The sequence below is a fragment of the Aliirhizobium sp. YIM B11859 genome, assembly GCF_057163345.1.
Window position 1 is genome coordinate 283,405 of sequence record NZ_JBXHAY010000007.1, and the last position, 57,671, is coordinate 341,075.

The 57,671-nt window shown below is 61.5% G+C and carries 48 protein-coding genes (1 of these 48 running past the window's edge); 14 read left to right on the forward strand and 34 right to left on the reverse strand.

Annotation, left to right across the window (positions count from 1 at the left end; genetic code table 11):
• Window positions 1-92: 92 nt before the first annotated feature.
• Window positions 93-5,546, reverse strand: coding sequence for an alpha-2-macroglobulin family protein (locus AC2GXZ_RS24750; RefSeq protein ID WP_483761876.1), 5,454 nt, complete (start codon window positions 5,544-5,546; stop codon window positions 93-95).
• Between the two features lie 214 nt (window positions 5,547-5,760).
• On the opposite strand from AC2GXZ_RS24750, the gene AC2GXZ_RS24755 reads away from it, so the two are divergent.
• Window positions 5,761-6,684 (forward strand): methylenetetrahydrofolate reductase, encoded by a 924-nt coding sequence (locus AC2GXZ_RS24755; protein WP_483761877.1) that lies wholly within the window; start codon window positions 5,761-5,763, stop codon window positions 6,682-6,684.
• Window positions 6,685-6,762: 78 nt separating this feature from the next.
• On the opposite strand, the gene AC2GXZ_RS24760 is transcribed toward AC2GXZ_RS24755, so the two are convergent.
• The 9 genes from AC2GXZ_RS24760 to araD1 form a co-directional block, all read right to left on the reverse strand.
• Window positions 6,763-7,416, reverse strand: coding sequence for a TerC family protein (locus tag AC2GXZ_RS24760; RefSeq protein WP_483761878.1), 654 nt, complete (start codon window positions 7,414-7,416; stop codon window positions 6,763-6,765).
• A gap of 317 nt (window positions 7,417-7,733) precedes the next feature.
• Complete coding sequence (locus AC2GXZ_RS24765) at window positions 7,734-9,197, reverse strand: virulence factor family protein (protein ID WP_483761879.1); 1,464 nt, start codon at window positions 9,195-9,197, stop codon at window positions 7,734-7,736.
• A complete protein-coding gene (mprF, locus tag AC2GXZ_RS24770; RefSeq protein WP_483761880.1) occupies window positions 9,194-11,770 on the reverse strand; it encodes a bifunctional lysylphosphatidylglycerol flippase/synthetase MprF in 2,577 nt (858 codons plus the stop codon). The genes AC2GXZ_RS24765 and mprF overlap by 4 nt, the downstream gene beginning before the upstream one ends.
• 319 nt (window positions 11,771-12,089) lie before the next feature.
• Window positions 12,090-13,280, reverse strand: coding sequence for a multiple monosaccharide ABC transporter permease (gene mmsB / locus AC2GXZ_RS24775; protein ID WP_483761881.1), 1,191 nt, complete (start codon window positions 13,278-13,280; stop codon window positions 12,090-12,092).
• 3 nt (window positions 13,281-13,283) lie between these two features.
• On the reverse strand, window positions 13,284-14,846 hold the full coding sequence (gene mmsA / locus AC2GXZ_RS24780; RefSeq protein ID WP_483761882.1) for a multiple monosaccharide ABC transporter ATP-binding protein: 1,563 nt from the start codon (window positions 14,844-14,846) through the stop codon (window positions 13,284-13,286).
• Window positions 14,847-14,902: 56 nt separating this feature from the next.
• Window positions 14,903-15,964, reverse strand: coding sequence for a multiple monosaccharide ABC transporter substrate-binding protein (gene chvE / locus AC2GXZ_RS24785; RefSeq protein ID WP_483761883.1), 1,062 nt, complete (start codon window positions 15,962-15,964; stop codon window positions 14,903-14,905).
• Window positions 15,965-16,060: 96 nt separating this feature from the next.
• A complete protein-coding gene (locus AC2GXZ_RS24790; RefSeq protein ID WP_483761884.1) occupies window positions 16,061-17,905 on the reverse strand; it encodes an IlvD/Edd family dehydratase in 1,845 nt (614 codons plus the stop codon).
• Window positions 17,906-17,907: 2 nt separating this feature from the next.
• On the reverse strand, window positions 17,908-18,834 hold the full coding sequence (locus tag AC2GXZ_RS24795) for a Gfo/Idh/MocA family protein (RefSeq protein WP_483761885.1): 927 nt from the start codon (window positions 18,832-18,834) through the stop codon (window positions 17,908-17,910).
• A gap of 7 nt (window positions 18,835-18,841) precedes the next feature.
• Window positions 18,842-19,834, reverse strand: a complete 993-nt coding sequence (gene araD1 / locus AC2GXZ_RS24800) for an AraD1 family protein (RefSeq protein WP_483761886.1) — start codon at window positions 19,832-19,834, stop codon at window positions 18,842-18,844.
• Between the two features lie 318 nt (window positions 19,835-20,152).
• Here araD1 and ytfQ point away from each other — a divergent pair, with 318 nt between their 5' ends.
• From ytfQ to AC2GXZ_RS24825, 5 genes are all read left to right on the forward strand, one after another.
• Entirely contained in the window at window positions 20,153-21,115 is a 963-nt protein-coding gene (gene ytfQ, locus AC2GXZ_RS24805) for a galactofuranose ABC transporter, galactofuranose-binding protein YtfQ (RefSeq protein ID WP_483761887.1), read from the forward strand.
• A gap of 177 nt (window positions 21,116-21,292) precedes the next feature.
• A complete protein-coding gene (locus AC2GXZ_RS24810; RefSeq protein ID WP_483761888.1) occupies window positions 21,293-22,819 on the forward strand; it encodes a sugar ABC transporter ATP-binding protein in 1,527 nt (508 codons plus the stop codon).
• Window positions 22,816-23,850 (forward strand): ABC transporter permease, encoded by a 1,035-nt coding sequence (locus tag AC2GXZ_RS24815; RefSeq protein ID WP_483761889.1) that lies wholly within the window; start codon window positions 22,816-22,818, stop codon window positions 23,848-23,850. Before AC2GXZ_RS24810 ends, AC2GXZ_RS24815 begins: the two co-directional genes overlap by 4 nt.
• Entirely contained in the window at window positions 23,847-24,833 is a 987-nt protein-coding gene (gene yjfF / locus AC2GXZ_RS24820; RefSeq protein WP_483761890.1) for a galactofuranose ABC transporter, permease protein YjfF, read from the forward strand. Before AC2GXZ_RS24815 ends, yjfF begins: the two co-directional genes overlap by 4 nt.
• Window positions 24,834-24,835: 2 nt before the next feature.
• Window positions 24,836-25,618 (forward strand): FadR/GntR family transcriptional regulator, encoded by a 783-nt coding sequence (locus AC2GXZ_RS24825; protein ID WP_483761891.1) that lies wholly within the window; start codon window positions 24,836-24,838, stop codon window positions 25,616-25,618.
• Between the two features lie 4 nt (window positions 25,619-25,622).
• Here AC2GXZ_RS24825 and AC2GXZ_RS24830 read toward each other — a convergent pair whose 3' ends face one another.
• Window positions 25,623-26,972 (reverse strand): formimidoylglutamate deiminase, encoded by a 1,350-nt coding sequence (locus AC2GXZ_RS24830; RefSeq protein ID WP_483761892.1) that lies wholly within the window; start codon window positions 26,970-26,972, stop codon window positions 25,623-25,625.
• Between the two features lie 101 nt (window positions 26,973-27,073).
• Between AC2GXZ_RS24830 and hutI the strand changes: the two genes are divergently transcribed.
• From hutI to AC2GXZ_RS24860, 6 genes are all read left to right on the forward strand, one after another.
• A complete protein-coding gene (hutI, locus tag AC2GXZ_RS24835) occupies window positions 27,074-28,300 on the forward strand; it encodes an imidazolonepropionase (protein WP_483761893.1) in 1,227 nt (408 codons plus the stop codon).
• Window positions 28,297-29,832, forward strand: coding sequence for a histidine ammonia-lyase (gene hutH / locus AC2GXZ_RS24840; RefSeq protein WP_483761894.1), 1,536 nt, complete (start codon window positions 28,297-28,299; stop codon window positions 29,830-29,832). The genes hutI and hutH overlap by 4 nt, the downstream gene beginning before the upstream one ends.
• Before the next feature lie 47 nt (window positions 29,833-29,879).
• Window positions 29,880-31,568, forward strand: coding sequence for a urocanate hydratase (gene hutU / locus AC2GXZ_RS24845; protein ID WP_483761895.1), 1,689 nt, complete (start codon window positions 29,880-29,882; stop codon window positions 31,566-31,568).
• Window positions 31,569-31,814: 246 nt separating this feature from the next.
• On the forward strand, window positions 31,815-32,381 hold the full coding sequence (locus tag AC2GXZ_RS24850) for a HutD/Ves family protein (RefSeq protein ID WP_483761896.1): 567 nt from the start codon (window positions 31,815-31,817) through the stop codon (window positions 32,379-32,381).
• 105 nt (window positions 32,382-32,486) lie between these two features.
• Window positions 32,487-33,446, forward strand: a complete 960-nt coding sequence (locus AC2GXZ_RS24855) for a siderophore-interacting protein (RefSeq protein WP_483761897.1) — start codon at window positions 32,487-32,489, stop codon at window positions 33,444-33,446.
• 267 nt (window positions 33,447-33,713) lie between these two features.
• Window positions 33,714-33,950 (forward strand): hypothetical protein, encoded by a 237-nt coding sequence (locus AC2GXZ_RS24860; protein WP_483761898.1) that lies wholly within the window; start codon window positions 33,714-33,716, stop codon window positions 33,948-33,950.
• A gap of 70 nt (window positions 33,951-34,020) precedes the next feature.
• On the opposite strand, the gene AC2GXZ_RS24865 is transcribed toward AC2GXZ_RS24860, so the two are convergent.
• The 9 genes from AC2GXZ_RS24865 to AC2GXZ_RS24905 form a co-directional block, all read right to left on the reverse strand.
• Window positions 34,021-35,421 (reverse strand): hypothetical protein, encoded by a 1,401-nt coding sequence (locus AC2GXZ_RS24865; RefSeq protein ID WP_483761899.1) that lies wholly within the window; start codon window positions 35,419-35,421, stop codon window positions 34,021-34,023.
• Between the two features lie 186 nt (window positions 35,422-35,607).
• Window positions 35,608-36,528, reverse strand: a complete 921-nt coding sequence (locus tag AC2GXZ_RS24870; protein WP_483761900.1) for a 2-hydroxyacid dehydrogenase — start codon at window positions 36,526-36,528, stop codon at window positions 35,608-35,610.
• A gap of 110 nt (window positions 36,529-36,638) precedes the next feature.
• Window positions 36,639-37,685, reverse strand: a complete 1,047-nt coding sequence (locus AC2GXZ_RS24875) for an ABC transporter substrate-binding protein (protein ID WP_483761978.1) — start codon at window positions 37,683-37,685, stop codon at window positions 36,639-36,641.
• Between the two features lie 3 nt (window positions 37,686-37,688).
• Window positions 37,689-38,858, reverse strand: a complete 1,170-nt coding sequence (locus AC2GXZ_RS24880; protein ID WP_483761901.1) for an NAD(P)/FAD-dependent oxidoreductase — start codon at window positions 38,856-38,858, stop codon at window positions 37,689-37,691.
• On the reverse strand, window positions 38,855-40,261 hold the full coding sequence (locus AC2GXZ_RS24885) for an FAD-dependent oxidoreductase (RefSeq protein ID WP_483761902.1): 1,407 nt from the start codon (window positions 40,259-40,261) through the stop codon (window positions 38,855-38,857). Before AC2GXZ_RS24885 ends, AC2GXZ_RS24880 begins: the two co-directional genes overlap by 4 nt.
• Entirely contained in the window at window positions 40,258-40,548 is a 291-nt protein-coding gene (locus AC2GXZ_RS24890; protein ID WP_483761903.1) for a (2Fe-2S)-binding protein, read from the reverse strand. Before AC2GXZ_RS24890 ends, AC2GXZ_RS24885 begins: the two co-directional genes overlap by 4 nt.
• Before the next feature lie 6 nt (window positions 40,549-40,554).
• Complete coding sequence (locus AC2GXZ_RS24895; RefSeq protein ID WP_483761904.1) at window positions 40,555-41,349, reverse strand: ABC transporter permease; 795 nt, start codon at window positions 41,347-41,349, stop codon at window positions 40,555-40,557.
• Window positions 41,350-41,359: 10 nt separating this feature from the next.
• Entirely contained in the window at window positions 41,360-42,214 is an 855-nt protein-coding gene (locus tag AC2GXZ_RS24900; RefSeq protein WP_483761905.1) for an ABC transporter permease, read from the reverse strand.
• A complete protein-coding gene (locus AC2GXZ_RS24905; RefSeq protein ID WP_483761906.1) occupies window positions 42,211-43,278 on the reverse strand; it encodes an ABC transporter ATP-binding protein in 1,068 nt (355 codons plus the stop codon). Before AC2GXZ_RS24905 ends, AC2GXZ_RS24900 begins: the two co-directional genes overlap by 4 nt.
• 169 nt (window positions 43,279-43,447) lie before the next feature.
• Here AC2GXZ_RS24905 and AC2GXZ_RS24910 point away from each other — a divergent pair, with 169 nt between their 5' ends.
• Window positions 43,448-44,281, forward strand: a complete 834-nt coding sequence (locus AC2GXZ_RS24910) for an IclR family transcriptional regulator (protein WP_483761907.1) — start codon at window positions 43,448-43,450, stop codon at window positions 44,279-44,281.
• Window positions 44,282-44,287: 6 nt separating this feature from the next.
• On the opposite strand, the gene mnhG is transcribed toward AC2GXZ_RS24910, so the two are convergent.
• From mnhG to AC2GXZ_RS24940, 6 genes are read right to left on the reverse strand one after another with little or no spacing between them, the layout of a single operon-like run.
• Entirely contained in the window at window positions 44,288-44,674 is a 387-nt protein-coding gene (gene mnhG, locus AC2GXZ_RS24915) for a monovalent cation/H(+) antiporter subunit G (RefSeq protein WP_483761908.1), read from the reverse strand.
• Window positions 44,671-44,952: a K+/H+ antiporter subunit F gene (locus AC2GXZ_RS24920; RefSeq protein WP_483761909.1), complete on the reverse strand. Its 282-nt coding sequence runs from the start codon at window positions 44,950-44,952 to the stop codon at window positions 44,671-44,673. Before AC2GXZ_RS24920 ends, mnhG begins: the two co-directional genes overlap by 4 nt.
• Window positions 44,949-45,425: a Na+/H+ antiporter subunit E gene (locus AC2GXZ_RS24925; protein ID WP_483761910.1), complete on the reverse strand. Its 477-nt coding sequence runs from the start codon at window positions 45,423-45,425 to the stop codon at window positions 44,949-44,951. Before AC2GXZ_RS24925 ends, AC2GXZ_RS24920 begins: the two co-directional genes overlap by 4 nt.
• A complete protein-coding gene (locus tag AC2GXZ_RS24930; RefSeq protein ID WP_483761911.1) occupies window positions 45,425-47,062 on the reverse strand; it encodes a monovalent cation/H+ antiporter subunit D in 1,638 nt (545 codons plus the stop codon). The genes AC2GXZ_RS24925 and AC2GXZ_RS24930 overlap by 1 nt, the downstream gene beginning before the upstream one ends.
• Complete coding sequence (locus tag AC2GXZ_RS24935; RefSeq protein WP_483761912.1) at window positions 47,059-47,397, reverse strand: Na+/H+ antiporter subunit C; 339 nt, start codon at window positions 47,395-47,397, stop codon at window positions 47,059-47,061. Before AC2GXZ_RS24935 ends, AC2GXZ_RS24930 begins: the two co-directional genes overlap by 4 nt.
• 1 nt (window position 47,398) lies before the next feature.
• Window positions 47,399-50,332, reverse strand: coding sequence for a monovalent cation/H+ antiporter subunit A (locus AC2GXZ_RS24940; protein ID WP_483761979.1), 2,934 nt, complete (start codon window positions 50,330-50,332; stop codon window positions 47,399-47,401).
• A 91-nt stretch (window positions 50,333-50,423) separates the two neighbouring features.
• On the opposite strand from AC2GXZ_RS24940, the gene AC2GXZ_RS24945 reads away from it, so the two are divergent.
• Entirely contained in the window at window positions 50,424-50,729 is a 306-nt protein-coding gene (locus AC2GXZ_RS24945; protein WP_483761913.1) for a helix-turn-helix transcriptional regulator, read from the forward strand.
• 27 nt (window positions 50,730-50,756) lie between these two features.
• Here AC2GXZ_RS24945 and AC2GXZ_RS24950 read toward each other — a convergent pair whose 3' ends face one another.
• The 8 genes from AC2GXZ_RS24950 to AC2GXZ_RS24985 all read right to left on the reverse strand — a co-directional run.
• Window positions 50,757-51,923, reverse strand: coding sequence for a glycine hydroxymethyltransferase (locus AC2GXZ_RS24950; RefSeq protein WP_483761914.1), 1,167 nt, complete (start codon window positions 51,921-51,923; stop codon window positions 50,757-50,759).
• Between the two features lie 23 nt (window positions 51,924-51,946).
• Entirely contained in the window at window positions 51,947-52,675 is a 729-nt protein-coding gene (locus tag AC2GXZ_RS24955; protein ID WP_483761980.1) for an amino acid ABC transporter ATP-binding protein, read from the reverse strand.
• Window positions 52,676-52,702: 27 nt separating this feature from the next.
• Complete coding sequence (locus AC2GXZ_RS24960; protein ID WP_483761915.1) at window positions 52,703-53,395, reverse strand: amino acid ABC transporter permease; 693 nt, start codon at window positions 53,393-53,395, stop codon at window positions 52,703-52,705.
• A gap of 1 nt (window position 53,396) precedes the next feature.
• Entirely contained in the window at window positions 53,397-54,152 is a 756-nt protein-coding gene (locus AC2GXZ_RS24965; protein ID WP_483761916.1) for an amino acid ABC transporter permease, read from the reverse strand.
• An 84-nt stretch (window positions 54,153-54,236) separates the two neighbouring features.
• Complete coding sequence (locus AC2GXZ_RS24970; RefSeq protein ID WP_483761917.1) at window positions 54,237-55,145, reverse strand: transporter substrate-binding domain-containing protein; 909 nt, start codon at window positions 55,143-55,145, stop codon at window positions 54,237-54,239.
• 191 nt (window positions 55,146-55,336) lie between these two features.
• Window positions 55,337-56,032 carry a GntR family transcriptional regulator gene (locus AC2GXZ_RS24975; protein WP_483761918.1) on the reverse strand — a complete coding sequence of 232 codons (696 nt, stop codon included), beginning with the start codon at window positions 56,030-56,032 and terminating at the stop codon, window positions 55,337-55,339.
• 303 nt (window positions 56,033-56,335) lie between these two features.
• Entirely contained in the window at window positions 56,336-57,250 is a 915-nt protein-coding gene (locus AC2GXZ_RS24980) for a TIM barrel protein (RefSeq protein ID WP_483761919.1), read from the reverse strand.
• Window positions 57,251-57,266: 16 nt separating this feature from the next.
• Window positions 57,267-57,671, reverse strand: the 3' portion of a protein-coding gene (locus tag AC2GXZ_RS24985) for a glycerophosphodiester phosphodiesterase family protein (RefSeq protein ID WP_483761920.1). Its footprint extends 360 nt past the window's final position; the window shows 405 of its 765 coding nt (coding positions 361-765); its start codon lies beyond the right edge, outside the window; the stop codon is at window positions 57,267-57,269.

Sequence of the window (57,671 nt, forward strand, 5' to 3'; positions counted from 1 at the left end):
CCCTCTCCCCGTTTACGGGGAGAGGGGATGTGCAGCTTGCTGCGCTCTGGGTGAGGGGCAGCGGCTCCCTCAAAGCCGGAGTGAGCACACCCTCACTTCATCCCCACAACCTCCATCTTGCCCATCGCCGTCCGGGCCGAAAACTGCGGGCGGTACATGTCTTCCACCTGCGCCGCCGGATGGTCGTAGACGCCGGGCGTCACGGCGCGCACGACATAGGCGAGCGTGATCTCCCGATTGTCGCCCGCATTGCGGTCGAAGGCCGCGACGAAGCGGTCGTTGCGGAATTCCGTATGCGCCGCCTGCACTTCCTCGATCCAATCGAAATTGGCAAGATTGGCGCTGTTGACGATCGACGGATTGTCGATTTCCAGACCGGCCGGCAAAAGATCCGTCACGATGATCCGCGACGGCCAGTCATTGGTTTCGGTGATTTTCAGCACCGCGACATAACGTTCGTTCTGTTTCGCCTCGCTGACACTCACCTCTTCGCCGGCCATCGTGTAATAGCTGCGCGAAATCTCGAACCCGTCGCCACCGGCCGGCAGCGGCGTGGCGGGGGCGGCAACCGTGGTAATCGCCGCCGATAGCGGGTCGGCGCTGTCATTGCGCACCGTCAGCGGATGGTCGAGCAGCACATCGCCGGCCATCTGCGACATCAGCGTGCCGTTATGGGCGGCACCGTTGACGTTCAGACGCATGCTGTCGTCACCGGTCTGAAGCGCGCGGGCGGCGAGCAGCATCCATGTCTGTTCCTGGGTGCTGGTATATTTCTTCGCCGCCCATTCCCTGGCAACCACATCGGCCAGCGCCGGCACGATCGGCGGCACCGGACGGCTTTCGGCGGCGAGCGCCAGCACCGCGGCACCGTCGCGCAGCGACGAACCGTAATCAGAGCGGGCAAGGCTCACCTTATGGACCTGCGCATTTTCCGACATCTGCAGCGCCGCATTGAAGATCGTCTTCGACCGCTGGCCATCGCCGTAAAGCGATAGCGCTGCTGCGATATGCGCCTTGGCAAGCGGTGTCGGGAAATCGTTGATCAGCGTGTCCGCGTAATAGCGCAGATCGCTGATCGCCGCCTTGCGATTGCGGGACAGAACATAAAGCGCATAAGCGATCTGGTTGCCCTGGTCGCGCACATTGGTTGTGTAGGCGAGCGTGTTCTGCAGATTTTCCAGCGCCTGCACCAGAGGCTGTTCCGGCACGTCGTAACCCTGTTCGCGGGCCCGCGACAGGAAGTCCGTCACATAGGCATCGAGCCACAGATCGTTGCCGGCGCCATCCGGCCCCCAGAGGCCGAAACTGCCGGCTGATGCCTGGAAGGACAGGACACGATAGATCGCATCCTGCACCCGCTTCTTCACCGCGGCATCATCGGTCAGCCCATTCTGCACCGCCATTTCGCTGAGATACAAGAGCGGCAGCGCCCGGCTCGTCGTCTGTTCGGCGCAACCATAGGGGTAACGGTCGAGGCTCATCAACAGCGCCGGAATATCGAACGCGTTGGACCGGCTGACATTGACGCTGACCGAGGCGCCCTGAAGCACGCTGTCGGCGAGAAGATTGCCGTCTATGGTCACGCTCGCCCCCGGTTTCAGATCGACGAGCCGCCGTTCCGTCACCGGCATGGCAGCCGGACGAACCGGGATGGTCAGCACCTGAGTGACCGACAGGCCTGATGTATTCGCAAGCTTGATCGATACCCTGCCGTCGCCGGGTTCGATGCCTACCAGCGGCAGGGTGACGCTGATCTTACCCCCGGCAGTCAATTCCACCGGCTTGATCGCGCTCTGGCCGACGGCCACCGCATCGCTCGTCTCTATGGTGAGATTGTAGCTGCCGGCCGGACCATCGGTATTGGCGATATCGAGCCGCAGGTTGCTGTCGTCGCCCGGCGCCAGAAACCGCGGCAGACTGGAGGTGATGACGATCGGATCGCGGATGATCACATCCTTGACGCCGTGCCCGACGCCGGATTTCGACCAGGCGACGGCCATAACCCGCGCCGTGCCGTTGAACTGCGGAATGTCGAAGGAGACGTTCGCTCTGCCCTGCGCATCCAGTTTCACCGGGCCGGAGAAGAAGGCGACCAGCTTTTCCTTCGGCGGGCTTGCCTGCAGCGCCATGCTGCCGCCATCGCCGCCGGTTCGCAGACGCCCGGTGGCACCCAGCGATCCATCGATCAACCGGCCATAGATATCGCGGATTTCCAGCCCCAGACGGCGCTGGCCAAAATACCAGTCATCGGGTGCGGGCGGCTCGTAACGGGTGAGATTGAGAATGCCGACATCGACGGCGGCAACCGTTACATAGGCATCCTCATTGGCGCCGGCACCGGCCACCTGCAGCGAAAAATCCAGCGGCTGGCGCGGCAAGGTCTTGTCCGGCGCATCGATCGCGACGGAAAGATCACGGGCTTCCGGATCGACCTTCAGCCAGGTAATGCCGATCGCCCGCATCGGCATGCGGCTTTCGCGCGCCTCACCGGGGCGATAAAGCGTTGCCGTGACATAGGACCCGGCACCCCATTCCTTGGTGACGGGAATATCCACCTCGCCGCCGGTCTCGGACAGGCTGGCGGTCTTCACCGAGATCAGTTCCTCGGAACCGGCCATCACCATCAGCTCGCCGGCATAACGCGACGAGATTTTCAGTTTAGCCGTATCGCCGATCTTATAGCTCGATTTGTCCAGCGCGATTTCCAGCGCATCCGGGGTTTCGGTCGAGGTGGCGGTGACGAACCAGCCGGCATCGAATTCGACGCTGGAGGCCGGGCCGCCATTATCCGCCGTCTCAACTTCCAGCCGATAACGGCCCCATTCCACCGGCACGGACACGCGCCCGCCATCCGTCGTCACATCGACGCTGCCGTTGGCAACCTGTTTGGTGCGGGTGATCGGTTCGTAACGCCAGGATGTGCCCTCGCGATACCACTGGTAATCCTGCTCGACCTTGACGAGCTTCCACGGCAGGCCCTTCAACGCCTGTTTGGCGCCGTCCGCATTGACCAGGATGACGTTGAAATTTCCGACAGCCCCTTCCGGCAGGTCGCCGGAAAATTCCGGCTTGATGCCGATCCGCGGACCATCCGCCTTGACCGGCAAAGACAGGTTGCGTTCGATCGCCCGGCCGCCCGTTTCCTGCATGCGCACGACGATATCGGCATTGATCAGCTTGGTGGTGGAGGGAAGCTCGGTGACCTCGGCATCGAACTCGGCCTTGCCCTCTTCGTCCGTCTCGGAAAGTGCATCGAGCGGAAGCCGCACGGTTTCCGTCTCTTCCTCGTCCGCAAGGCCGAACTGATAGCCCGGAAAGGCCGCATTTTCACGCGTCGGCTTCAAAGCTATCTCGCCTTCGAGCCCAAGACCCGCAGCCGGCGCGCCATAGAGAAAACGCCCATCGATGGAAACCTTAGCCGGCTTACCGACAGCGATTTCCGTCGCCGCACTTTTCATGTCGAACTCAATACGGTCGGGCACGAAGTCATCGACCAGAAACGTCTTTTCGCCGATCGCCGAGCCTTTGGGGTCAGTAAACACCTGCATCGTCCAGGTGCCGCGCATCGATGTGTCCTGAAGCGCGAGATCGAGCGTATAGCCGCCAAGCGCGCCGGTCTTCACCATCCGCCGGTCTTCCACGCCATCGGGGCGCAGGAAAACGAAGGTGAGCGGCAGGTTGTCGATCGCGGTGGCATCGACATTGCGGGCCAGCGCGCTCGCATGCACCACCTCGCCCGGCCGGTAGATGCCGCGTTCCGTCCAGGGCAGAAGATCGATCGCGCCGGGTGCCGGACGCCCCGTCACGCCGCGGTCGGAAAGATCGAACCCGGCGCGGGTCATATCGAGGAAGACATAGTCTTGCCCATTGTTTTGCGCCGTCAGCACAGCCGGGACCATTGCCGCGGTGCCGCGCATCAGCCCGGCGGTGAAGGTGGCGCGGCCATCCGCATCGGTCTTGGCGGTGCCGAGCACTTCATTGTTCTTGGCAAGCAGCTGCAGGTCGACGCCGGCAATCGGTTTGGCCGAACCGAGCGAACGGGCAAACACAGTGAGCCCATCCGTGCCGGCATAGGTGGTGAGCCCGATATCGGAAACGACGAACCATTGCGTTGCCTTGTCGTCATATTCCTGCGCGATGGCATTGGCGGCGGAAGCGGTCATCACATAAACGCCCGGCTTGCGCTGCGGCAGCGCTTCATCGACCGGGAAACTGGTGGTGACGTCCTTGTTCAAATCCTGGCCGAGATCGATCGTTCCCTGCCAGACGAGTTCGCCGTTTTCCTGCTCGATCCGGTCTGCAGTATAACCGCTCATCTGGGTGAGGAACTGCGAATTGGTCAGCAGCGGCGCGATGTTGCGGTCGCCGATCCGGTAAAGCTTCAGATTGGCGCGTTCGGTATTGACCGAAACGATCGGAATGCCGCGCCGCGCGGTCGACGGCAGCACGAAACTGTCGCCGGTAAACCGCACCGTCGGCGAACGGTCTTTGACGTAGAGGTCGAGATCCACCTGCGCCGTGAGCGGCTCATCGACCGACGACGGCAGGCCGCGGCGCAGCGACAGCTTGTAGCGCTGGCCATGGGTCAGGCCCTCGACGCAGATCTGGCTGTCCTTGGCCTCCATCGCCTTCGGCGCCTGCCCGTCCAGCGTCACGAAAGGCGCATAATCCGTGCCGGCCTTGATCAGCGGTTCGGAAAACTGCACGCAGGCGCGCGGATTGGCGCTGTCGGCATCGACCGTATTGCCGGTGACGCGAAAACCCTGCCGCTCGCGCAGATCGTTATAGGCAGCCTGCACCGTGCGGGCGCTGGCAAGCGCAAGGCTCTGTTTGTAGGCGGTCAGCGCCTGGCGATAATTCTGCTGCTTGGCAAGCGCTGCCCCCAGCACGCCAAGAGCATCGGCTCTGGTCTGCGTCGTGCGCGACATCAGGTAACCGTTGATCGCCGCAAGCGTGCCTTCGCTGTCGGCGGTGGCATTGTTCTTGGCGATGCCGGCAGCGCGCGACAGCGCGATCCACAGATCGCCGTCATCAGGCGTCAGCGACAGGGCACCCTTGTAATTGTAGATCGCCGTATCGACCCGGCCGGCAAGCAGTTCGCTTTGCGCGATCGTTTTCAGGTTCTCGATCCCGTAACCCTGCTGGTTGTCGCCGAGTGCAAGGCCATCCTTTTGCTCGCGCGCCTGTTGTAAAAGCTCGTCGGACAGGAAGGTCAGGCGCGGCGGTGCGCCGATATCCGGCTGGGCCGCCACCTCGACGATCTTGCCGGCGATAGCACCGGCAAAGCTGTTGAGCTCACCATGGTCGGATTTGAGAAAACACCATTTGGCTTTGACGTTATAGGTGAAGGCGCGGCACTGGTTGTCGCCGATACAGGCAGTCGAGCACTGATCCTGGCTGACATTCTTGACGGTCCTGAGATCGAAGCCGGTATAGTCGCTATCCACGGCCGTCTCGATCCGCCGTTCGGCCGCCAGAATCGGCAGGGCCATCATCAACGATGAGAAAAGCAATGCGGAAAAGCCGAAGATCGCGCGCCTAGACATGGTCAGTCTCCCCCGTGGCAGCCTCGGATGCGCCTTTGTCCAATGTGAGCGCGCGCTTGTCAACGAGAGTTGCAAGCGTCGCAAACGGAGCAATTCAAACCAAAAGTGGCGCGGTGAGAAAACTGCTCACCGAAAAGCTGTGCCAGAAATGCGATCTCGCGCAGCCTGATGTTGGTGGCGGACAGACAGTCTTGTGATGTAGAAGGCAGTCGATATGGCAATTCTGAACGTATTCAAGAACAAGCGCGCCGACGACAGGCCCGAGCCCAGAAGCTTCGGCGGGCTGCTCGGTGGCTATTCCATCGAGGTCATGCCGCGCACGGCGGCCAAGATCGACAGTTTCCGCGAATTCTTAGCTCCCGGCACGCGGGTCTATATCGCCCATATCGACGGCACCCCGATCGAGGACATGGTGGCAACGGCCAGACGCCTGACCGACGAAGGTTATGCCGCCATGCCGCATATCCCGGCCCGCAGCATCCATGGCAAGGCGATGCTGGAAGACTGGATCAGCCGTTATCACAACGAGGCCGGCGTCAGCCAGGCCCTGCTTCTGGCAGGCGGTCTCGCCTCGCCGGCCGGCGATCTGGTCAGTTCGCTGCATCTGATCGAGACCGGCCTTTTCGACCGCTACGGCTTCAAGCGCCTGCATGTCGCCGGCCACCCGGAAGGCAACAAGGATATCGACGCCGACGGCACGACGCTGCTGGTCGACGAGGCGCTGAAGTTCAAGCAGGCCTATTCCGAGCGCAGCGATGCGGAAATGGCGATCGTCACCCAGTTCGCCTTCGACGCAAAGCCGGTCATCCTCTGGACCGAACGGATTGCGGCGGCCGGCGTCAAGCTGCCGATCCATCTTGGCATTACCGGCCCGACCAAGCTGCAGACCCTGATCAAGTTCGCCATCTCCTGCGGCGTCGGCCCGTCGCTCAGCGTGCTGCAAAAGCGGGCGCTGGATCTCAGCAAGCTGCTGACCCCTTACGAGCCCGATGAATTCCTGACCGAGATCGCCGATTACAAGGCCACCCATCCCGACAGCCTGATCGAGCAGATCCACGTTTTCCCGCTCGGCGGTATCCGCACCAGTGCCGACTGGATGAATGACCGGATCGGCGCCAGCCGGACGCTGACTGCCTGATACCTCGGCAGGTGGCGAAACGAAAAACGGCGCGATCCGAAGACCGCGCCGCTCAATTTTTCCGGATAGATCCGATCGTCAGCCTGCGACGTAGGGCATGACCTCATGCGCACCGCGCCAGATCATCTCGGCCGCCACATAAAGGATGACGGCGAGGCCGACATAGGCGATCCAGCGATGTTTGTTGAGCAGGCGGGCAATGAAGCTCGCCGCAATGCCCATCAGCGCAATCGACAGGACCAGGCCGAAGATCAGCACTTCGGGATGTTCATGCGCGGCACCGGCGACGGCCAGCACGTTGTCGAGCGACATCGAAACGTCGGCGATGACGATCTGCCAGGCAGCCTGGGCAAAGGTCTTGCGCGGCGCACCGCCGGCAACAGACCCATCGGCATTGAGATCGCTGTTGGCCAGCGCCTCGTTTGCCTCGTCGTCATGCGCATGCGGCGACCTGAGTTCGCGCCACATTTTCCAGCACACCCAGAGAAGAAGCACGCCGCCGGCAAGCAGCAGGCCGACGATCTGCAGAAGCTGCGTGGTGGCCAGCGCAAAACCGATACGCAGAACGGTGGCGGCGATAATGCCGACCAGAATGGCCTTGGCCCGCTGGTCCTTCGGCAGTCCGGCAGCCGCCAGACCGATGACGATCGCATTGTCGCCAGCCAGAACCAGATCGATCATGATAACCTGCGCGAGGGCGGACAACGCCTCCGGCGTAAAAAATTCCATCATACGACACCCTATCTTAGATGGGGTGCCCCATGTCCTGACGACCCTTGGGCACGGGTTGCGGGACGAAACCACGCAATACGTTCATTCCTGGACCAAAAACCATCACGACAACGGGCACCGATATTGGACAATCCAGTCCGACATCACAGTTCTTCAAGCGAACTGCCAGAGGGGCCCGGTCCTGGTCGACCGAGATTTAGCGCCGCCTTTCATGAAACTCAAGAGGCCAGCTCACGAAAGCGTGGGCGTGCCGTGATCTGCGACGACATCACGGCAGCATGTATCCGCCGGCTTTCAGGCCGCGATGCGTGGTTTCTTCACTTCGGCAGCCGCTTTTGCAAGCTGTCGAGGATTCGTTTGCCGAGCGCCTGATAGTCCTCGTCGAAATGGTGGCCACCGTCGATCGGCACGGTTTCCACACCCGATGCCTTCATCGCCGGGCAAGGATCGTCATCCTCGTCGGTGCCGTAGATACACTGCACCAGGCTGCTTTTGATCTTGGCGATATCGTCCGTGGTCGTGCCACCTTCTCCGGCTCCGGCCATGCCCAGCCAACCGGTGACGGAAATCTCGAAATCGACTTCCTTCGACAGCGCCATCAGCGAAAGCTGCTTCACCTTGCGCTTTTCGGCCTTGGGGAGAAGATTGTAGGAGGCCGGAATGACATCCGCCCCGAACGAATAACCGATCAGCACGACATTCGAGACACCCCACTGGTCGGTATAGGTATCGATGATGCGCTTCAGATCGTCGGCGGTCTGTTGCGGTGTCCGCTTGGTCCAGAAATAGCGCAGCGAGTCGACGCCGATCACCGGCACACCCTGCGTCTGGAGATATTCGCCCAGTTCGCTGTCGAGGTCGCGCCACCCGCCATCGCCGGAATAGATGATCGCCATCGTATCCATCGTCGGCTTCGCCTCCAGCACGGAAAGCGGCAGATCGAGCGCACCCTCGGATTTTCCGGTCGACAGCTGGTCCTGCAGCCAGCTGTCCAGATAGTCCTCGGCGTCGTCGGAGGTTTCCTTGACGACGATATCGCTATGGGCCTGCTTCAGGCTCAGGGCATGGGTCTTGCCCGCCTGATCGGCCTCCGGCGTGAAAGCGACCGTGACCGGTGCCGGCAGGGCACCGTCGGTCAGGCCATAGACAATGCCGGTATCAGTCACCCGCTTATCGGCCGGCGTGCACAATTCCTTCTTCAGCGGAATGATCTCGGTCGGATCGACGGAAATCGCACCGCCGATCGTGGCGAACGGCGACTGCGCGATCATCGCGAGCGCCAGCGCGCCACCTTCTTTCGCACCGGCAAGGATCGGATGCCGGTATTCGCGATTGCCCAGCCGCCGCTGCACTTGCTGCGAAAGATCCTCGATATCCGAGATCATGTAGATGCAGTCGCCATCATCGACCGCAAGCGACTGCATATAGGACGGAAAATCGATGCCGACGACGGCTGCACCGCTATCGACAAGCTCTTTCGCCTCGGTTTCCTCGGCAGCTCCCCAGCCCTTGGCATCGGAGATCAGGAAGACCATGCCGGCAAGATCCTGGCCCTGCGGCAGGTAGATATGCGGCGAGGGAATGAGCCCCGTATGATAATCCTGGCCTGCGGTCGGGGCAGACGTCGGATCGGCGGCCTGGCCTGCAGATGGGGCCTGGACCTGCGCCGGGGTTTGGATCTGCGGCTGGCTTTTGGCCGGATCCTGCGTCTGGGCCTGGCTGGTCGACGTGGCAGCGGCGCTGAGGCCGAGCGCAAGAACCATGGAAAGACGTAGTTTCATTTACCGACCACTCCTCTTAATCCGCCGCCGATCAGAAGCGTTGCATCCATCATCGCCACGGCCGGGCCGATGCCCGATACGGCAAGATAACGCGGTTCCCATCGCGGCTGGAACTTCGACTTGAAGGCCTTGAGGCCCTTGAAATTATAAAACCGCTCGCCGTGCTCGAAGATCACGCTGCCGATCCGGTCCCAGGCGGGTGCCGACTCGCGCTGCGCCATGCCCGAGAGCGGTGCCATGCCGAGATTGAACTGGCTGAAACCGGTATCCCTCAGATATTCCATGATCTTGACGAAAAGAAAGTCCATCGACCCTTTCGGCGCGTCCGGGGCAAACCGCATCAGATCGACGGTCCCTTCCTGCTTCGTGCCGGTCACCGCAAGCGTGGCAAAGGCAACGATCCGGCCTTCCTTCTTGAGCATGGCAACCGGCTGGGACAGCACGTAATCATCCCGGAAGGCACCGAGCGAAAAGGTCTTTTCGCGCGTATTGTGCTCATCAAGCCATCCGTCGGACACGGCTCTGAGATCATCAATATAGGGCGGGACTTCCTCCGGCTGCAGCATCTCGAATTCGAGGCCTTCGCGCACCCCCTTGTTGATCGCCTGACGCAATGCGGCAAGACGGCTGCCCTTCAGGTCGAAACCGGAGAGATCCACGACCGCCAGCTCGCCGAGCCGGAAGGCGCGCATGCCGGCATCCGTACAGTGGGCAAGCAGGTCAGGCGAGATCTGGTAAAATACAGCCCGGCCGCCGCCGGTTCTGGCTTCCTCGACGAAACGCCAGACCAGTTCACCGACTTCACTGCTCGGCCCGACCGGGTCGAACAGGGCAATCCACGACCGCCCCTGGATGCCATACATGATGAAGGCCTTGCCGCTTTCGGAAAACATCAGCCGCTTGTCGCCCATCCGCACCAGATTGGCATCGGCAAAATCCTGCGCCATGGCGATATCGGTAGCCTGCACCAGTTCATCGGCGGTGGAGGGCTGCGACCGCTGGACTGCCGGCCGCAACAGGCTGAAGATCGATACTGCTGCCGCGACGATGGCGATGCCGAGCGTTGCACGCAGGCCGCGCGGCGCCTCAGCCGAAAACTCGAACTGCCACCACAATTCGCGACTGTAATCGACCTCGCGATAGACGAAGAACAGGATGGTCGTTGCAGCCGCAACCAGGATCAGCATCGCGACGATCCAGGGCGGCGTCAGCGCCTGGCGCAGCATCGAGGCCGGTCGGTTGAACTGGCGCGCGCTGAGCAGCAATCCGGCAAGCAGCACGGCAAGGAAGATCGCCTCGAACAAGGCCAAAGCCTTGACCAGCGAAAACAGCAGGCCGAGCGCCGTACAGACGAGCGCCGTCCACCAGGCTCCGTCGAGCCGCTGGGCAATGCCGCGTGCCGATATGAACAGCAGGATGCCGACGACGCTGGAGAGGAAATGCGCCCCTTCGACCAGCGGCAGCGGCATGAAGTCGCCGAGAATATCGAGATTGAAGTCAGGGGTCGGTGTCACGCTCGACAGAACCAGCATCGCACCGGCAATCAGCGAGAACGCGGACAGCAACAGCGGCGCCAGCCGGAATTCGAGCTTGCGCAAGGTCGAGGCGACCGGATGGTTGGACAGCTGCCGTGCTTCGAGAAAGATGACGAACAGCGTGGCGATGACCAGCGGCAGAACGTGATAGATCACCCGGTAGAGAACGAGACTGCCGAGAACCTGGTCGATATCGACCGTATTGCCGAGCGCTGCCACGATGACGGTTTCGAACACCCCGAGACCCGCCGGGACATGGCTGAGCACGCCGGCGCCGACGGCCGTTGCATAGATGGCGAGGAAGGACGGCCAGCCGAGATCGGTATGCGGCAGGAGAACGTAGAGAACCGATGCCGAGGCGGCGATATCGAGTGCCGTCACCAGAAACTGCTGCGACGACGTGCGGCTGTCCGGCAGGCGCAGATGCACCTTGCCGAGCGTGATCACCCGTCCATCGCGGCCGATGAACACCAGAACGCTCAAGCCGATGATGATGACGAGGGCAACCGCGCGGATGATATTTTCGTCGATGCCGATGATCTCGCCCATCCTCGGCGCGGTCACCATGCAGGCAAGTGCCGTGACCGCCAGAAGGCCGATGCCGAAGGCGAAGGTGACGAAGGCAATGACGCGGCCGATATCTTCGGGAGACAGGCCCAGCCGTGAATAACCGCGAAAGCGGATGGCGCCGCCGCTCAGCGCACCGAAGCCCGCCGTATTGCCGACCGCATAGGCGCTGAACGCCGTCATTGCCACGGGCACGGGCGGCAGCTTGCGGCCGATATAGTCGAGCGCATTGAGATCATAGCCGATCAACGCCGCGAAGCTCAGTCCGGTAAAGAAGATCGCCAGCGCGATCGACGACCATTGCGTCGACACCAGCGCCGCGATGACGTCGTCATAACTGACCTCGGTCGTCAGCGCATAGATCGCAAACGAGGTGAAGCCGAACACCATGAGCACGACAAGGGGAACGACGATGCCGCGATGGTCCTGAAAAAACTCTCGAACGCGACTGTAGCGACTATTGGACGTCATATGCTGCTTTGCCTCAAAGACAAGCTGGGTGATCGGGAAGTGGAAATTGCGCAGGGAAAAGCAGTTCGATCAAGGCTTAAGTGTGTCATTCGGCTGCCGTAGTTACCGATAGCACCACCACTGCCCGAAGAAATGCACGCTGCCGCTGTAGCAAAATCCTGCCGCTGCCGGGAGCTGAAATAAAAGCTTACCTCGAGACGAATGTGATCCAGCGGGCCGGCACCATGGTCGGAAAAGCCGGCTCGACGTCAATGCCTTCCATAAACGGCCAAGGGGCGCTTGCGCGCCCCTTGGCTGATTTCAGTCGGATCGGTGGCGGTTAGCGGCGCTGGTTGTAGACGTCGACGCAGACCGCACCAAGCAGGACCAGGCCCTTGATCACCTGCTGGTAATCGATGCCGATGCCGAGGATCGACATGCCGTTGTTCATCACGCCCATCAGGAAGGCGCCGATGACCGCACCCGTCACCTTGCCGACGCCGCCATAGGCAGACGCGCCGCCGATGAAGCAGGCCGCAATGACGTCAAGCTCGAAGCCGGTACCGGCCTTCGGCGTGGCGCTGTTGAGACGCGCGGCAACGACGAGACCGGCGAGAGCCGCCAGCACGCCCATGTTGACGAAGGTCCAGAACACCAGGCGCGTGGTCTTGATACCCGAAAGCTCGGCTGCGCGGGCATTGCCGCCGACGGCATAGATCTGCCGGCCAAGGATGGTGCGGTTGGTGAAGAACCCGTAGGCGACGATCAGCACCGCCATGATGATCATCACATTCGGCAGGCCGCGATGCGAGGCAATCAGATAGGCGACAAAGGCGATGGCGGCAAAGACGACGACATTCTTGCCGATGAAGAAGCCCATCGGTTCGCTTTCGACGCCATGCGACACGCGCCGCGCGCGGCTGCGGAAATTCTGCCAGACCATCAGCACCGCAAGCAGGATACCGATGATGAAGGAGGTCAGATAGATGCCGCCATCCGACGAGATGAGCTCGACCAGATAACCGGAAGACAGTTTCTGGAAGATCGGCGGGAACGGACCGATCGCCTGGCTACCGAGGATGGCGATCATCAGGCCGCGGAACACCAGCATGCCGGCAAGCGTGACGATAAAGGACGGTATCTTGAAATAGGCGACGAAATAACCCTGGATACCGCCGATAATGCCGCCGACCACCAGGCAGGCGATGATCGCAAGCCAGATATCGATACCCCAGCGCACCATCAAAAGACCGGCCAGACCGCCGATAAAGCCGGCAACCGAGCCGACCGAAAGATCGATATGGCCGGTGACGATGACCATCAGCATGCCGAGCGCCATGATGACGATATAGGCATTCTGCAGCACGATATTGGTGACGTTGAGCGGCTTCAGAAGAATGCCGTCGGTCATGACCTGGAAGAAAATGACGATGACGACCAGCGAAATCAGCATGCCGTAATCGCGAAGATTGTCCTTCCAGAACCCGGTGCCCGCCTTGGGAGCGACAACTGCTTCCTGTGGAGTACTCATGGATTATCTCCCCTTGCGGCGCATGATGGCGCGCATGATATTTTCCTGCGTTGCCTCTTCGCCGGCCACTTCGCCGACGAATTCGCCTTCGTGCATCACCATGATCCTGTCGCATGTGCCGATCAGTTCCGGCATTTCCGACGAGATCACGACGACCGCCTTACCGGCATCCGCAAGTTCGTTGATGATCGAATAGATTTCGTATTTCGCCCCGACATCGATGCCGCGCGTCGGCTCGTCGAGGATCAGGATATCGGGGCTGGTGAACAGCCATTTCGACAGCACCACCTTCTGCTGATTGCCGCCGGAAAGTTTTCCCGTTTCCTGATAGACATTGTGGCTGCGGATCCGCATCCGGGCGCGGAACTCCTGCGCCACCTTCATTTCCTTGATATCGTCGATCACACCGGAAGACGAAACGCCGCCGAGATGCGCCAAAGACACGTTCTTGCGGATGTCTTCGGCAAGGATCAGGCCGAGATGTTTGCGGTCTTCCGTGACATAGGCGAGACCCGCCTTGATCGCCTTGTGGACGTCGGACGTATCGGCGGCCTTGCCGTGGATCTTCACAGTACCGGTAATGTCGCGGCCATAGGTACGGCCGAACACGCTCATCGCAAATTCCGTGCGACCGGCGCCCATCAGGCCGGAAATGCCGACGACTTCGCCGGCCCGCACCTTCATCGACACGTTCTTGACCATCTGCCGGCTGGAATGCTGCGGATGGAAGACCGACCAGTTTTCAACTTCGAAGATCACCTCGCCGATTTTCGGCGTGCGTGCCGGATAACGGCTTTCGAGATCGCGGTCGACCATGCGGCGAACGATCTCATCCTCGTCGACCGCACCTTCGTGGCAGTCGAGCGTGCCGACGGTGCGGCCGTCGCGCAGAACCGTAATGCGGTCGGCGACTTCGGTGATCTCGTTCAGCTTGTGGCTGATCATGATCGAGGTGATGCCGTTGCGGCGGAATTCCTTGAGCAGCTCGAGCAGGGCCGCGCTGTCGGTCTCGTTGAGCGACGCCGTCGGCTCATCGAGGATCAGCAGGCGCACATCCTTCGACAGCGCCTTGGCAATTTCGACGAGCTGCTGCTTGCCGACGCCCAGATTGGTGATCAGCGTTTCCGGCACCTCGTTGACGAGGCCCACCTTGGCGAGCAGCGCCTTCGTCCGCCTGTAGCGTTCGTCCCGGTCGATGACGCCGAATTTCGACGGCGCGTTGGCGAGAAAAATATTCTCGGCAATCGACATCAGCGGAATGAGCGCAAGCTCCTGATGAATGATGATGATGCCCAGCTTTTCGGAATCATTGATGTCGCGGAAATGCCGCTCCTCGCCGTCGAACAGGATCGATCCCTCGTAGGAACCGTGCGGGTAGACACCCGACAACACCTTCATCAACGTTGATTTGCCGGCGCCGTTTTCGCCGACAAGCGCGTGGATTTCGCCTTCCCGGACGGCAAAGCTGACATCGGAAAGCGCCCTGACGGCGCCAAAGCTTTTGGAAATGCCGCGCATTTCAAGGATCGGCGGTTTTTCCGCCGTGGACAATACGGGATCAAGCATGACAACTCCCAATATAATGAGGCCGCGCGACGGGTTCGCCGCGCGGCCGTATCGAATTACTTGAGCTGTGCTTCTGTGTAATAACCGCTCTTGATCAGGAGATCGACATTGGTCTTGTCGATCGCGACCGGCTTCAGAAGGTACGACGGCACGATCTTGTTGCCGTTATTGTAGGTCTTGGTGTCGTTGACCTGCGGTTCCTTGCCGTTCATGGCAGCATCGACCATGTCGACGGTGACCTTGGCGAGATCGCGGGTATCCTTGAAGATCGTCGAATACTGTTCGCCGGCAATGATCGACTTGACCGAAGGAACTTCGGCGTCCTGACCGGAAACGAACGGCATCGGCATGTCGCCGGAGCCGTAACCGACGCCCTTGACCGACGACAGGATGCCGATCGAGATACCGTCATAAGGCGACAGGACGGCGTTCAGCTTCTTGTCGGAATAGGTCGACGAGAGGATGGCGTCCATACGCGACTGCGCGGTTGCCGGGTCCCAGCGAAGGGTGGCGACCTTGTCCATGCCGGTCTGTCCGGATCCGACGACCAGCGTGCCCTTGTCGATCAAAGGCTGCAGTACGCTCATTGCGCCGTCATAGAAGAAGTAGGCGTTGTTGTCGTCCGGCGAACCACCGAAAAGCTCGATGTTGAACGGGCCCTTTTCGGTGTCGGCCTTGAGTGCCTTTACCAGCGTGGTGGCCTGCAGAACGCCGACCTGGAAGTTGTCGAAGGTCGCGTAATAATCGACATTCGGCGTATCGCGGATCAGGCGGTCATAAGCGATGACCTTGATGCCGGCAGTGTGGGCCTGGGCGAGAACGTCCGACAGCGTCGTGCCGTCGATCGAGGCGACCACGAGCACCTTGGCGCCCTTGGTGATCATGTTTTCGATCTGCGCCAGCTGGTTCGGAATGTCGTCTTCCGCATACTGAAGATCGGTATCGTAACCGCGCTCTTTCAGGACCTTGATCATGTTGTCGCCGTCGGCGATCCAGCGTGCCGAGGACTTGGTCGGCATGGCAACGCCGACGAGACCCTTGTCAGCCGACCATGCGGGAGCGGCAACGGCCATCGAGGCCAGCATTGCCGCGGTTGTCAGAAGCTTCAAAATTTTCATAAGTACACTCCTCCAAAAAGGCGGGCTCCCAACGAGCCGCCGATCTCATCCCCTGTTGTCGGACGGCCTCCTGCCGTCCGACACTGACCGCGCGCGTCAGTGGTTGTCGCGCGGCAGTCCTTCGGTCTGCGCAATGCGCTGATATTTGACGGCCGGTTCCAGAACCGCGCCGGTTTCCATCTGCCCGACAATGCCGCGCTGGATTTCCTGCCATGGCGTCTGGTGCTTCGGGTATTTGAAGCCGCCATCGGCATCCAACTGGCTACGACGCGTCGCAAGCTCGTCGTCGGAGATCAGGATATTCGCTTCGCCGCGGCCAAGGTCGATACGCACCCGGTCGCCGGTCTTCAGGATGGCAAGGCCACCGCCGGCGGCCGCTTCCGGAGACGCGTTGAGGATCGACGGGCTGCCGGACGTGCCGGACTGGCGACCGTCGCCGATGCAGGCAAGCGAGCTGATGCCACGCTTCAGAAGATAATCCGGTGCCCGCATGTTGACCACTTCGGCAGCACCCGGATAACCGATCGGGCCGGCACCGCGCATGAAGAGCACCGTATGTTCGTCGATGCCGAGCGACGGGTCATCGATCCGGTGATGGTAATCCTCTGGACCGTCGAACACCACGGCCTTGCCTTCGAACGCCATCGGGTCCTTCGGGTTGGACAGATAACGCTCACGGAATTCCGGCGAGATGACGCTGGTCTTCATGATTGCCGACGAGAAGAGGTTGCCGCGCAGCACGCGGAAACCGGCGCGCTCCTTGAGCGGCTCTTCGTAACGCTTGATGACCTTTTCGTCCTCGATGATCGCGCCACGGCAGTTTTCGCCGATCGTCTTGCCGTTGACGGTCATCGCGTCTTCGTTGATCAGGCCCTGGCCCATCAGCTGGTTGACGACGGCCGGAACGCCACCGGCATGATAATAGTCTTCGCCGAGATATTCGCCGGCCGGCTGCAGGTTGACGAGCAGCGGCACTTCCTCGCCATAGGTCTGCCAGTCGTCGACCGTCAGTTCCACGCCGATATGACGGGCAAGCGCGTTCAGGTGGATCGGCGCATTGGTCGAGCCGCCGATCGCCGAGTTGACACGGATGGCGTTGACGAAAGCGTCCTTGGTCAGGATGTCGGACGGCTTCAGGTCTTCCTTGACCATTTCGACGATGCGAAGGCCGGTCAGATAGGAAATTTCCTGGCGGTCACGGTAAGGTGCCGGAATGGCGGCCGAACCGGGAAGCTGCATGCCGAGTGCTTCGGCAAGCGAGTTCATCGTCGTCGCCGTGCCCATCGTGTTGCAATAACCGGTAGACGGAGCAGACGAGGCAACCAGCTTGACGAAACCGGCATAGTCGATTTCGCCCTTGGCCAGAAGTTCGCGCGCCTTCCAGACAATCGTGCCCGATCCGGTGCGCTCGCCGCGGAACCAGCCGTTCAGCATCGGGCCGACCGACAGGGCGATCGACGGGATGTTGACGGTTGCCGCGGCCATAAGACAGGCTGGCGTGGTCTTGTCGCAGCCGATCGTCAGAACGACGGCATCGAGCGGATAACCGTAGAGCACCTCGACAAGGCCGAGATAGGCAAGGTTACGGTCGAGACCGGCGGTCGGGCGCTTGCCGGTTTCCTGGATCGGATGGACCGGGAATTCGATGGCGATGCCGCCGGCTTCGCGAATGCCTTCGCGCAGGCGCGTCGCCAGTTCGAGATGGTGACGATTGCACGGCGAAAGATCCGAGCCCGTCTGCGCGATGCCGATGATCGGACGGTCGGACTGCAGCTCGGCCTGGCTGAGGCCGAAATTCATATAGCGCTCGAGATAGAGCGCGGTCATGTCGATATTGTCCGGATTGTCGAACCAGGCGCGCGAGCGAAGGCGGCTTTTCAGGTTGCTCTTGCCGTCAGCGTGGGCGACATCGGTGGACGGAGTTTTTCCGTTACTTGTCATTTTCAGTCCTCGAATGCTTCAGTTTCGATGCGTCGGCCGAGCAGGAAGGCATCGGCCACATGCACCAACGGCGAAAAATCTGTGTCGCTGGCGCCTTCGTTCACGAGCGAGACGAAATCCCGATAGAGATTGCGATATTCGCGATCTTCCTCGACGATCTGCGCCTCACCATCGACGATGAGCCTGCTGCCGCCATGGGTCAATACGACCGAACCCTCTTCGGTCTCGACCCGGATATCCCAGGTCTGCGGCCCGGTCTGGCGCCAGTCGAATTCGGCACCGACGGGGAGACCCGACGCCGTTTCGAACGTCAGGCTGGCGGCGATCGGTGCGGCCCGATTGGCCGGGAAGGACAGGTCTGACCGGGTCAGATGAAACGGTTCCGGCATGATGCGGGTAACGATCGACAGCGCGTTGATGCCCGGATCGAACACGCCAAGACCGCCCGGCTCCCAGATCCAGGCTTGGCCCGGATGCCAGTGGCGGACATCTTCCTTCCATTCGACGGAAGCGCTTTTGATCTTACGCTTTGCAAGCAGCGCCCGCGCCGGCTCGACGGCCGCGGCAGCCCGCGAATGCCAGGTCGAAAACAGCGTCAGGCCCTTGGCCTTCGCCAGTGCCTCGAGCGCAAACACTTCCGAAAGCGTTGCACCCGGCGGCTTTTCCAGCATCACATGTTTGCCGGCTTCAAGTGCTGCCTTTGCCTGTTCGAAACGGCCCTGCGGCGGCGTGCAGAGAGACACGGCGTCGATCTCGACATCCGAGGCAAGCAAGTCAGCAATGTCGTGAAAACAGTGAACGCCGTCGAGTTGGGCGCTACGGCTGGCGACGGCAACGAGATCGATGCCGTCGGTCGCTTCGATCGCGCCGAGATGCTGGTCCCTGGCGATCTTGCCCAAACCGACGATTGCGAGACGGATGGCTGCCATGGTCGCCTCAGAGCTTGTTGATCGTCACGGGACGCTCGGCGGCAAGCGCCAGCGTATTGACGAGCGGCAGCTTGAAGGGCGCTGCATCGATCTCGAACACGTCGCCGGCCTGCGTCTTGATCCCATGCGAGACCGACAGCGTCGCCGTGCCGAAGAAATGTACATGCAGATCGCCCGGCGCGCGGAAGATGTCGTATTTGAAATTGTGATATTCGAGATTGGCGATCGTGTGGGACATGTTCGCTTCGCCCGACAGGAACGGCTTTTCGAAGATCACTTCGTTGCCGCGGCGGATGCGCGACGTGCCTTCGACGTGATCCGGCAGATCGCCGACCAGCAGTTCCGGACCGAGCGAAGCTTCACGCAGCTTGGAATGGGCAAGCCACAGATAGTTGCCCTTCTCGGTCACATGGTCGGAAAACTCGTTGGCGAGACAGAAACCGACGCGGAACGGGTTGCCGTCCGGACCGACCAGATAGATGCCGGCAAGTTCCGGTTCTTCGCCGCCATCAAGCGCGAAGGACGGCGAAACGAGCTCCGAACCGGTGGATTTGAGCTGCGAACCGTTGCCCTTGTAGAACCATTCCGGCTGCGCGCCGACTTCGCCGGCTTTCGGCTTGCCGCCTTCGACGCCGAGCAGGAACATCCGCATCGAATCGGTCGGCTTGTCTTCCGCCTGGGCCGCCTTGTGCATCTTGTCGCGACCATCGGCCGAGCCGAGATGGGTAAGGCCTGTGCCGGCAACAACGAAATGGGCCGGATCCGGATGGGAAATCGGCAGGCCGATGCGACCTTCGCGGGCGGCCGCCTCGATATCGACGTCTGCACCATAACCCAGCGCCTCGATCTGGGCAGCCAGGCTGCGGCCGGCGGCGATCGCCTGCATGGCCAGATCATAGGTGGACGAAACGCCGTTTACGGCGTGACCGGCCCCCTCACCCTCCCATGCGACAACCTTGATCGTACCCGTACCATCGGCAACCTGCAGAAGTCTCAGCATCGATTTCTTCATCCAATTGTATGATTTGACATGGCGCCTCCACAGGCCATGCCGTCCCCCTGCCAGATCGCAGACCTGACATTCTTCAAAAATACGACTATTGGATTTTCTCGGGCGCTGTCAAGAATGTCTTTTTCCGTAAGCGTAAATCAGCTTTGGTCAATTTTTAGGCTATCAGCACAGGGGCAGCACGGAATTCATCAGAAATTCCGATGACTTGATCGATTTTTCCGCAGGCATCGAATTTTTCAGTTGTAAAAGTATTATTATATGCCAATCCTTTGCCTGCCAGTTTGCTTCATCTCTGGGAGGATTAAGATGAAAAAAGCTATTGTCGCGGCAACTGCTGCCGCTATGTTCGCATGCCTTGCTTCAGGCGTTTCCGCAAAATCACTGACAGTCGGCTTCTCGCAGATCGGATCTGAATCCGGTTGGCGCGCCGCCGAAACCACGCTGACCAAGCAGCAGGCCGAAAAGCGTGGCATCACGCTTAAATTTGCCGATGCGCAGCAGAAACAGGAAAACCAGATCAAGGCGATCCGCGGCTTCATCGCTCAGGGCGTCGATGCGATCCTGATCGCACCGGTGGTTGCCACCGGCTGGGATGCGGTTTTGAAGGAAGCCAAGGAAGAGAAGATCCCGGTCATTCTGCTCGACCGCGAAATCGACGCTCCGAAGGACCTTTTCCTGACGGCCGTCACGTCCGACCAGGTCTATGAAGGCAAGGTCGCCGGCGAATTCCTCGCCAAGGATGTCGGTTCGAAGGACTGTAAGGTCGTCGAACTTCAGGGCACCACCGGCTCTTCCCCGGCGATCAACCGCAAGAAGGGTTTTGAAGAGGCGATCGCATCGCATTCCAACATCAAGATCGTCCGCTCGCAGACAGGCGACTTTACCCGCACCAAGGGTAAGGAAGTCATGGAAAGCTTCATCAAGGCGGAAGGCGGCGGCAAGGATATCTGCGCCGTTTACGCCCACAATGACGACATGGCAGTCGGCGCCATCCAGGCGATCAAGGAAGCCGGCCTGAAACCGGGCACCGACATCAAGGTCGTCTCGATCGATGCCGTGCCGGATATCTTCCAGGCCATGGCCAAGGGCGAGGCCAATGCCACCGTCGAACTGACGCCGAACATGGCCGGCCCCGCCTTCGATGCGCTCGACGCGTATCTGAAGGACAAGAAGGAGCCGAAGAAGTGGATCCAGACCGAGTCCAAGCTCTACACCCAGAAGGACGACCCGATGAAGGTCTACGAAGCCAAGAAGAGCCTCGGCTACTGATCTGACGTCATCCGGCAATCTGAGCCGTACACCATCAATGACCGAAGCGGCCAGGCGCCGCTTCGGATCCTTTTCGCGCAACCTTTTTTCACAACGGAATGCGCAGACTTCGAGAAATTGCAGCACCCTTCCGACGCCCTATCCGGCGCATGGCGCTGTAAGATGTGGGATGCACACATGTCAGGACAAAACGCGCTTCTGGAAGCCAGAGGCATCGGCAAATCCTTTTTCGGCATTTCGGCGCTCGATGACGTCGACTTCACCCTGAGAAGCGGCGAAATTCACGCCCTGCTCGGCGAAAATGGTGCCGGCAAATCGACGCTGATCAAGATCCTGACAGGCGTCTATCGCCGCGACCGGGGAACCGTTGCGCTCGACGGCCAGGAAATCCATCCGGAAAACGTTGGTGAAGCCCAGGCGCTCGGCATCGGCACCGTTTATCAGGAGGTCAATCTTCTCGAAAACCTGACGGTCGCCGAAAATCTCTTTCTCGGTCGCCAGCCGCGCCGTTTCGGCATGATTGACCGCCGCGCCATGCGCGAACGCTCGAAAACCCTGCTGGCAAGATATGGGCTCGACATCGATGTCGATGCTCTCCTGTCATCCTATTCCGTCGCCATTCGCCAGCTCATCGCGATTGCCCGCGCCGTCGATCTCTCCGGCAAGGTTCTCGTGCTCGACGAACCGACGGCAAGCCTTGATGCCAACGAGGTGAAGGGGCTTTTTGCCGTGTTGCGCCAGCTGCGCGCCGACGGCCTCGGCATCGTCATCATCACCCATTTCCTCGATCAGGTTTACGAGATCGCCGATCGCGTCACCGTTTTGCGCAACGGCCGCCTCGTCGGCAGCCGGGCGATCTCGGAACTCCCGCGCCTCGACCTGATCTCGATGATGCTCGGCCGCGAGCTGCAGCACATCACCCGCGACCATCAGGCCGAACCCGAAACCGTCGACGACCGCGGCCCGCCCTCGATCAGCTTTAACGGCTATGGCAAGAAGGGCAGCGTCGCGCCCTTCGACCTCGATATCAGGCCCGGCGAAGTGGTCGGCATTGCCGGCCTTCTCGGCTCCGGCCGCTCGGAAACCGCCTTCCTTCTTTTCGGCATAGACCGCGCCGACAGCGGCACGGCGACGATCGATGGAAAAGAAGTGGTGATCTCCTCGCCGGAAACGGCGATCGCCAACGGTTTCGGTTTCTGTCCCGAAGAACGCAAGACCGACGGCATCGTCGGTGATCTGTCTGTAGCCGACAATATCGTGCTGGCGCTGCAGGCCCGCCGCGGCTGGATGCGGCCGATCTCGTCGGCGCAGAAGCGCGAGCTTGCCGACACATTCATCAAGTCGCTCGACATCCGTCCCGCCGATCGTGAGCGGCCGATAAAATTCCTGTCCGGCGGCAACCAGCAGAAGGCGATCCTCGCCCGCTGGCTGGTAACCGAACCGCGGCTTCTCATCCTCGACGAGCCGACACGCGGCATCGATATCGGCGCCCATGCGGAAATCCTCAAAATGATCGAAAAACTGTGTTCCGAGGGCATGTCGCTCGTAGTCATCTCGTCCGAGCTGGAAGAGCTGACCGCCGTTGCCCATCGTGTCGTCGTGCTCTCCGACCGTCGCCATGTGGCCGAACTCTCCGGCAGCAGGCTCACCACCGATGCGATCATCGAGGCGATCGCCGGCACTGGCGCGACGGAGGCCGCATGATGACCATGATCACCCGCCGCCTGCGCCGCCTTGCCCCACAGCTGATCGCGCTTGCCATCATCCTCGGCGCAATCAGCCTTGTAGCGCCCGGCTTCCTGACGATCTCCTTCCAGAACGGCCGGCTTTACGGCAGCCTGATCGACATCCTGGTGCGTGCCGCGCCCGTAGCACTCCTGACCGTCGGCATGACGCTGGTCATCGCCACCCGCGGCATTGATCTGTCGATCGGTGCCGTCATCGCCATTTGCGGCGCGGTTGCGGCGACGCTGATCTCGAGCGATTACCCGCTCCCGGTCGTCATCCTCGTTTCGCTCGGCGTCGGCGTCGTCTGCGGCCTGTGGAATGGCGTGCTGGTCGCCATGCTCGATATCCAGCCGATCATCGCCACCCTGATCCTGATGGTCGCCGGCCGCGGCATCGCCCAGCTGATCACCGAGGGCGTCATCCTCACCTTTAACGACGACACCTTCTCCGCGCTTGGCTCCGGGGCGCTGGCCGGCATTCCGATCCCGATCTATCTCTGGGTCATCACCGCACTGATCATCGGCCTCTTGATGCGCCGCACCGCGCTCGGTTTCCTGATCGAGGCGACCGGCATCAACCGCCGCGCCGCAAGCCTTGCCGGCGTGCGCGCCCGTTTCCTTCTGTTTGCGGCCTATGCGATTTCCGGCCTTTGCGCCGCCATTGCCGGCCTGATCGTCACCGCCGATATCCGCGGCGCCGACGCCAACAATGCCGGGCTCTGGCTGGAACTCGACGCGATCCTGGCGGTCGTCGTCGGCGGCACGTCGCTGAATGGCGGCCGTTTCTCGATCACCGCCTCGCTGATCGGTGCGCTGATCATCCAGTCGATCAATACCGGCATCCTGGTCGCCGGTTTCCCGCCGGAATTTAACCTGATCATCAAGGCCGGCATCATCATCGTTGTTCTGACTTTGCAGTCACCAGCCGTCATCACCTTCCTCGGCTTCCTCAAACAGTCCCGCAAGCGCGAGGCGCTCACCCACGGCACGAAGGAGGCGACCCGATGATCCACGCCCGCAACCTGCCCTTCTTCGCAACGCTTGCGATCTTCGTCATCGCCTATGCGCTGTGTGTCGCGCAGTTCCCCAACATGCTGTCGACCCGGGTGATCGGCAATCTTCTGACCGACAACGCCTTTCTCGGCATTGCCGCGGTCGGCATGACCTTCGTTATCCTCTCTGGCGGCATCGATCTGTCGGTCGGTTCGGTGATTGCCTTTACCAGCGTTTTCGTCGCCGTTCTGGTTGGCTCCTTCGGCATCCATCCGCTGGTCGCCTTCATCGCGGCGCTTGCCATCTCCACCCTGTTCGGCTGCCTGATGGGGGCGATGATCCGTTATCTCGGCATCCCGCCCTTCGTTGTTACGCTCGCCGGCATGTTTCTCGCCCGCGGTGCCGCCTATCTCGTTTCGACCCAATCGGTGCCGATCACCCACGACTTCATCGACGCGATGATGGGCTTCTACATCCGCTTTCCCGGCGGCGGACGGCTGACCTTGCTGGCCATGATCATGCTCGCGGTTTTTGCAGCCGGCATTTTCATCGCAGCCCGCACCCGCTTCGGCGCCAACGTCTACGCGATCGGCGGCAATATCCAGTCGGCCGAACTGATGGGCGTACCGGTCGGCGCAACCACGATCCGCATCTACGCGCTATCCGGTTTCCTCTCCGGCCTCGCCGGCATCGTCTACACGCTCTACACCTCCTCGGGGTATTCGCTGGCAACCGTCGGTGTCGAACTGGATGCGATCGCCGCCGTGGTCATCGGTGGCACGCTTCTGACCGGCGGCGTCGGGCTGATTGCCGGCACCTTCGTCGGCATCATGCTGCAGGGCCTGATCCAGACCTACATCGTCTTTGATGGCACGCTGTCCTCCTGGTGGACGAAAATCGTCATCGGCATCCTGTTGTTTATATTCATCGTGTTGCAGCGCACCATCATCTGGTATTCAGACCGCCGACTGGCAGTCCGGCAATTGAAAGAGGTGTGATTTTGGGTCTTCTGGAAACGACGATCAGCGGCAGAAAGAGGGGAGGCAACCACGCCCATGTGGTGGCTGAACTCGGTCGCAGCATCGTGGCCGGAAAAATCCCCGAAGGTGCGCTTTTGCCCGGCGACGTAGAGCTTTCCGCCCGTTTCGGCGTGTCGCGCACGGTGTTGCGCGAGGCGATGAAGACGCTCTCGGCCAAACGCCTGATCGAAGCGAAAGCCAAGGTCGGAACGCGGGTGCTGCCACGTGAAAGCTGGAACTTCTTTGATTCGGACGTTCTCGGCTGGCGTTTCCAGGCGGGCCTCGATTTCGACTTCATCGAACATCTGGCCGAAATCCGCCTGGCGCTCGAACCGGCAGCAGCGGCAGCCGCCGCCGCCCGCGCCACTAGCGACGATATCGTCGCGCTTTATGCGATCGCCGCCCGTTTCGACAATCTCAACCACACGCCGGAAACCGTCGCCCAGGTCGATCTGGAATTCCATCTGGCCATTGCCCGCATGTCCGGCAATCCGTTCATGCGCTCGGCAAGCGCGCTGATCGAGGCCGCACTGGCGATCTCCTTCCAGCTGTCATCGCCTGCCGCCTCGCCGGAAACGATCGACGAAGTGGCGACCAATCACCTGCGCATCGTCCATGCCATCGCCTCGCGCGATCCGGCCAAGGCAATGTCGGCGATGCGCCATGTCATCGAGGTCGGAAAAAGCCGCATACGCGGCTCGATCCGGGGTCTCGAACGGGAAGCGCTTGAGGCGCGTCAGGCCGTCGGCATCGACGAGAGCTGATCCCTCAGGCCGCAGTCACCAGATCCGAGACGACCTTGCGGAACCGCGAGGAAATTTCCTCCCGGCCTTCATGGCGCCCGCCGGATACGAGCTTGCGGCCACGCACCCATGCGCAATCGACAGTGATCCCCGCGCCAAAAAACCATTGATCGAGCGCGGTTTTACCCGACCACGGCACGTTGGACAGATCGAGCGTGAAGAGGTCGGCCGACACCCCGGCAACGATCCCCGCCGGCGACTTGAGCGCCGCAGCACCGCCATCGAGCGCCTTGGAAAACAACGACACCCCGGTCGACTGGCCGGGGGCAGCGATGACATTGCGCGACCGCTCGGCGAGACGCTGCGAATATTCGAGAATCTGCAGCTCTTCCCGGAGTGAAATCGAAACGTTGGAATCCGATCCCACACCGAACCGCCCGCCATGACCGAGAAAGGCGGAAACCGGGAAAATCCCGTCACCGAGATTGGCTTCAGTAACCGGGCAGAGACCGGCGATCGCCCCCGATTTCGCCATACCCTCGACCTCGCTTCCCGTCACATGCGTGGCATGGATGAAGCACCAGCGATCATCGACGGGCATATGGTCGAGCAGCCACTCGACCGGCCGCTGGCCGCTCCAGGCGATGCAATCCTCGACTTCCTTCACCTGTTCGGCGACATGGATATGGATCGGTCCGGACGTCATGCCGATCAGCGCGGCAAGCTCATCTGGTGTCGCGGCCCGCAGGCTGTGCGGTGCAAGGCCCAGATTGGCGCCGGGCAGATCGCGGGCGATCTCAGCCCCCCGCGCCATCAGCACCGAGAACTGGTCGAGATCATGGATGAAACGCCTCTGCCCCTCGACCGGCGGCGTGCCGCCGAAACCGGAATGGGCGTAAAACACCGGCAGCATGGTAAGCCCGATGCCGGTCTCGACCGACGCGGCGGCGATCCGCTCCAGATGTTCGGCCGGATTGGCATAAAACGAACCGTCGCGGTCGTGATGGAGATAATGGAACTCGCCGACACGCGAAAAACCCTGCTCGACCATTTCCATGAACGCCTGCGCGGCGATCGCTTCCAGCTGGTCGGGGTTCATCGACAGCCCGAACTGGTACATCACCGTGCGCCAGCTCCAGAAACTGTCGGCACCCGGGCCGCGGATTTCGGCAAGCCCCGCCATTGCGCGCTGGAACGTGTGGCTGTGCAGGTTCGGCATGCCGGGCAGCAGAAAGCCGTGACGCTCGTCGCCGGCTGACGCTGTCGCTGTCGCTCCAGTCTCGATCTTTTCGATATGCCCATCGACAATCGTCAGACGAACGTCAGATTTGATCTCGTCCCCGATCAGGGCATGGTCGGCAAATATCACGGTCACGGCACTTCCCTTTTATCTCGATACCGGCTTGCCTCGCCGTTCATTAAGTATATACATATAGCCCATCTAAGCCATTCACAAGACGCGAAAGAGGGAGCGCAATGGCTGCAGCACATAAGATCTGGCAAAATGCCAGGATCGCAACACTTGATCCGCAAAGCCCCGGCCTCGGCATCATCGAGGACGGAGCCGTGGTCGCCGATGGCGCAACGATTACCTTCGTCGGCAACCGCTCCGACATTCCGGCCGAGCTGCTTGCTTCGGCGGACATCATCGATTGCGGCGGCCGCTGGATCACCCCTTCGCTCATCGATTGCCACACCCATCTCGTTTTTGGCGGCGATCGGGCGATGGAATTCGAGATGCGGCTTGCCGGCGCAAGTTATGAGGACGTCGCCCGCGCTGGCGGCGGCATCGTCTCCTCCGTCAAGGCGACCAATGGGCTTTCCGTCGAAGGCCTCGTCGAGGCAACCCTGCCGCGGCTCGACACGCTTCTGGCCGAAGGCATTTCCACCGTCGAGATCAAGTCAGGTTACGGGCTGAATATCGAAGGCGAACTCAACATGCTGCGCGCCGCCCGCGCGCTGGAAAAGGTCCGCCCCGTCCGGATCGTCACCTCCTATCTCGCAGCCCATGCCACCCCGGTTGAATACAAGGGTCGCAACGCCGACTATATTACCGATGTCGTGCTGCCAGGCATGGACAAGGCCCATGCGGAAGGCCTGGTCGATGCGGTCGACGGCTTTTGCGAGGGCATCGCCTTCTCGGTCGAGGAGATGCGCCGGGTCTTCGATCACGCAACGTCGCTCGGCCTTCCGGTGAAACTTCACGCCGAACAACTCTCCAATCTCGGTGGAGCGAAGATGGCGGCCTCCTATGGCGCGCTGTCGGCCGATCATGTCGAATATCTTGACGCGGAAGGTGCCGAAGCTATGGCCAAGGCCGGCACGGTCGCCGTCCTTCTGCCAGGCGCCTTCTACGCCATCAACGAAACGCAGAAACCGCCGGTCCAGGTGCTGCGCGATGCCGGCGCCCATATCGCCATCTCCACCGACTGCAATCCCGGCACCTCGCCGCTCACCTCGCTGCTTCTGACCATGAACATGGCAGCGACCTTGTTCCGCCTCACCGTCGATGAATGTGTGGCCGGCGCTACCCGTGAGGCAGCCCGGGCGCTCGGTCTGCTCGACAGCATAGGCACGCTGGAGGCCGGAAAATCGGCCGATCTCGCCATCTGGGATATCGAGCGGCCGGCGGAGCTGGTCTACCGCATCGGTTTCAATCCTCTCCATTCCCGCATCTTCAAGGGCCAAAAGGTATCGGCATGACGATCATTCTTCACCCGGGCAGCGTGCCCCTCAAGGATCTCGCCGAGATCTACTGGACCAACGGTTCGGCCAAGCTCGATCCGTCCTTCGATGCCGGCATCTTGAAGGCGGCCGGCCGGATTGCCGAGATCGCCGCCGGCAATGCGCCGGTCTACGGCATCAATACCGGTTTCGGAAAGCTCGCCTCGATCAAGATCGACGCGGCCGATCTCGCCACCCTGCAGCGCAATCTCATCCTGTCGCATTGCTGCGGCATCGGCTCTGCCCTGCCGGAAAATGTCGTGCGGCTGATCATGGCGCTGAAGCTGATTTCGCTCGGCCGCGGCGCATCCGGCGTGCGTCTCGATCTCATCCGGCTGATCGAGGCGATGCTGGAAAAGGGCGTCATTCCCGTCATCCCGGAAAAGGGTTCGGTCGGCGCCTCCGGCGATCTCGCCCCGCTTGCCCATATGGCCGCCGCGATGATGGGTGAAGGCGAAGCATTTTTCGCCGGCGAAAAACTGCCTGCCGCCGATGCGCTGGCCAAGGCCGGCCTTAAGCCCGTCGTGCTGGCCGCCAAGGAAGGCCTGGCGCTGATCAATGGCACCCAGACCTCGACCGCGCTGGCGCTGGCCGGCCTGTTCCGCGCCCATCGCGCCGCACAAACAGCGCTCGTCACCGGCGCCCTGTCCACCGATGCAGCCATGGGTTCGTCCGCCCCCTTCCATCCCGACATCCATACGTTGCGTGGCCACAAGGGCCAGATCGATGCGGGTGCGGCCTTGCGCACCCTGCTCGAAGGCTCCGAAATCCGTCAAAGCCATATCGAAGGCGACGAGCGCGTGCAGGACCCTTACTGCATCCGCTGCCAGCCGCAGGTGGATGGCGCCTGCCTCGATCTTCTGCGCCAGGTGGCCCGGACGCTGGAAATCGAAGCCAACGCAGTCACCGACAACCCGCTGGTCCTCTCCGATAACGAAGTCGTCTCCGGCGGCAATTTCCACGCCGAGCCGGTGGCCTTTGCCGCCGACCAGACGGCGCTCGCTATCTGCGAGATCGGAGCCATCGCCCAGCGCCGCGTCGCACTTCTGGTCGATCCGGCCCTTTCCTACGGCCTGCCGGCCTTCCTGTCGAAAAAGCCCGGCCTCAACTCCGGCCTGATGATCGCCGAAGTCACCTCGGCCGCTCTGATGAGCGAAAACAAGCAGATGTCGCATCCGGCCTCGGTGGATTCGACTCCGACTTCGGCCAATCAGGAAGACCATGTGTCTATGGCCTGCCACGGCGCCCGCCGCCTGCTCGCCATGACCGAAAACCTCTTCGGCATCCTCGGCATCGAGGCGCTGGCCGCAGTCCAGGGCGTCGAGCTGCGCGGTCCGCTGAAAACCAGCCCCGAACTGGAAAAGGCAGTCGCGATGCTGCGTGCCTCCGTGCCGAGCCTCGAGGATGACCGCTATATGGCGCCCGATCTCGCCGCCGCCGCCGGCCTCGTCGCCTCCGGCGCCCTCGCCGCCGCAATCTCCCCCGGCATCCTGCCGGTCCTCGACATCTGACAAAGACATTTGAACACGTCTGACCAACAAAAACCGGGAACCTCGTCATGACCGACAATCCGCGCCACAACATTCGCGACGTCCGCGCCCCCCGCGGTAACGAACTCAATGCCAAGAGCTGGATGACCGAAGCGCCGCTTCGCATGCTGATGAACAATCTCGATCCGGATGTGGCGGAAAACCCGCATGAACTGGTCGTCTATGGCGGCATCGGCCGCGCCGCACGCACCTGGGACGATTTCGACAGGATCGTCGCGACGCTGAAGACGCTGACCGAGGAAGAAACGTTGCTCGTCCAGTCCGGCAAGCCGGTCGGCGTGTTCCGCACCCACAAAGATGCGCCGCGCGTGTTGATCGCCAATTCCAACCTCGTGCCGCATTGGGCGACCTGGGACCATTTTAACGAACTGGATAAGAAGGGCCTGGCCATGTACGGCCAGATGACCGCCGGCTCGTGGATCTATATCGGCGCCCAGGGCATTGTTCAGGGCACCTATGAAACCTTCGTGGAAGCTGGCCGCCAACATTATGACGGCAACCTCAAGGGCAAGTGGATCCTGACCGGCGGCCTCGGTGGCATGGGCGGCGCCCAGCCGCTCGCAGCCGTCATGGCCGGCGCCTGCTGCCTGGCCGTCGAAAGCGACGAGACCCGCGCCGATTTCCGCCTGCGCACCCGGTATGTCGACGAAAAGACCCATGACCTCGACGAGGCGCTGGCGAGAATCGACCAATGGACCAAGGCCGGCGAGGCAAAATCGATCGCGCTGATCGGCAATGCCGCCGAGATTTTCCCGGAACTCGTGGCCCGCATGAAGGCCGGCGGCCCGCGCCCCGACATCGTCACCGACCAGACCTCGGCGCACGATCCCCGCAACGGCTACCTGCCGATCGGCTGGACGGTTGCCGAAGCCAAGGCCAAGCGCGAAAGCGACCCGAAATCCGTCGAAGCCGCTGCCCGCGCCTCGATGAAGATCCATGTCGAAGCCATGGTCGCCTTCTGGGATGCCGGCGTGCCGACCCTCGATTACGGCAACAACATCCGCCAGATGGCCAAGGAAGAAGGCCTCGAAAACGCCTTCGCCTTCCCCGGCTTCGTGCCGGCCTATATCCGCCCGCTCTTCTGCCGCGGCGTCGGCCCGTTCCGTTGGGCGGCCCTTTCCGGCGATCCGGAGGACATCTACAAGACCGACGCCAAGGTGAAGGAACTGCTGCCGGACAACAAGCACCTGCACAACTGGCTGGACATGGCGCGCGAACGCATCGCCTTCCAGGGCCTGCCGGCGCGCATTTGCTGGGTCGGCCTCGGCGACCGCCACAAGCTCGGCCTCGCCTTCAACGAAATGGTCCGCACCGGCGAACTTTCCGCCCCCATCGTCATCGGCCGCGACCATCTCGACAGTGGCTCGGTCGCCTCGCCCAACCGCGAGACGGAAGCGATGAAGGACGGATCGGATGCCGTTTCCGACTGGCCGCTCCTGAACGCCCTGCTCAACACCGCATCGGGCGCCACCTGGGTGTCGCTGCATCACGGTGGCGGTGTCGGCATGGGCTTCTCGCAGCATTCCGGCATGGTCATCTGCTGCGATGGTTCGGAAGATGCCGACCGCCGTCTCGAGCGCGTGTTGTGGAACGACCCGGCCACCGGCGTCATGCGCCATGCCGATGCCGGCTACGACATCGCCATCGACTGCGCCAAGGAAAAGGGCCTGCGGTTACCGGGTATTTTGGGGAACTGAGTTGGCACGAACTGCCCGCTGATCAAAGTCCCCCTCTGGCCTGCCGGCCATCTCCCCCACAAGGGGGGAGAAAATCTGCGGCAACCGCTTTGCCTCGATTGAGGTTCGGCGGAGTGACTGGGTTAAGCCCTCCCCCTTGTGGGGGTCCGAAGGACGGGTTGAAACCCGTGGCTCAACCCCGGCATGGTTGGGAGGGGTCTTTCCTTATTTTAAACGCAGCCCAATCTCTTGCGGAGCTCCAAAACAATGAAAATCCTGCGGGCCTCGGACCACAGACGCATGCCCTGGAAGAACGGACGTGGCGAAACCGTTGAGATTGCCGTATTTCCGCAAGGCGCGACCGTCGACACATTCGACTGGCGCATCAGCATGGCAACCGTTGCCGAAGACGGACCGTTTTCGGTTTTCAACGAGATCGATCGCACACTATCGATCCTCGAAGGCAACGGCATGGAACTGGCGATCGAGGGCCGCGAACCGATCCTTCTCACCCAGATCTCTGCACCTTATCCCTTCCCGGCCGATGCTACGACCACGGCGAAACTGGTCGATGGAACGATCACCGACCTCAACGTCATGACCCGCCGTACCCGATTTTCGCATTCCGTCGAGGCGATCCAGACACCGGCAGAACTCGAACCCGCAGCAACGCTGACGCTTATCCTGTGCCATCGCGGGGATATCCACCTCGACTGCGACGGAGTGGCCGAAACACTGGCGCCGCTCGACTGCGCCATTCTCAATGCCGGTGAAGCCGCCAGTCTTTCGGGTGACGCCTCCGGTTTCGTCATTCGCCTCGACAAATTGCCCTGATCGGCCCCTACAGACGGGTTGATCACCCATCCGTCAAAAATCTTGACTTCAACAGTCATGAATGATCTTAGTCCGGCAGACAGACTGATATGCCGGACGATCACCATGCTCCACCAGACCCGAGGCCGCATCACCCGTGACAACGGCGCAGCCGTCGATGCGCTGAAAAAGCGCGCCGCTGAATGGGACGTGCCGCTGACCCAGGAAGCCTCCGGCTTCTGTTTCCATGTCTGGAATTCCACAGCCACGCTTGTGCCCGACGCGACCGGCGTGACCATCGAGATCTCCTCGCCCGAACAGCGCCTGCTGCAGACCTTGCAGGGCAGCCTGACCGAATTATTCGAGGAATGCCTGCTCTGCCCGAAATGGGACGAGGTGGCCGAAGGCGCGCTGGCGCCCGGCATGTCGCTGATGCAGGTCGCCTCGGTGACACGGCGCTCGCCGGGCTTCACCCGCGTGCGGCTGGAGGGCCATGACGCCGAACGTTTCGGCACCGGCAGTTATCATTTCCGCCTTCTCATTCCCCGCCGTGGACGCCCCCCCTGCTGGCCGCGCATTGCCGCATCCGGCCGCACCGTCTGGCCGGAAGGCGACGACAGCCTGCACCGGCCCTGCTACACGACCGTCGCCTATGGCGAGAACTGGCTGGAATTCGACATCTTCCACCACGCCGGCAGCCCGACCTCCACCTGGGTGGCCGAAGATCCGACCGGCCGCACCATCGGCATCATCGGACCGGGTGGCGGCGCATGCCCCGAAGGCGATGACCTTGTGCTTTTCGGTGATGAAACCGCCCTGCCGGCAATCATCCGCATGCTGCAGGATGCGCCGGGCAAGGTGCGCGCTTTCGTAAAAGTGAGCCCGGACGATCTCTGCGAACTGGCAGGAGATCATCGAGTCACCGCGGTCACCGATCTGATGGATGCACTGTCGGCTATGGATATCGCTCCGGGTGCCTATGTCTGGTTTGCCGGACATGCGGATCAGGCCAAGGCCGCGCGTGCTCACCTCCTGGAACGCGGCCTCAACAAGCGCGATTTCACCTCTGCCGCCTACTGGAGCTGATCGGCTAACCTACGGGTACTGTGAGAGAAAAGGTACAAGAATACCTTTTCTACCCTGGGGTGCGGATTTTCACTGCAACAATTGATCGAATTAACGTTACCGCGTAACCTCGCTTACCTTTCGCGCTTGCTCAAAAGCAGAAAATGCGCACTTTTCTCCTCATGAGAGTGCCTGCGAAGGTGATACCCGTGTTAATCGGACACATCACAGCAATGTCGCGGTCGCGCTCTAGTGTGTATTTCGTAATCGAATGCTGGAGATGCGGGCATGACGTATGAATCCGCCAGACTGATGTCTGAGGCCATGACGCTTTCTTCCGCGGCGTTGCTTTCGTCCTTGATCGATACTTTGATCGAAAAGGGCATATTGAGCGCCGAGGAGGAGAAGGAAATTTTTCTGACCGCGATCGACAAGATCACGGAGGCTGCCGGAGACGATGAGGAAGGCACGCACGAACTGGCGCGTGAGCTGATCGAACAGCAGCTTGAGGACCGCTCTGCCTGAACGGTTGCCTGAAGGCTTTGCCGCTAGGATCGTTCCGATCCGCTAGCTGCGGTACATATCCTTTTGGATACTAGAGATACGAAATGGCCAGGACGAGCAGAAGCGAGCTCGCCATGACCGTCAGGGCAAACGCGCCGTTCCACTTCAGCACGATCGTCGTCGCCGAGGTGGATGTCAGGCGTGCCATGGTGATTGTCATGGCACTGATCGGTGAAAGTGCGATACCGGCAGCCCAGCCGAGCGAAAGCGCAAGCGCAAGCAGCATCGGGTGTGCATTGCCGAATGCGGCAGCACCGAACAGCTGCGCCAGAAATACCACCACGATCGAATGCGGAATGAACAGAACCGCGCTCGCCGCAATCGCGACGATGCAGGCGCCTGCCAGAAGCGCGGGCGGCAGCTGGTTGAGATCGGCAAGGAAACTGCCACGGTCCGACAGGAAGGCGACGGCTGCAGCCCCGATCACGCTGGCCGACAGGTAGATGGCGCTTTCGGTGCGCATCACCGCCATATTGCCGATCATCGACTTGATCTCGTGGCCCATGCGCCTTGCCGGCACGCGTTGCTCGTAAGCGACCCAGCCGATCGCAAACAGCGGCAGGAGGATCAGCGAGGCGACAAGCGGGCTGATATCGATCGTCGCATGGATCGCCATCGTGCCGGCAAACAGGCCGAAACAGGCGCAGAGCGTGATCACCAGCGGCACCGCCGAGGGCTGGTCGGCCACGGTGTCGGCTCCGACGACGACGAGCTTGCCCGTGGCCTCGGTGTGAAACAATGTCGTGATCACGATCAGCGCGATGGCTGTTGCAAAGGCCGCGATCACGAAGGCCGTCGGGGCAAGGTTCGGGATCGATTGGGTGATGATGGCAAACCCGACGCCGAGCGGTGACCAGATCGTCATCAGCACCGTGCCGCGCATGGCGGCAAGCAGGATCGAGCGGCGCTCGCCCTGGCGGTCGCTGCCTTCGGTGGCGCGCGCCACCATCTGGCCGATCAGCGATATGATGCCGATATTGAACAGGAGGCTCAGGAGATGGCTGCCGACCTTGACCGCCTGATAACGCCGGCGGCCCGGCATGCTCATCAGATATTCCGCCGCATTGCGGATGATTTCGGACCGGCCGACGGCATAACGCAGCATGCCGAGCACCGACAGGAACGAGGAAAAACCGACGCCCTGATAGAGCGCCTTTTCAACGAGGACCGACTTGTCGGCGGGGAGCAGCAGTTCGGATACGGCAAGCAGCACGAAGGCGGCCGTCACGAATGTCTTGGCAATGATCGCAAGCCGGGTCCAGCCCGATAACACCGCCACGATCGCCATGGCGGATGCGATCTGCAGCAGCAATGTCGGTCCGGCGGTGACCTGCGCGATGGTATAGAGAATGGCAGCGGCAAAGGTCAGCCCGTCGGCCAAAGTCATGACCTGTGTCTTTTGCAGTGCGGCAACTGCCGGAACCTTGCTCATGCGCCAACTCATCCGAAACCGGGCTTGGCCCGGTTCGGCCTTTCGATTGAATGACTGCCTCCCAGCATGCTGCAATGCAGCATAAACAGGGCCTTGTCCAGCGGCGACGGCGGCAGGGCTGCCATCGAAAAACGCATGTCTCGCAGCGCTTTTCAGCCTTTGGGATCTCAGATTCCTGTTTGCCGACTAATAACCTGCAGCGCGGTCCACGAGTCCATCCGGCAGATCGCCGCGCTCCAGGGCGGCGATCGCGCGCAGTACATGGCCCGTGCCGGCAACCGGATCGACCCAGCTGGCGATATGCGGCGTCACCGTGACGTTTTTTTCCGTCCAGAACGGATGATCCGCAGCCAAAGGCTCCTTGCGGAAGACATCGAGCGTAGCACCGGAAAGGTGGCCGCTGCGAAGCGCCTGCAGCAGGTCTTCCTCGATCAGCTGCTCGCCGCGCCCGGCATTGATGACATAGGCGCCCTGCGGCAGGGCAGCAAAGGTGTCGCCATCAAGGATGCCGATCGTCTCCTCGGTATGCGGCAGAAGGCTGATCAGGATATCGGTTCCGGCAAGGAAGGGCTTTAAGCCGTCCATGCCACTAAAGATTTCGACGCCATCGACCGACCGTCCGCTCCTGTTCCAGCCGCGCACCCGGTAGCCCATGGAAAGCAGCGCCCTGGCGCAGGCCTGGCCAAGACCGCCCATGCCCATGATGCCGATCTGCGGACTGACAAGATCAAGCTTCTGCCAGATCTTCGCCTTCTGGTTCTCGCGCATCCCGTCCATCCGGCGATGATGGTTGATCACCGCCATCACCACATACTGCACCATGCCATGGGTGATCGACCGGTCGACCATCCGCACGATCGGCAGATGCTGCGGGATCGTCTCGTCGGTGAGCAGATGATCGACCCCGGCGCCCAGCGAAAACACGCATCTGAGATTGGGGTAACGGGCGATCTCGCCGGCACCGGGCGCCCAGCAGAGAACATAGTCCACCTCGTCCAGCGGGCCGGTCTGCGGCCAGGCATGCACCTCAAGATCGGGGGCCTGACTGGCGAATGCCTGCTGCCAGGGCGCGGTCGGGGCGGTTTTTCTGATGATGACGAGGCTCACGCGGCACTCCGTAGGGATATTGCAAAAAATCGCCGGAAAGCGCCTGCGGAGATCGAGAAATTCCGCGGACGCATCCCGGCGATAGGGCTGTCAGGTTGGGATGGAGCCTATTATTGCTCGATCATCTTGTTCCAGCGGCTGTTCCATTCGGCCCGCTTGGCATTGATCGCATCCCAGTCCAGCACCACGGCGGTCTTCATATAGGTCTGGAAGGCCGCAAGCTTCGCCTTGCCTTCCGGCGTCGAGGAAGCCGCATTCGGGTTGGACGGATAGACGTCGCCGGCATCGAGTGCCTTGGACTGCGCATCGGCAGACAGAAGATAGGCGGCAAGCTTCTGCGTCAGCTCCGGCTCATTGTTCGTGGCGATGGTGCAGGCAGTGTACATCAGCACCACCGAACCCTCTTTCGGCTGCACGTACTCGACCGGAATATTCTGCGCCTTCAGCGTGTTGACCGCCGTCGGCGTCAGCGGGAAGATCGCCGCTTCACCGGTCTGGGTCATTTCCGAGATCTTGGCCGAGCTCGGAATATATTCGAGCACGTTCTTGCCGATCATCTCGCCGAACTTGGAAAAGCCCGGCTCGACATTGGTCTCGTCGCCGCCCTGGATGCGGTTGAACATCAGGAAACCGTGCAGGCCGAAGGACGAGGCCGATGCCGACTGGAAGACCACCTTGTCGGCAAATTTCGGATCGGCAAAATCCATCCAGGATGTCGGCGCCGCCCAGCCGTTATCGGCAAACACCTTGGTGTTATAGGCAATGCCCGTCATGCCCATATTGACGCCGACAGCCATGTCGTCCTTCATCCGCGCGGCCTTATCGACCTGGCCGAGTTCCGGACTGTCCTTCAGCTTTTCGCACAAACCGAGGCCGATAGCGCGAACCATGATGCCGTCGTCGAGGAACATCAGGTTCATCTGCGGCGCATCCTTGGCGGCAGTCGCCTTGGCAAGGATATCGCTGGACGTGCCCGGCACCACGACGATCTTCACGTCATTGGCCTTCTCAAAAGCCGGAAACACCGCTTGCGTGAAGGTGCGCTCCAGATTGCCGCCGTTCATCCCGACATAGAGCGTTTTCGTTTCGGCATGGGCGGCACCTGCCACGGTCAGGCAGGCGATGCTTCCGGCAAGTGCCGCATGGATGGATTTCATCATTCACATTCCCCTTGATTGAAGGCTCTGAAGTGAGGCGCCGGCGCCCGAGCCCTGGGCAGCACCGACGGAAAAACGGGTGATCGAGAAGGCATCGATCGGCGTTATGGTGTCGCCATCGGTGATCAGTTCGGCAACCACCTCGCCGACCCCCGGCGCGATCTGGAAACCGGCACCGGAAAAACCGAAGGCATGGATCAGGCCGGATGTGGTTCGGCTTTTACCGATCACCGGGTTCTTGTCCGGCATCGCGCCTTCCGTGCCTGACCAGAAACGGATCGCATGGGCATTTTTGAGCGAAGGAAACAGAAGCGCTGCACGCTGCATCACCGTCGTCACGCCGATATCCGTCGGGCGCGAGAAATCCGCATCGTCGGCACGGGCAAGCCCTCGCTCGCCGCCAATGATGCAATTGCCGCGCTCCACCTGCCGGGCATAGACATTGCCGCCTTCGACCCCGGTATTGACGCTCATGAAAACCTTCATCGGCTCCGTCACGATCATCGACGGATAGATACGCCCGAGCGGCACGCTTTCCCCGAAAGCATCCGCAAACGGCCCGGCCCAGGCACCCGCCGCATTGACCACATGCGTAGCCCGGATCTCCGGCAGGCCCTGTGCCTCGACGACGAAACCGTCAACTTCTCTGGAAACGCCAAGAACCGCCGTCTGCTCGAAAACCGCGACGCCCGCCCGTTTGGCGGCGGCGGCAAACCCGGCAGACACCAGGCGCGGATTGGCCTGCCCGTCATCGGCCGAATAGGAGGCGCCGACAACGACGCTGCGGTCGATCCACGGAAACCGCTCCGCAAGCGCATTCGCGCCGAGCAATTCGAGCTTCAGGTCGGTGGACGCAGCGGTCCTCGCATAAGCCTCCAGCGACGCCATTTCTTCTTCGCTGCGGGCAAGCTTCAACTGGCCGGTGCGGCGAAACTCCCCGTCGATGCCGATCAGCTGTTTGAGCCTTGGCCAGACCGCATGGGCGCGTTGCGCCAGCGGCAATTGCTGCACCGGCCGCCCCTGACGGCGCACGCCGCCATAATTGACGCCGCTCGCCTGCGCGCCGCAGAAGCCACGCTCCAGAAGAATGACCGACAGGCCCTTCTGCCTCAGCGCAAGCGCAGCCGAGCAACCGACAAGCCCACCACCGATAATCGCGACATCGGCCCTCATTCCGCAGCCTCCCCGGCAAGCGTCGGCGCGATCGCCGGCAGCGACATCGGCAAAGGCTTCACCGGCGCCTGCCCGCGCAGACGCCCGACCGCATCGATGCCACGCCCGGTCGAGGCAGCAAGCAGTTCCGCCGCGGCAGCCCCGCAAACCCGACCCTGGCAACGCCCCATGCCGACGCGGCTTACCGCCTTCAGCCGGTTCATCTCGATGATGCCGAACTGATCGGTCGCATCGCGAATGGTCGCGACATCGATTTCCTCGCAGCGACAGACCATGGTCTCGCCCGGCAGATCGGCGATCCAATGCGCCGGAAACGGAAAGGACTGTTCGAGCACGTTGCGGAAGGCAACGATTTTTCGGAGCCCTTTTTCGAGCACGCCTGCCCGGCCGGTATCGACGGCAAGGCCGCGATCCTCGATCAGCGAAAGTGCTGCCCGCTCACCCGACATTTCCGCCGCATCGGCCCCGGCAATACCGGACCCGTCACCGGCGAGATAAACGCCGGCAACACTCGACCGGCGGCCGGCATCCACCTCCGGCAGGAAAACGCGATCCCGCGCGCTGAAGGCAAAACGGCAGCCGGCGAGATCGGCAAGCTGCGTTTCCGGTTTCAGCCCGAGGCCAAAACCCGCCCCGTCGCAGCTCAAATGACGCCGCTTGCCACGCACCTCGAAGGAGACGCCTTCGACACGGTTTTCGCCCTCGAAACGCAGCTTGTTGACGCCGTAGTGGAAGGCGACGCCCTTCATCATCATCTCGGCAACGAAACGTGTGCCGCGCAACACGACGGCGGGAAAGCTCGTCATCGCCTTCATCATCGCCATCTGCGCCGTAAACGGTGCGGCGTCGAGAACGGCGACAACCTTCACGCCCGCCTTCATATATTGCCAGGCGACCAGATAGAGCAGCGGCCCGGTGCCTGCGAAGATGACCCGCGAGCCGATGACACAGCCCTGCGCCTTCAAGGCGATCTGCGACCCGCCGAGCGAAAACACGCCCGGCAGCGTCCAGCCCGGCACCGGCAGGATCCGGTCCATCGCACCGGTGGCAAGGATCAGCCCGTTATGGGCAAGCCGTCGATGGCCGCCGGCCGTCGCGACATCGGCAAAACCTTCGGACAGGTTCCACACCAGCGTGTTCGGAAGATAGTCTAACCGGCCCTTTAGCGCCTCGAACTGCCGATGCAGCCGTTCGGCCTTCGGCGCTTCCGATCCGTAACGCGCCCTGGCGTCACGCCCATCCGGCACGAAGGGCTGGCGATAGATCTGCCCGCCACAGGCCGGCGCCTCGTCGACCACGATCGGCCGAAGCCCCGCCTCGATCAGCGTCGCCGCAGCTCGGATACCGGCCGGCCCGGCGCCAACGATCAGGGGTTGATTTCTATGGCTGGGAACGTCACTCATGCGACCTCTCCCGCACCGGTCACCACCTGCATTCCCTCGGCAAGCGGGGTCGAACAGGCCCGCACCCGCTCGCCGTTTGCCAGCCTCACCCAACAATCCTGGCAGGCCGACATCTGGCAGAAGCCGGCGCGTGGCTCATGGGAAAAATCGCTGGGCCTGAGCATTTCGTCCACCGTGAGGATGGCGCTGAGCAGCGTGTCGCCGCGCCGTCCCTCGCAGGGTTTTCCGTTCAGGAGAAAGGACAGCGGCTTTTCATTCTGTCGCACGATGCGATGCAGCAATGGCATTTTCGTTCATTTCTGCCCGACGAGGATACGGTCCAGTCCGAACGCCCGGTCGAGCACGAGCATGGCGATACCGGTCAGGGCGATCATCAGCGCGGATACGGCAGCCATCATCGGATCGATGGATTCCGTCGCGTACATGTACATCCTGACCGGCAGCGTGACGGTCTGGGGTGAAGTGACGAAGATCGACATGGTCAATTCGTCGAAACTGTTGATGAAGGCGAGCAGCCAGCCGCCGGTAATGCCGGGCAGGATCATCGGCACGGTGATCCGCCGGAATACGGTGAGCGGTCCGGCCCCCAGCGTCAGCGCCGCCTGTTCGGCATTGCGGTCTATTCCCGTCAGGGCCGCCATCACGAGCCGCAGCACATAGGGCGTCACGACCACGACATGGCTTGCCACCAGCCAGCCGAAACTGCCCGTCGCGCCGATCAGCGAAAAGAGATGCAGCAGCGCGACGCCCAGCACCAGATGCGGAATGATCAGCGGCGAGAGAAACAAGCCGTTGAGAAACCCGCGGCCGGGAAATTCGTAACGCGAGATGGCAATCCCCGCCGGAAGCGAGATCAGCACCGCGATCGTCGCGGATAGCGTCGCGAGCCACAGGCTGTTGTAGAACGACGCCATGAAATCCGGATGGACGAACACCGCCTTGAACCAGCGCAGCGAAAATTCGGTGGTCGGGATGGTGAGCGTGCTGTCGGGCGTGAACGCCACCAGACAGATGATCACCAGCGGCGCCAGCACGAAGCAGACGACCAGCGTGTGGAAGATGAGGGCGATGGGTCCGTTGCGTTCCATATCCGTCCCCTCAGCCCAGAACCTTGCGGGCGCGCGCCTCGATCATCCGGTTATAGGCCAGCATGATCAGCAGGTTGGCGGCAAGCACGATGAAGGCGATGGCCGCACCAAGCGGCCAGTTCAGCTCATGCATGTATTCGTCATAGACGACGGTTGCCGCCATCTTCAGCCGTCGCCCGCCCAGCAGGCCGGGAATGGCAAAAGAGCTTGCCGACAGGCCGAACACGATCAGGCTGCCCGACAGGACGCCGAGCGAGATCTGCGGCAGGATGATCCGCCGCATCGCCGTCAGCCGCGAGGCGCCGAGCGACCATGCAGCAGGCTCAAGACCGGGATCGAGCTTCTGGATTGCCGTCCAGACGGGAATGATCATGAACGGCAGCATCACATGCACCAGCGCGATCACGATTGCCGCCTCGCTGTAGAGAATGCGCAGCGGGCCAAACCCCAGCAGGATGCTGACCTTGGAAATCAGACCGGTCGAGCCGAGCAGCATGCTCCAGCCGAAGGACCGCACGACGACCGAAACCAAAAGCGGGCCGATGATGACCAGCAGGAAGATCGATCGCCACGGGTTCCACATCCGCGACAAGATATAGGCTTCCGGCACGCCGATCACGACGCAGATGAGCGTGGTAATGAAAGCGATCCTCAGCGTGCGCCAGAAGATCGACAGGAAATACGGGTCGGTGAGCACGGTCGTGTAATTGGACACCGTGTAGCTGTCGAGAACGCCCTTGTTATAGTCAAAGGCGTGGAAGGACAGCACCGCCGTCAGCACCAGCGGCAGCACGACCATGCCGAGAAAGAAGATCAGGCCGGGAGACGACAGCAGCCACCGCGTCGACGATGTCCGCCCCGTCATGCGCCGGCCTCCGCCGCAGCTCCGCTTCTGGCCGAAACCCGTGCGCTTTCCGCCGACCACGACAAGCCGACCGGCTGGCCTTCGGATACCGGCAGGGCGCCGTCGCTGTTCGGCCAGGACACGACGATGGGGCCGACCGGCGTATCGATATTGTAAAGCCAATGACTGCCGAAAAAGAACCGGCCTTTCACCACGCCATTGAGATGTCCATTGCCCGCCGGCAGGATGGCGATCCGCTCGGGCCGCAGCGACAGGACCGCCGGCTCGCCCTCGGCGGCGGAACAGTCTTTCGCCGGCAGGATGACGCCGGATGCCTCGATGCCCAGCTTGCGGGCGATGCCATGAATGCTGTTCATCTTGCCGATGAAGGAGGAGATGAATTCGGTTGCCGGGTGATCGTAGACGGCCGACGGCACATCGGCCTGGGTCATCTTCCCGTGTTCCATGACGACGACCCGGTCGCTGATCGACAGCGCCTCGCCCTGGTCATGCGTCACCATGATCGTTGTCGTGCCGACCGTCTGCTGGATGCGCCGAAGCTCGAACTGCATCTCTTCACGCAGCTTGGCGTCGAGGTTGGACAACGGTTCGTCGAGCAGAAGCACAGGCGGCGAAATCACCAGCGCGCGGGCAATCGCCACACGCTGCCTTTGACCGCCCGAAAGCTGGCGCGGATAACGATCAACGAAACGGTCGAGCTTCACCAGCGCCAGAACATCCGCCACAAGGCGATCGCGCTCGGCCCTGCCGACCTTGCGCATTTCCAGCCCGAACGAGACATTCTGCGCCACCGTCATATGCGGAAACAGTGCATAGGTCTGGAACACGATGCCAAGCCCGCGCCTGTTCGGCTTTTCACCGGTAATGTCGCGGCCGTCCAGCGTGATGGAACCGTTCGTCGGCTCCACGAGGCCGGCAATCATCTGCAGGGTCGTCGTCTTGCCGCAGCCGGAAGGCCCGAGAAGCGAAACGAACTCGCCCTTGCTGACGTTAAGATCGACCGCATCGACGGCGGTGAAATTCCCATAAATCTTCGACAGCGAATTGAGCGTCAGAAAGCTCATGTCCACTCCAGTTGCGCCGTTTTTGCGCTTTTCTAATTTCGTTCCCGGAGAGGAGGAGACAGCAGGAAACTGCGAATGGTCAACAAAAAATTCCATATGGAAAAATTATCGTTGAAATATTCCGCCATATGGAATTTATGAAAATAATTATCGATTTGGATTACATTAAATGGATGATGACATCCCGCCGATCTCCAGTGCAAGGCGCACGCTGATCGTCTTGAAGGCGCTGGGCGCCGCCGATGGCGCCGGCATGCGGCTGATCGACGTGGCAAAAATCGTCGGCTGCAATCAGCCGACGGCCCATCGCGCCATGCAGGATCTGGTGGCGGAAGGCTTCGTCGAACAGGTGGCGGGCGGCAAGCGATACCGCCTCAGCCTCGATTTTTTCGTGCTGGCGGCGCGTGCCGGCCGATCCGACGGATTGCGGGAACTGGCCCGGCCGGCGCTTCTTCGCCTGTCCTCCACACTCACCGACACCATCTTTCTTCTGGTCCGCAGCGGTTATGATGCCGTCTGCCTGGACCGGGTGGAAGGCCCTTTCCCGATCCGTTCCTTCACCGGCGATATCGGCGGCAAGGTGCCGCTCGGCATCGGCCAGGGCAGCACGGCAATCCTCGCCCATCTGCCGGAGGCCGAGCGCGAGGCGGTGATCCGGTTCAACATGCCGCGGCTGCTCGATCGTAGTCATCTCGACGAAACGAGCTTCCGCCTTGTGCTCGTTAAGGCCAGGGAACAGGGTTTCGTCAGCTTTAATGCCGGCCTCATTCCGGGCATGGCGGGCGTTGCGGTGCCCGTTTGCGACGCGAGCGGCACGGCGGTCGCAGCACTCAGCGTCGGCACGCTTGCCGACCGCGTAGAGGGCGACAGGCTGCAGGTCATGGTCGATATTCTGATTGCCGAAGCGCGCGAACTGGGCCGGCAGATCAACCCTTTCGACCCGGCAACCCGCTCGCCGTCACGCAGCCTGAGTTATGTTCAGGCGCCGAACCGGCCGCTCTGAAATGGCCTATTCCGCGTCTTCGCTGCGCGGACGTTCCTCCGGGCCGACCCATTTTCGCGGCACACCTTCGCTGCGGGCCGCACGATCGCGGTGCAGGGCCGCGCGCGACAACAGCATGAAGGTGATCGGCGTCGTCACCGTGACGAAAATGCCGATCAGGATTTCATGGATGACGATCCGCGACGAGGCGACGGTGAAATAGATCATCGATGCCAGCATGATCCCGCCGATGCCCCAGCTGGTGCCGAGCGTCGGCGCATGCAACCGCTCGTAGAAGGTCGGCAGGCGCAGGAAACCGATGGCGCCGATCAGCGCCAGCGTCGCACCGACAAGCAGGAAAAAGGCAACAATCAAAGCAACCGAAAGCGGCAGGTCTGCTGCAGGATGGATCATTCGATCACCTCCCCGCGCATCAGGAATTTTGCGAGCGCGATCGTCGAGACAAAGCCGAGCAACCCGATCACCAGCGCCGCCTCGAAATAGATTTCGCGGCCCGTACCGATGCCGAAGGTGACGAGCAAAAGCATGGCGTTGATATAAAGCGTATCGAGCCCGATGATCCGGTCCTGCGCTCTGGGTCCGCGAAACATCCGGATCGTGGCGATCGCCATGGCGATGACAAGCATGAACTGGGCGATCGCCACTGCGGTGTAGATGATGACGGCACTCATGCGAATATCTCCATCAGCAGCTTCTCGTAACGGTTCTTGATCGTGTCGATCCACTGTTCCTCATCGGCAAGATCGAGCACATGCATGAGAATGGACTTGTCGTAGCTGTCATATTCCAGCCAGGCGGAACCGGGCGTGCTGGTCAGCACCACCGCCAGAATGGCAAGCGAGGTGCGATCCTCGATTTCGAGCGGGATCGTCAGGAAACCCGGCTTGCGGCCGCTCTTTCGACCCCTCAGGATCAGCCAGGCGACCTGGATATTCGACTTGGCGACATCGTAAAGCACGATGAAGAACAGTTTCGGCAGCAGATACCACTTCCTCAGCTTCGGCTTTTCCGGCCGAAGCGACGCCATCGCCCAGGAGGCGAAGATCGCCACCAGAATGCCCAGCACGAGATGACCGAGCGTGAAGCCGTTAAGCAACATCCACATGAGGACCAGCGAGACGGCGAGGATCGGATAGGGAAACATCAGTGATCCTCCCCCACCGCGCCGTTCAAGTCCGTGTCGCTTACGCCCGGGATGATCGTCGCCTTACGCACCGCCTCGATATAGACATCCGGGTTGCCGAGCGTGCGGATCGTGGTGTCCATATATTGCAGGGCCGAGCTTGCCTGGATGGTCAGCACCAGCGTCAGCGCCAACAGCACCATCACGGGCACGATCTCGATCACCAGCACGCGCGGCACGGTGCCCTCAAGCGAGGTCCAGAAGGTGCGGATGCCGACGCGCGTCATCGAGATCAGCGCCGCAACGCCCGACAGGATGACGAGGCTGATCAGCCCCCAGACGGCCGCCGTCGGCGGCACGCCGATCGAGCCTGTCCCCATCATCGCCGACAGCATGGCGAACTTGGCGATGAAACCCGATAGCGGCGGCAGGCCGGAGAGAAGAATGCCGCACATCGCAAAACAGGTGCCGAGGATCGCCATCGTGCCGGGCATGGCCACGCCATCGCCCTCTTCCGGCTCGTCCTCGTCGGCGTCACCATAGGCTTCCATGGTAACGGCCAGAACGTTGGCACCCGCATCCTGGCTGCGCTCGACAAGTTCGATCAGCATGAAAAAGGCACTGATCGTCAGCGTCGAGCTGACCAGATAAAGCAGCGCACCGGCCGAGACCGCCCCGTCATTGATGCCGAGAACCATCAGCAGCGTGCCCGAGGACACCAGCACCGAAAACCCGGCGAGCCGTCCAAGCGCCTGCGACGCCAGCACCCCGATCGTACCGAAGATCATCGTCGCAATGCCACCATAAAGCAGCACCGAGGAACCGAAACCGGCTGACGGCCCGGTTTCGAACAAAAGCATGGTCAGCCGCAGGATGACATAGATGCCGAGCTTGCTGAGAATGGCGAAGATCCCGGCAACCGGCGCCGAAGCCGCGCTATAGGCCGTCGGCAGCCAGAAGCAGAGCGGCCACATGCCGGCCTTGATCAGGAACGCGATCCCGAGGACGCCGGCGCCGGCCTCCATCAGCATCCGCCGGTCCGGCTCGATGTCGGGAATGCGGGCCGCAAGATCGGCCATGTTGAGCGTGCCGGTCGTGCCATAGATCAGGCTGACCCCGATCAGGAAGAGAAGCGCCGCCGCCAGATTGACCGCGATGTAATGCAGCCCGGCCTTGACCCTGAGCGGGCCGGACCCGTGCAGCAACAGGCCGTAGGATGCGGCCAGCATCACCTCGAAAAACACGAAGAGATTGAACAGGTCGCCGGTCAGGAACGCACCGTTGACGCCCATCAGCAGCAGCTGGAACATCGAATGGAAATGCGCGCCCATGCCGTGCCAGCGCGCCATCGAATAAACGAGGGCAGCAGCAGCCACGATCGCCGTCAAAAGCAGCATCAGCGCCGACAAGCCATCCACGACAAGAACGATGCCGAAGGGTGCCGCCCAGTTGCCAAGCAGATAGACCCCTTCGAAACCGTTCGGGCCCGCCTCGATGCGAAACAGGATGAACGAGACGAACAGCAGCAGAAGGGCCGAGACGAGGCTGACCATCGCCTTGGTGACACGCCGGCGCTCGTCGATGAATAGCATGATTGCCGCCGCCGCCAGCGGAATAAGGATCGGCGCAATGATCAGGTGATGCGACCAGCCGTTCATCGCTTGTCCCCCCTGCCATCGACATGGTCGGTGCCGGTGAGGCCCCGCGAGGCGAGCAGCACGACGAGGAAAAGCGCCGTCGTCGCAAAGCCGATGACGATCGCCGTCAGCACCAGCGCCTGCGGCACCGGATCGGCCAGCACACCGCCCGTCCCGTGTTCCGACAGGATCGGCGGCACGTTGGTCTTCACCCCGCCGACGCCGAAGATGAACAGGTTGACCGCATAGGAGAGCAGAGAAAGGCCGATGATCACCTGATAGGTGCGCGGACGCAGGATCAGCCACACGCCGCAGCTCGTCATCACCCCGATCGCGATCGAAAGAACGATTTCCATATCAGCCCTCCTTCGCCCGTTCGGTGACTTTGTCGGCTTCGATCGTGCGAAGCCGGTTGATGCGGATCGACTGGTGGGCAAGCGCCACAAGGATCAGCACCGTTGACCCCACGACAAGCATGAACACGCCGAGATCGAACAGCAGCGCCGTCGCCGCCGGCACCTTGCCGATCAGCGGCACCGTCACATACTGGAAATGCGAGGTCAGGAACGGATAACCGAGGAACCATGCACCGATCCCGGTCGCGGTCGCGGTCAGGATACCGACCCCCATCCAGCGCAAGGGCAGGATGCGGATGCGATCCTCCGCCCAGCGGGTGCCGCCGGCCAGATATTGCAGCAGGAAGGCGATCGACAGCGTCAGGCCGGCCGAGAACCCGCCGCCCGGCATGTCGTGCCCGCGCATGAAGATATAGGCGGCGAATGTGATGATCACCGGGAACATCCACTGCATGATCACAGATGGCACCAGCAGATAGTCGCGTATCGTGTCGCCCGCATTGCGTTCCGGCCGTTCCTCGTCGAACCGGTTCTGGATCCGCTGTTGTTCGGGCATGGCCATGCTGTCGGGTGCCGGACGGAAACGTCTCAGCAGCGAATAGACGGTGAGCGCCACGATGCCGAGCACGGTGATTTCGCCCAGCGTATCGAAGCCGCGGAAATCCACCAGGATGACGTTGACGACATTGCGCCCGCCACCTTCCGAATAGGCATTGGCGAGGAAATAGTTGGCGATCGTATCCGGCACCGGCATGGTCATCACCGCATAGGCGATGAAGGTCATGCCGATACCGCAGCCGATGGCGATCAACAGGTCACGGAAACGCCGGAAACGGGCGCGGAAGGTCACCGATTCATCCATCTTCTCGGTGCGCTTCGGCAACCAGCGCAAGCCCAGAAGGATAAGAACCGTAGTGACGATCTCGACCAGAAGCTGGGTGATGGCAAGGTCGGGAGCCGACAGCCAGACGAAGGTGATGCAGACGATCAGCCCGATGCCGCCGAGCATGACGAGCGCCGCCAGCCGGTGATATTTCGCCGTATAAGCAGTGCCGAGCGCCAGGCAGATGCCGATCAGCCAGATGCCGGCAAACGGCTTGTCGACACCGGAAAACACGAAATTGCGCGGCTCGAAACCGGAAAGCCAGAGCGGCAACAGGCCGGCGGCAAAACCGGTAACGACCACCCAGCGCAGCTGCGGCTGCAGGTTACGCGTGCCGATCCGCTGTTCGGCCATACGCGCCCAGCGCCAAGAAACCTCGACGAGGATACGTTCGAAGATACGCTGGCCCCTTAAGCGCCGGATCAGCGGCGGGCCGTCTTCGCAGGTGGCAAGATAGTGGCGCAGCACGAAATAAAGCGCCGTGCCACCGGCAAGCGCGATCAGGCTCATGATCAGCGGCAAATTGAAACCGTGCCAGATCGCCAGGCTGTATTCCGGCATGGTGGTGCCGAGCACACTGACCGCCGCCGTATGCAGGAACGGTCCGACCGAGAAAGCCGGCGCGATGCCGACGACGAGGCAGATCACCACCAAGAGCTCGATCGGGAACCGCATCCAGCGCGGCGGCTCATGCGGCGTGTCTTTCGGCAGGCTGGTCGGCGAACGGCCGAAAAAGACGGTATGGATGAAGCGGACCGAATAGGCGACGCTGAACGCTCCGGACAGGGTCGCGACATAGGGCAGTATCCGGTCGAGGATCGAATCCGCATGGGTTTCCACCGCCTCGGCAAAGAACATTTCCTTGGAGAGAAAACCGTTCAAGAGCGGCACACCGGCCATCGCCGCACTCGCCACCATGGCAAGCGTCGCGGTGATCGGCATATAGCGGAACAGCCCGCTCAATCGCCGCATGTCGCGTGTGCCGGTCTCGTGGTCGATGATCCCCGCCGCCATGAACAGTGAGGCCTTGAAGGTCGCGTGGTTGAGCATGTGGAAGATCGCAGCGACCGTTGCCAGCGGGCTGCCGAGGCTGAGCAGCGTCGTGATCAGCCCGAGATGGCTGATCGTCGAATAGGCGAGCAGTCCTTTGAGATCCTGCTGGAAGATGGCGAAAAACGCGCCGATCAGCAGTGTGATGATGCCGGCAGCGCCGACCAGCCAGAACCATTCGGGTGTCCCCGAAAGAACCGGCCAGAAGCGCGCCAGGAGAAATACCCCGGCTTTCACCATCGTCGCCGAATGCAGATAGGCAGAAACCGGCGTCGGCGCCGCCATCGCATTGGGCAGCCAGAAATGGAACGGGAACTGCGCGCTCTTGGTCAAGGCGCCGAGCAGGATGAAGACCAGTGCTGGCACGTAAAGCGAATGGCCGCGGATAATGTCGCCGGACGCGAGAATCTTGTCGAGATCGTAGCTGCCGACGATATTGCCGATCAGAAGCAGGCCGATCAGCAGGCAGAAACCGCCAATGCCGGTGATCGTCAGTGCCATACGGGCGCCGTCGCGGGCTGCAGCCGCATTGTGCCAGTAGCTGATCAAAAGGAAGGACGAGATGCTCGTCAGCTCCCAGAAGATCGACAGCAGGATGACATTGCCCGAAAGCACGATCCCAAGCATCGCGCCCATGAAGGCGAGGAAGAAGGAGAAGAACCGCGGAACCGGGTCATCTTCCGACATGTAATAACGGGCGTAGACGGTGACGAGGAAACCGATGCCGGTGATCAGTACGCAGAACATCCAGGCGAAACCGTCTAGACGCAGCGTGAAATTCAGCCCGAGCTGGGGGATCCAGTCGAGATTGTAGCGCATCACATTACCATCGGTGACCTGCGGATAGGCAAGCACCACGATGAGGAAGCAGAGGAAGGCGACGAGGGAGGCGAGACGCGACGGCAGCACCGCCGAGCGGGTATTCAGGAGCAGGACGGAAACGATGCTTCCGAGGAACGGCGAGGCCAGCAAAACAACAAGAAACTGCGGCGCAAGCGTTATCCCAATGTCCCATCCCTTCATTTTTTCGGCATTTTAGTCTTATCTGATGAAGTGGAAAGCCCCACTAGCCAATCGGATGAAACTGCCATATATGATTGATTCTGACCAATATGGGCAATTTGGAACGATGGGTCAACCAGATCAGGGAAAGTTTCTGACACCCGCTCTCTGTCGGGCAGGTCGCGGTTTCCTCGATTGGACACAATGCGATCTGGCGGACCGCTCGGGCGTGTCGCGCAGTACCATTCGCGATTATGAAGGTGACCGCCACGAGGTCCACCGTTCGACCGAAGCACAGCTTCGCAAGGCCTTCGAGGAAGGCGGACTGACATTCGCGTCGGTCGAAGGCGAAGGCACCTGCATATTCCCGAAAGACAAACCTTCATCGGAAGATTGACTGCCCTCTCCGGCAGATCCCAAACTGCTATGGAAGCGCCTTGAGCGACCGCGCAAGCTTTTCCGCCACCATGTCCAGATAGGCGTCGTCGCAGCCTCGGGCGGTGATGAACTGCGTGCCGACGCGAAGTGCGTGATGGCCGGGCTTGATCGGGTTCCGGCAGGTCCCGACGAGAATACCGGCCTTTTCCAGGCTCCTCATCACCTGGACGGGAGACTGATGTGCGGCAAGCGGCGCCAGGATCTGGTGGGTGAATTGCTCACCTTCGGATGGCGCAATCACCTCCACGCCCCATTCCCTGAGCCCGCGGGCAAGCGCTTGCGAATTGTGGCAGACCTTCGCGGCATAGGCCGCAGCACCGGCACCGGCCTCCTGCAGGGTGACGAGGAAAGACGGCAGCTTGCCGGCATCGTAATTGGCAAGCAGTTTCCTGTCGATGAAATCGGCAAGATGCTCGCCGTCTTCCTTCTTCAGGCCAGCAATGATGCTGTGCGGCCGGCCGGCAATCGTCTTGTAGGTCGAGCTGGTCATCACGTCGACGCCGAGGGAGAGCGGGTTTGGGAAAGTGCCGCCCGCAATCAGTCCCGAGACATGCGAGGCATCGAACACGGTCTTTGCACCCACCGCCTTCGCCGCGGCAACGACAGGCGCGAGCTCATCGGGTTTGATCATCACCGACCGGCCGAGCATGACCATCGCCGGCGATAGCTTGCGGATCATCGCGGCCGCCGCCTCCGCATCCAGCTGGCACCGCTCCATGTCGAAAGGCAGGTCCTGCACCTCGAGGCCGGCAAGATCCGGCGTGCCGCCGCGTCGCTGGCTTAAGTGACCGCCATGATCGGCGGCAGGCGCCAGCAGCAGATCGCCCGGTCTGGTGAAGGCATGGAAGACCGCCATGTTGGCGATCGTGCAGCTCGGCAGCCGTGGCTCCGCCCATTCGGCAGAAAACAACGCGCAGATCTGCGACCTGACGGCGACCTCCAGCCGTGAGACGAGATCGGTTTCCGGCTGCTCCTTGTCGAAGCTTGGGCCCATCGCCGGATAGGCGCTAAGCCCTGCCGCATAGGCAGCCTGCGCTGCCTCGCTCGGCAGGTTTGCCCCGGCATAAAGCACGATGCGGTCGTGCGACAACACTTCGCTGCGTGCCGCCGCGGCATGCAGCAGCCCGTTTTCGTTCCAGACGTCGATATCCATGTTCAAGCCAGTCAGTCAGTCGTTCAGTGCACGAGGATTTTGGAGAGGAATTGCTGCGCCCGCTCGCTGCGCGGTTTGCCGAAGAAATCATCCTTGTCGGCATCCTCGACGATCTCGCCGCGATCCATGAAGATCACCCGGTTCGCCACCTTGCGGGCAAAGCCCATTTCGTGGGTGACGACCATCATCGTCATGCCGTCGCGGGCAAGTTCGACCATCACGTCGAGTACCTCGTTGATCATTTCCGGATCGAGCGCCGAGGTCGGTTCGTCAAACAGCATGGCGATCGGATCCATGGCAAGCGCCCGCGCGATCGCTACACGCTGCTGCTGGCCGCCGGAAAGCTGGCCCGGAAATTTCTCCGCATGGGCGATAAGGCCGACGCGCTCCAGAAGAGCCATCCCCTTTTCCATCGCCTTGTCGCGCGACCGCTTCAGCACCTTGACCTGCGCCAGCGCCAGGTTTTCGCGGATGCTGAGATGCGGGAAAAGCTCGAAATGCTGAAACACCATGCCGACCTTCGATCGCAGTTGAGGAAGATTGGTAGCCGGCGAAGAAACGGTTATGCCGTCAACGACAATATCGCCATTATCGATCGGCTCCAGCCCGTTGATCGTCTTGATCAGCGTCGACTTGCCCGACCCGGAGGGGCCGCAGACAACGACGACCTCCCCCTTGGAGACAGATGTCGAGCAATGCGACAGGACCTTGAAATCTCCATAGGTCTTGCTGATGTCTCGAAGTGTAATCATGCTCATGGAATGCCCCTGGCGGTGCCCTTAACGGATAATCGCGACACGCTTTTGCAGTCGTTTGACTGCAAGCGATGCGATGAGGGAAATGACGAAATAGACGAGTGCCGCAAACACATACATTTCCAAGAGCCGGCCATCGCGCTGGGCGATCTTGGCAGCCGCTCCGAGAAAGTCGGTGATCGACAATACATAGACGAGCGACGTGTCCTGAAAGAGGATGATCGTCTGCGTCAGGATCAGCGGCAGCATGTTCCTGAGCGCCTGCGGCAGGATCACATAGATCATCGCCTGCCGGCCGGTCATGCCGAGCGCATTTGCCGCAAGCGTCTGCCCGCGCGGCAAAGACTGGATGCCGGAGCGCACGATCTCGCAGAAATAGCAGGCCTCAAACAGGGTGAAGGTGATCACCGACGACCAGAACGGATCAATCCTGACCGGGCTCGACGCACCGGTCAGCCACTGCGCCAGGAACGGCACGAGGAAATAGAACCAGAAAATGACCAGCACCAGTGGCAACGACCGCAGAAGGTTCACATAACCCGCAGCGACGCCCGAGAGAATGCGATTGTCGGAAAGCCGCATGATCGCCAGTAACGTGCCGAACAGCATGCCGAAAATGGTGGCGCAGATGGTCAGCGTCAGCGTGAATGTCATGCCTGTCAGGAACAGGTAGGGCAGCGCATTGATGATGGTCTGAAAATCGAAACCGGACAGCATGTCAGGCACCCTTTCCCGGCTTGGCCGCAGCTCGGTTGCCGAAGCCCGGTATGACAGCCGCCTTTTCGACCGCGCGCATGGCAAACACGATGACCATGTTGAGCCCGAGATAGAGCACGGTCGCGGCGGCAAAGGCCTCGAAGACCTGAAAGGTGTTTTCCTGAATGGCGCGGGCAGTTCCCGTCAGCTCCACCAGGCCGATGGCCATGCCGACGGATGTATTCTTGGTGCAGCTGAGGAATTCCGAGGTGATGGCCGGGATCACGATACGATAGGCGACCGGCAGCAGCACGTAACGATAGGTCTGCGGCAAGGTGAGGCCGAGCGCCTGCCCCGCCATCCTCTTCCCCTTGGACAGGCTGAGCAATCCGGCGCGCACGACCTCGGCCATGCGGGCGGCGTGATAGAAGCCGAGACAGACAGCCGCCGTATAAAATTGCGCATTGGGCAGCTGCTTCAGCCACATCCCCGCATCATGCGGCAGAATTTCGGGAAGCACGAAATACCAGAGGAACATCTGCACCAAGAGCGGCACGTTGCGGAAGATCTCGACAAAAACCGTGCCCGCCCGCTGCATCCAGGCGACCGGCGCGGTGCGCGCCACGCCGACGATCGAGCCGAGCAGAAGCGCAATGGCAAAGGCGACGACGGCAGTTGCCGCCGTCCAGCCGAGCCCCCAGAAGAGCGTGGTGAGATACGTATTGGTGCCGTCGAGCGAAGGCTCGAAGAAGATCCACCAATTCCAGTTGTAATTCATGGGATCGCCCGTCGAATACGAAATCCTCCCGATTGCCGCTGCGGCTTGCGCCGACAAAGGCAATCGGGAGGAGGGATTTGGAGATTAGCGATAAAGATCCGGGTTCGGATCGTCGGTCGGGTTGGCGACGACCTTCTTCAGCTGCGCCGACATCGGGAAAGTCATGTTGATGCCCTTCGGCGGAATAGGCTGGGTGAACCACTTTTCATACATGCCGTTGATCTCGCCGCTCTTGTAGAGCCCCTCGATCGTGCCGTTGACCAGAGCCTTGAAGCCCGGATCTTCGCGACGCAGCATGATGCCATAGGGCTCGACCGACAGCGGATCGGTCGACATCTGGTAGTCCTGCGGCGCCTTGGACGTCGCAGCAGCACCGGCAATCGACACGTCGTCGAAGATCAGCGCCACGGCGCGGTCGGTTTCCAGCGTCAGCATGCCTTCGGCCAGATCCTTGGCGGACAGGATGGTGAGGCCGAGGTTTTCAGCAGTGTTGGCGGCATTGATAAGCTTGACGCTGGTCGTGCCCGAAAGCGTCACGATCGTCTTGCCCTTGGCATCGGCCATTGAAGCGATCGGCGCGCTCTTCTTGGAGAGAATACGGATACCGGCGACAAAATTGGTGGTCGAGAACGTCACCTGCTTCTGCCGGTCGGCGTTGTTGGTCGTCGTGCCGCATTCCATATCGATCGTGCCATTCACCAGAAGCGGGATACGGGTCGTGCCCGTAACCGCCATATAGCTGACCTTGAGATCCGGCTTGCCGAGCTTGGCCTTCACCGCATCGACAATGCGTGCGCAGATGTCCATCGCATAACCGATCGGCTTCTGCTGGTCGTCATAATAGGAAAATGGCACCGCGCCGTCCCGGTGGCCGACGGTGATTTCGCCGCGCTCGGCGATCTTGGCAAGAGTGGCGCTCTCTTCGGCGGCATGCGCAGGCAAAGCGGCAAGCACCAGCGTCAGCAGCGGAGCTGCGAGCAGTTTCAGCTTCATGAATGTTCCCCGGTTTGTTGGCCATTTGCCGGGCGGCAAATGAAGAGGTCAGTTGAATGAGACCCCCATGCTTGGCCAAGCAGCCACGCCCGTCAACCGAAAACGAAATAATGCATAATGAATTTATTTTTATGCACACAGCAGCAGCAAAATCATCAGGATTGAGCTGATTTTAGGCGCCATATGCCTGTTTATGCGTCGATTTTTCCGGCGTTATTTTCACCCTGCAGATCGCCCACCGAATGGCGAACCGCCTCCGCCGTATTCATCACATGCTGCTTCATGATGGCCGAAAGCCGGATCTTGTCGCGGGCGGCAAGCGCGTCGAGCATCTGGTGATGATCGTCGAGCGCCTGCTTCCAGTCGCCGGGATGCTGGCGCATCGTGTGGCGGATGTTGCGGATCTTGAGCTCCATATTGCGATAAAGAGCAAGCAGAGCCGCATTACCGGCCGCATCAAAGATCGCCATGTGGATGGCGCGGTTGAGCGCTGCATATTCCAGCCGGTCCGATTGCTCGAACGCCAGCACCATCCGCTCGTGCATCTGCCGGATTGCTTCGATCTGAGGGCCGGTTATCTTGTCGCAGGCAAGTTCACCGGCAAGCGCTTCCGTCATCGCGATGATCGGGAACAACTCGACCAGTTCCTCCTCGCCGAGAACGGCGACCCTTGCACCTCGCTGCGGCAAAAGCTCGATCATCCCTTCGACGGCCAGCGCCTTCAGCGCCTCCCTGAGGGGCGTCCGCGAAATGTCGAACTGGTCGCATAGCTCCTTTTCCGGGATCTTCTGCCCCGGCTCCAGATGACCGTCGACAATCATGTCCCGGATAGCGTCGACGATCTCGCTATGCAGCGTCCGGCGCCGTATTTTTGCTGGCTCGATCAAATGGGCCTCGTGAGCGATCTCTTGTCCACGACCATATACCGCCGGCGCCGTGATTTGCCTGCGCGCCAGACTGATCGAGGTTCATTCGCCAAAACGAACTGGTGTCACAACGCGATGACTGCGCGAACGTTCTTTACATCGTCCGCTGCAAACGGTGAAGCGCTGTTTTTGCAGACGACCGGCAACAGCAGGCCGGCACCGGCGTCACGGAGATGGGAGGAACTGGACTGCACGCTGCAACCGGGCCTGAGCCGCTTTGGTGAAAAACCCAAGGCGGCCCTGTTTGCGAGACAAGATCCGCGCTTATTCTGCGGCGATTGCCTTTTCACCGGCGTTGAGCGCCATCAGACGCTTGGCGCGTTCGAGGCTTGCCGGCTGTTCTGCGTGGTAACGGCGGCCGATTTCCATCATCAGCACCGTGCCCGGCAGGAAGGTCAGTTCCGAGAAGATGTCTTCCCAGTCCATGTCACCCCAGCCGAGCGGCATATGCAGGTCGCCGATGCCGAGCGCGGTGTTTTCCTGGACGTGGTAAGGTTTGTAGAAAGCCTGCGGGCGGCCAAAACTGTCATGCACATGCAGATGGCCGGCAACCGGCGCCATGGCGCGCAGCTCGTTGCGGAAGTCGAGACCCCGATAGGTGGATTCGAGATAGGCATGGCTGAAATCGATCAGCGCCACGAGATTGGCATGACCGACGGCCTTGACCGTTTCGGCAATTTGCGTCGGCGTCTGGCGATACTGGCCGATCTCGGTGGTGAAGATGTTCTCGAATGCGATCCGCACGCCATAGGGCTTGCAGAATTCGGCAAGCTCGAACAGCGCCTCGCGTTCCCGCTTATCGGCCTCGGCACGTTCGACCAGCTGTTCGGCACGCAGGTTGCCGCCATGCTGCACCAGGATGCGAGCGCCGATCCGGTCACAGACCACGGCCAGCGCCTTGGCGGCGTCGATCTGGTAGCGGCAGGTGTCCGGGTCCATGAAGTTGGACGACACAAGGCCATGCACGGTGTAGCGGAAATCGAACTGTTTCGTGATCGCGACCAGCCGCTCGGCACGTTCTTCGATGATCCGGCCGCCGGCGATCAGGTCGAGGCTGGTGAGGCCCAGCTCGACGGTATCGACGCCGATCTCGGCAAGCACGCGCAGTTCCTGTTCGAGGCTTGCCAGTTCGCCGTTGGTGGAGCCGGCGTTAAAGCCGGTGCCGATGATATTGCCCATGGTCTCTCTTCCTTCTTCAGGCAGGTTCGGATTGGGATTGGATTTCGCCGCGCAGCTGCAAGGCAAGGTCCGGGCTATCGGAGGTCAGGTGGCCGATACCGCGCTCCAGCCATGGCCGGATCAGCGCCTCGTCGTTCAGCGTCCAGACGCAGAGACGCTCGAGCGGCAACTTTTCAGTGATCAGCGCCCATTCGGCCGCCATCAGCTCGTGATGAACGGCAACGATATCGGCAAGCCCGTCGACATTGCCGAGAAAACGTTCGAGACCGCCCTGCTTGGCGGCCCATTCCGCATTGACCGACACGAGACGGGCAACGCTCGGCGCCGTACGACGGCACTCTTCCAGCACAGAAACATCGAACGAGGTCAGGTGGCAGCGTTCGGCAAGACCGAAACGCTCGATCTCGGCGACCACCTTCTC

Bases quoted from the DNA above. Each gene is read 5' to 3' on its own strand.
- AC2GXZ_RS24750 (WP_483761876.1), bottom strand. From the start codon at position 5,546: ATGTCTAGGCGCGCGATCTTCGGCTTTTCCGCATTGCTTTTCTCATCG.
- AC2GXZ_RS24755 (WP_483761877.1), top strand. From the start codon at position 5,761: ATGGCAATTCTGAACGTATTCAAGAACAAGCGCGCCGACGACAGGCCC.
- AC2GXZ_RS24760 (WP_483761878.1), bottom strand. From the start codon at position 7,416: ATGATGGAATTTTTTACGCCGGAGGCGTTGTCCGCCCTCGCGCAGGTT.
- AC2GXZ_RS24765 (WP_483761879.1), bottom strand. From the start codon at position 9,197: ATGAAACTACGTCTTTCCATGGTTCTTGCGCTCGGCCTCAGCGCCGCT.
- mprF (WP_483761880.1), bottom strand. From the start codon at position 11,770: ATGACGTCCAATAGTCGCTACAGTCGCGTTCGAGAGTTTTTTCAGGAC.
- mmsB (WP_483761881.1), bottom strand. From the start codon at position 13,280: ATGAGTACTCCACAGGAAGCAGTTGTCGCTCCCAAGGCGGGCACCGGG.
- mmsA (WP_483761882.1), bottom strand. From the start codon at position 14,846: ATGCTTGATCCCGTATTGTCCACGGCGGAAAAACCGCCGATCCTTGAA.
- chvE (WP_483761883.1), bottom strand. From the start codon at position 15,964: ATGAAAATTTTGAAGCTTCTGACAACCGCGGCAATGCTGGCCTCGATG.
- AC2GXZ_RS24790 (WP_483761884.1), bottom strand. From the start codon at position 17,905: ATGACAAGTAACGGAAAAACTCCGTCCACCGATGTCGCCCACGCTGAC.
- AC2GXZ_RS24795 (WP_483761885.1), bottom strand. From the start codon at position 18,834: ATGGCAGCCATCCGTCTCGCAATCGTCGGTTTGGGCAAGATCGCCAGG.
- araD1 (WP_483761886.1), bottom strand. From the start codon at position 19,834: ATGCTGAGACTTCTGCAGGTTGCCGATGGTACGGGTACGATCAAGGTT.
- ytfQ (WP_483761887.1), top strand. From the start codon at position 20,153: ATGAAAAAAGCTATTGTCGCGGCAACTGCTGCCGCTATGTTCGCATGC.
- AC2GXZ_RS24810 (WP_483761888.1), top strand. From the start codon at position 21,293: ATGTCAGGACAAAACGCGCTTCTGGAAGCCAGAGGCATCGGCAAATCC.
- AC2GXZ_RS24815 (WP_483761889.1), top strand. From the start codon at position 22,816: ATGATGACCATGATCACCCGCCGCCTGCGCCGCCTTGCCCCACAGCTG.
- yjfF (WP_483761890.1), top strand. From the start codon at position 23,847: ATGATCCACGCCCGCAACCTGCCCTTCTTCGCAACGCTTGCGATCTTC.
- hutI (WP_483761893.1), top strand. From the start codon at position 27,074: ATGGCTGCAGCACATAAGATCTGGCAAAATGCCAGGATCGCAACACTT.
- hutH (WP_483761894.1), top strand. From the start codon at position 28,297: ATGACGATCATTCTTCACCCGGGCAGCGTGCCCCTCAAGGATCTCGCC.
- hutU (WP_483761895.1), top strand. From the start codon at position 29,880: ATGACCGACAATCCGCGCCACAACATTCGCGACGTCCGCGCCCCCCGC.
- AC2GXZ_RS24850 (WP_483761896.1), top strand. From the start codon at position 31,815: ATGAAAATCCTGCGGGCCTCGGACCACAGACGCATGCCCTGGAAGAAC.
- AC2GXZ_RS24855 (WP_483761897.1), top strand. From the start codon at position 32,487: ATGCTCCACCAGACCCGAGGCCGCATCACCCGTGACAACGGCGCAGCC.
- AC2GXZ_RS24860 (WP_483761898.1), top strand. From the start codon at position 33,714: ATGACGTATGAATCCGCCAGACTGATGTCTGAGGCCATGACGCTTTCT.
- AC2GXZ_RS24865 (WP_483761899.1), bottom strand. From the start codon at position 35,421: ATGAGCAAGGTTCCGGCAGTTGCCGCACTGCAAAAGACACAGGTCATG.
- AC2GXZ_RS24875 (WP_483761978.1), bottom strand. From the start codon at position 37,685: ATGAAATCCATCCATGCGGCACTTGCCGGAAGCATCGCCTGCCTGACC.
- AC2GXZ_RS24880 (WP_483761901.1), bottom strand. From the start codon at position 38,858: ATGAGGGCCGATGTCGCGATTATCGGTGGTGGGCTTGTCGGTTGCTCG.
- AC2GXZ_RS24885 (WP_483761902.1), bottom strand. From the start codon at position 40,261: ATGAGTGACGTTCCCAGCCATAGAAATCAACCCCTGATCGTTGGCGCC.
- AC2GXZ_RS24890 (WP_483761903.1), bottom strand. From the start codon at position 40,548: ATGCCATTGCTGCATCGCATCGTGCGACAGAATGAAAAGCCGCTGTCC.
- AC2GXZ_RS24895 (WP_483761904.1), bottom strand. From the start codon at position 41,349: ATGGAACGCAACGGACCCATCGCCCTCATCTTCCACACGCTGGTCGTC.
- AC2GXZ_RS24900 (WP_483761905.1), bottom strand. From the start codon at position 42,214: ATGACGGGGCGGACATCGTCGACGCGGTGGCTGCTGTCGTCTCCCGGC.
- AC2GXZ_RS24905 (WP_483761906.1), bottom strand. From the start codon at position 43,278: ATGAGCTTTCTGACGCTCAATTCGCTGTCGAAGATTTATGGGAATTTC.
- AC2GXZ_RS24910 (WP_483761907.1), top strand. From the start codon at position 43,448: ATGGATGATGACATCCCGCCGATCTCCAGTGCAAGGCGCACGCTGATC.
- mnhG (WP_483761908.1), bottom strand. From the start codon at position 44,674: ATGATCCATCCTGCAGCAGACCTGCCGCTTTCGGTTGCTTTGATTGTT.
- AC2GXZ_RS24920 (WP_483761909.1), bottom strand. From the start codon at position 44,952: ATGAGTGCCGTCATCATCTACACCGCAGTGGCGATCGCCCAGTTCATG.
- AC2GXZ_RS24925 (WP_483761910.1), bottom strand. From the start codon at position 45,425: ATGTTTCCCTATCCGATCCTCGCCGTCTCGCTGGTCCTCATGTGGATG.
- AC2GXZ_RS24930 (WP_483761911.1), bottom strand. From the start codon at position 47,062: ATGAACGGCTGGTCGCATCACCTGATCATTGCGCCGATCCTTATTCCG.
- AC2GXZ_RS24935 (WP_483761912.1), bottom strand. From the start codon at position 47,397: ATGGAAATCGTTCTTTCGATCGCGATCGGGGTGATGACGAGCTGCGGC.
- AC2GXZ_RS24945 (WP_483761913.1), top strand. From the start codon at position 50,424: ATGATTGATTCTGACCAATATGGGCAATTTGGAACGATGGGTCAACCA.
- AC2GXZ_RS24950 (WP_483761914.1), bottom strand. From the start codon at position 51,923: ATGGATATCGACGTCTGGAACGAAAACGGGCTGCTGCATGCCGCGGCG.
- AC2GXZ_RS24955 (WP_483761980.1), bottom strand. From the start codon at position 52,675: ATGATTACACTTCGAGACATCAGCAAGACCTATGGAGATTTCAAGGTC.
- AC2GXZ_RS24960 (WP_483761915.1), bottom strand. From the start codon at position 53,395: ATGCTGTCCGGTTTCGATTTTCAGACCATCATCAATGCGCTGCCCTAC.
- AC2GXZ_RS24965 (WP_483761916.1), bottom strand. From the start codon at position 54,152: ATGAATTACAACTGGAATTGGTGGATCTTCTTCGAGCCTTCGCTCGAC.
- AC2GXZ_RS24970 (WP_483761917.1), bottom strand. From the start codon at position 55,145: ATGAAGCTGAAACTGCTCGCAGCTCCGCTGCTGACGCTGGTGCTTGCC.
- AC2GXZ_RS24980 (WP_483761919.1), bottom strand. From the start codon at position 57,250: ATGGGCAATATCATCGGCACCGGCTTTAACGCCGGCTCCACCAACGGC.